The 53,870-nt window shown below is 36.8% G+C and carries 56 protein-coding genes, 1 tRNA gene and 1 rRNA gene; 3 read left to right on the plus strand and 55 right to left on the minus strand.

The features are described from left to right. Positions 1-338 precede the first annotated feature (338 nt). From lysS to spoIIE, 17 genes are all read right to left on the minus strand, one after another. Entirely contained in the window at positions 339-1,829 is a 1,491-nt protein-coding gene (lysS, locus tag B9N79_RS24530) for a lysine--tRNA ligase (protein WP_019395092.1), read from the minus strand. Between the two features lie 112 nt (positions 1,830-1,941). Next, positions 1,942-2,940, minus strand: coding sequence for a tRNA dihydrouridine synthase DusB (gene dusB, locus B9N79_RS24535; protein ID WP_019395093.1), 999 nt, complete (start codon positions 2,938-2,940; stop codon positions 1,942-1,944). A 100-nt stretch (positions 2,941-3,040) separates the two neighbouring features. Further along, positions 3,041-3,571, minus strand: a complete 531-nt coding sequence (gene folK, locus B9N79_RS24540; RefSeq protein WP_019395094.1) for a 2-amino-4-hydroxy-6-hydroxymethyldihydropteridine diphosphokinase — start codon at positions 3,569-3,571, stop codon at positions 3,041-3,043. After that, the gene (folB, locus tag B9N79_RS24545) at positions 3,568-3,930 is read right to left on the minus strand and encodes a dihydroneopterin aldolase (protein ID WP_040059965.1); all 363 of its coding nucleotides are present in this window, start codon (positions 3,928-3,930) and stop codon (positions 3,568-3,570) included. The genes folK and folB overlap by 4 nt, the downstream gene beginning before the upstream one ends. After that, positions 3,923-4,783: a dihydropteroate synthase gene (folP, locus tag B9N79_RS24550; RefSeq protein ID WP_019395096.1), complete on the minus strand. Its 861-nt coding sequence runs from the start codon at positions 4,781-4,783 to the stop codon at positions 3,923-3,925. Before folP ends, folB begins: the two co-directional genes overlap by 8 nt. 6 nt (positions 4,784-4,789) lie before the next feature. Next, positions 4,790-5,650 carry an aminodeoxychorismate lyase gene (pabC, locus tag B9N79_RS24555; protein ID WP_040059963.1) on the minus strand — a complete coding sequence of 287 codons (861 nt, stop codon included), beginning with the start codon at positions 5,648-5,650 and terminating at the stop codon, positions 4,790-4,792. Positions 5,651-5,652: 2 nt separating this feature from the next. Continuing rightward, positions 5,653-6,234, minus strand: a complete 582-nt coding sequence (gene pabA, locus B9N79_RS24560) for an aminodeoxychorismate/anthranilate synthase component II (protein WP_019395098.1) — start codon at positions 6,232-6,234, stop codon at positions 5,653-5,655. Then, complete coding sequence (gene trpE, locus B9N79_RS24565; RefSeq protein WP_046218467.1) at positions 6,231-7,658, minus strand: anthranilate synthase component I; 1,428 nt, start codon at positions 7,656-7,658, stop codon at positions 6,231-6,233. Before trpE ends, pabA begins: the two co-directional genes overlap by 4 nt. Positions 7,659-7,788: 130 nt before the next feature. Continuing rightward, a complete protein-coding gene (cysK, locus tag B9N79_RS24570; RefSeq protein WP_019395100.1) occupies positions 7,789-8,733 on the minus strand; it encodes a cysteine synthase A in 945 nt (314 codons plus the stop codon). A 131-nt stretch (positions 8,734-8,864) separates the two neighbouring features. Next, positions 8,865-9,746, minus strand: coding sequence for an Hsp33 family molecular chaperone HslO (hslO, locus tag B9N79_RS24575; RefSeq protein WP_040059960.1), 882 nt, complete (start codon positions 9,744-9,746; stop codon positions 8,865-8,867). A 23-nt stretch (positions 9,747-9,769) separates the two neighbouring features. Next, the gene (locus B9N79_RS24580) at positions 9,770-10,543 is read right to left on the minus strand and encodes a type III pantothenate kinase (RefSeq protein ID WP_019395102.1); all 774 of its coding nucleotides are present in this window, start codon (positions 10,541-10,543) and stop codon (positions 9,770-9,772) included. A gap of 142 nt (positions 10,544-10,685) precedes the next feature. Beyond that, positions 10,686-12,626, minus strand: coding sequence for an ATP-dependent zinc metalloprotease FtsH (ftsH, locus tag B9N79_RS24585; protein ID WP_019395103.1), 1,941 nt, complete (start codon positions 12,624-12,626; stop codon positions 10,686-10,688). Positions 12,627-12,723: 97 nt separating this feature from the next. Continuing rightward, positions 12,724-13,263 (minus strand): hypoxanthine phosphoribosyltransferase, encoded by a 540-nt coding sequence (gene hpt / locus B9N79_RS24590; RefSeq protein WP_040059959.1) that lies wholly within the window; start codon positions 13,261-13,263, stop codon positions 12,724-12,726. 29 nt (positions 13,264-13,292) lie between these two features. Further along, on the minus strand, positions 13,293-14,681 hold the full coding sequence (tilS, locus tag B9N79_RS24595; RefSeq protein ID WP_046218468.1) for a tRNA lysidine(34) synthetase TilS: 1,389 nt from the start codon (positions 14,679-14,681) through the stop codon (positions 13,293-13,295). Positions 14,682-14,762: 81 nt separating this feature from the next. Next, entirely contained in the window at positions 14,763-15,743 is a 981-nt protein-coding gene (locus B9N79_RS24600) for a protein kinase domain-containing protein (protein WP_040059972.1), read from the minus strand. Beyond that, positions 15,709-16,449: a vWA domain-containing protein gene (locus tag B9N79_RS24605; RefSeq protein ID WP_019395107.1), complete on the minus strand. Its 741-nt coding sequence runs from the start codon at positions 16,447-16,449 to the stop codon at positions 15,709-15,711. Before B9N79_RS24605 ends, B9N79_RS24600 begins: the two co-directional genes overlap by 35 nt. A gap of 84 nt (positions 16,450-16,533) precedes the next feature. Then, entirely contained in the window at positions 16,534-19,011 is a 2,478-nt protein-coding gene (gene spoIIE, locus B9N79_RS24610; RefSeq protein WP_040059957.1) for a stage II sporulation protein E, read from the minus strand. Between the two features lie 265 nt (positions 19,012-19,276). Between spoIIE and B9N79_RS24615 the strand changes: the two genes are divergently transcribed. Then, positions 19,277-19,350, plus strand: a tRNA-Met gene (locus B9N79_RS24615). Between the two features lie 346 nt (positions 19,351-19,696). Beyond that, on the plus strand, positions 19,697-20,677 hold the full coding sequence (gene bioB, locus B9N79_RS24620; RefSeq protein WP_040059956.1) for a biotin synthase BioB: 981 nt from the start codon (positions 19,697-19,699) through the stop codon (positions 20,675-20,677). A gap of 99 nt (positions 20,678-20,776) precedes the next feature. Here the strand turns inward: bioB and B9N79_RS24625 are convergent, their stop codons facing one another. The 26 genes from B9N79_RS24625 to metG form a co-directional block, all read right to left on the minus strand. Then, a complete protein-coding gene (locus tag B9N79_RS24625; protein WP_019395110.1) occupies positions 20,777-21,178 on the minus strand; it encodes a S1 domain-containing RNA-binding protein in 402 nt (133 codons plus the stop codon). 93 nt (positions 21,179-21,271) lie between these two features. Further along, positions 21,272-21,640 (minus strand): FtsB family cell division protein, encoded by a 369-nt coding sequence (locus tag B9N79_RS24630; protein WP_019395111.1) that lies wholly within the window; start codon positions 21,638-21,640, stop codon positions 21,272-21,274. 5 nt (positions 21,641-21,645) lie between these two features. Further along, positions 21,646-22,269, minus strand: coding sequence for a spore cortex biosynthesis protein YabQ (gene yabQ / locus B9N79_RS24635; RefSeq protein ID WP_019395112.1), 624 nt, complete (start codon positions 22,267-22,269; stop codon positions 21,646-21,648). Next, a complete protein-coding gene (gene yabP, locus B9N79_RS24640) occupies positions 22,266-22,574 on the minus strand; it encodes a sporulation protein YabP (RefSeq protein WP_019395113.1) in 309 nt (102 codons plus the stop codon). Before yabP ends, yabQ begins: the two co-directional genes overlap by 4 nt. Positions 22,575-22,666: 92 nt before the next feature. Further along, positions 22,667-22,933, minus strand: coding sequence for an RNA-binding S4 domain-containing protein (locus tag B9N79_RS24645; protein ID WP_019395114.1), 267 nt, complete (start codon positions 22,931-22,933; stop codon positions 22,667-22,669). A gap of 17 nt (positions 22,934-22,950) precedes the next feature. Beyond that, positions 22,951-24,417: a bifunctional methyltransferase/pyrophosphohydrolase YabN gene (gene yabN / locus B9N79_RS24650; protein WP_040059955.1), complete on the minus strand. Its 1,467-nt coding sequence runs from the start codon at positions 24,415-24,417 to the stop codon at positions 22,951-22,953. Positions 24,418-24,430: 13 nt separating this feature from the next. After that, a complete protein-coding gene (locus B9N79_RS24655; protein WP_046218469.1) occupies positions 24,431-26,011 on the minus strand; it encodes a putative polysaccharide biosynthesis protein in 1,581 nt (526 codons plus the stop codon). A 193-nt stretch (positions 26,012-26,204) separates the two neighbouring features. Beyond that, complete coding sequence (spoVT, locus tag B9N79_RS24660; RefSeq protein ID WP_019395117.1) at positions 26,205-26,741, minus strand: stage V sporulation protein T; 537 nt, start codon at positions 26,739-26,741, stop codon at positions 26,205-26,207. A 301-nt stretch (positions 26,742-27,042) separates the two neighbouring features. Then, complete coding sequence (mfd, locus tag B9N79_RS24665; protein WP_046218475.1) at positions 27,043-30,582, minus strand: transcription-repair coupling factor; 3,540 nt, start codon at positions 30,580-30,582, stop codon at positions 27,043-27,045. A 71-nt stretch (positions 30,583-30,653) separates the two neighbouring features. Then, positions 30,654-30,884 carry an anti-sigma-F factor Fin gene (gene fin / locus B9N79_RS24670; protein WP_046218470.1) on the minus strand — a complete coding sequence of 77 codons (231 nt, stop codon included), beginning with the start codon at positions 30,882-30,884 and terminating at the stop codon, positions 30,654-30,656. Between the two features lie 59 nt (positions 30,885-30,943). Next, the gene (gene pth, locus B9N79_RS24675) at positions 30,944-31,504 is read right to left on the minus strand and encodes an aminoacyl-tRNA hydrolase (protein ID WP_040059951.1); all 561 of its coding nucleotides are present in this window, start codon (positions 31,502-31,504) and stop codon (positions 30,944-30,946) included. A gap of 159 nt (positions 31,505-31,663) precedes the next feature. Further along, entirely contained in the window at positions 31,664-32,287 is a 624-nt protein-coding gene (locus B9N79_RS24680) for a 50S ribosomal protein L25/general stress protein Ctc (protein ID WP_019395121.1), read from the minus strand. A 104-nt stretch (positions 32,288-32,391) separates the two neighbouring features. Then, on the minus strand, positions 32,392-33,345 hold the full coding sequence (locus tag B9N79_RS24685; RefSeq protein WP_019395122.1) for a ribose-phosphate diphosphokinase: 954 nt from the start codon (positions 33,343-33,345) through the stop codon (positions 32,392-32,394). 18 nt (positions 33,346-33,363) lie between these two features. After that, positions 33,364-34,740, minus strand: coding sequence for a bifunctional UDP-N-acetylglucosamine diphosphorylase/glucosamine-1-phosphate N-acetyltransferase GlmU (gene glmU, locus B9N79_RS24690; RefSeq protein ID WP_046218471.1), 1,377 nt, complete (start codon positions 34,738-34,740; stop codon positions 33,364-33,366). Between the two features lie 185 nt (positions 34,741-34,925). Then, positions 34,926-35,216, minus strand: coding sequence for a septation regulator SpoVG (gene spoVG, locus B9N79_RS24695; protein ID WP_019395124.1), 291 nt, complete (start codon positions 35,214-35,216; stop codon positions 34,926-34,928). 215 nt (positions 35,217-35,431) lie between these two features. Further along, positions 35,432-35,806: a RidA family protein gene (locus tag B9N79_RS24700; RefSeq protein ID WP_040059949.1), complete on the minus strand. Its 375-nt coding sequence runs from the start codon at positions 35,804-35,806 to the stop codon at positions 35,432-35,434. A gap of 21 nt (positions 35,807-35,827) precedes the next feature. Continuing rightward, a complete protein-coding gene (gene purR, locus B9N79_RS24705) occupies positions 35,828-36,652 on the minus strand; it encodes a pur operon repressor (RefSeq protein ID WP_019395126.1) in 825 nt (274 codons plus the stop codon). A 55-nt stretch (positions 36,653-36,707) separates the two neighbouring features. Continuing rightward, on the minus strand, positions 36,708-37,574 hold the full coding sequence (ispE, locus tag B9N79_RS24710; protein WP_019395127.1) for a 4-(cytidine 5'-diphospho)-2-C-methyl-D-erythritol kinase: 867 nt from the start codon (positions 37,572-37,574) through the stop codon (positions 36,708-36,710). A gap of 142 nt (positions 37,575-37,716) precedes the next feature. Then, positions 37,717-37,890, minus strand: a complete 174-nt coding sequence (locus B9N79_RS24715) for an alpha/beta-type small acid-soluble spore protein (protein ID WP_046218472.1) — start codon at positions 37,888-37,890, stop codon at positions 37,717-37,719. Positions 37,891-38,002: 112 nt separating this feature from the next. Next, the gene (veg, locus tag B9N79_RS24720) at positions 38,003-38,260 is read right to left on the minus strand and encodes a biofilm formation stimulator Veg (protein ID WP_019395129.1); all 258 of its coding nucleotides are present in this window, start codon (positions 38,258-38,260) and stop codon (positions 38,003-38,005) included. Between the two features lie 182 nt (positions 38,261-38,442). Next, positions 38,443-39,306 (minus strand): sporulation peptidase YabG, encoded by an 864-nt coding sequence (yabG, locus tag B9N79_RS24725; protein WP_019395130.1) that lies wholly within the window; start codon positions 39,304-39,306, stop codon positions 38,443-38,445. 103 nt (positions 39,307-39,409) lie between these two features. Further along, entirely contained in the window at positions 39,410-40,285 is an 876-nt protein-coding gene (gene rsmA, locus B9N79_RS24730) for a 16S rRNA (adenine(1518)-N(6)/adenine(1519)-N(6))-dimethyltransferase RsmA (RefSeq protein WP_040059947.1), read from the minus strand. A 1-nt stretch (position 40,286) separates the two neighbouring features. Then, positions 40,287-40,841, minus strand: coding sequence for a ribonuclease M5 (gene rnmV / locus B9N79_RS24735; RefSeq protein WP_182928755.1), 555 nt, complete (start codon positions 40,839-40,841; stop codon positions 40,287-40,289). A 123-nt stretch (positions 40,842-40,964) separates the two neighbouring features. Beyond that, positions 40,965-42,179: a G5 and 3D domain-containing protein gene (locus B9N79_RS24740; RefSeq protein WP_048896664.1), complete on the minus strand. Its 1,215-nt coding sequence runs from the start codon at positions 42,177-42,179 to the stop codon at positions 40,965-40,967. A 222-nt stretch (positions 42,180-42,401) separates the two neighbouring features. Next, complete coding sequence (locus B9N79_RS24745; RefSeq protein ID WP_046218473.1) at positions 42,402-43,172, minus strand: TatD family hydrolase; 771 nt, start codon at positions 43,170-43,172, stop codon at positions 42,402-42,404. Between the two features lie 98 nt (positions 43,173-43,270). Beyond that, positions 43,271-45,235, minus strand: a complete 1,965-nt coding sequence (gene metG / locus B9N79_RS24750; RefSeq protein ID WP_019395135.1) for a methionine--tRNA ligase — start codon at positions 45,233-45,235, stop codon at positions 43,271-43,273. A 647-nt stretch (positions 45,236-45,882) separates the two neighbouring features. On the opposite strand from metG, the gene B9N79_RS24755 reads away from it, so the two are divergent. Then, positions 45,883-46,167, plus strand: a complete 285-nt coding sequence (locus B9N79_RS24755; RefSeq protein ID WP_019395137.1) for a transition state genes transcriptional regulator AbrB — start codon at positions 45,883-45,885, stop codon at positions 46,165-46,167. Between the two features lie 25 nt (positions 46,168-46,192). Here B9N79_RS24755 and rsmI read toward each other — a convergent pair whose 3' ends face one another. The 12 genes from rsmI to rrf all read right to left on the minus strand — a co-directional run. Continuing rightward, positions 46,193-47,065: a 16S rRNA (cytidine(1402)-2'-O)-methyltransferase gene (gene rsmI / locus B9N79_RS24760; RefSeq protein ID WP_040059942.1), complete on the minus strand. Its 873-nt coding sequence runs from the start codon at positions 47,063-47,065 to the stop codon at positions 46,193-46,195. Further along, positions 47,065-47,322, minus strand: coding sequence for a GIY-YIG nuclease family protein (locus tag B9N79_RS24765; protein WP_019395139.1), 258 nt, complete (start codon positions 47,320-47,322; stop codon positions 47,065-47,067). The genes rsmI and B9N79_RS24765 overlap by 1 nt, the downstream gene beginning before the upstream one ends. Further along, on the minus strand, positions 47,315-48,055 hold the full coding sequence (locus B9N79_RS24770) for a tRNA1(Val) (adenine(37)-N6)-methyltransferase (protein WP_040059940.1): 741 nt from the start codon (positions 48,053-48,055) through the stop codon (positions 47,315-47,317). The genes B9N79_RS24765 and B9N79_RS24770 overlap by 8 nt, the downstream gene beginning before the upstream one ends. Positions 48,056-48,113: 58 nt before the next feature. Then, positions 48,114-48,458, minus strand: coding sequence for a DNA replication initiation control protein YabA (yabA, locus tag B9N79_RS24775; RefSeq protein WP_019395141.1), 345 nt, complete (start codon positions 48,456-48,458; stop codon positions 48,114-48,116). Between the two features lie 11 nt (positions 48,459-48,469). Then, complete coding sequence (locus B9N79_RS24780) at positions 48,470-49,300, minus strand: PSP1 domain-containing protein (RefSeq protein WP_019395142.1); 831 nt, start codon at positions 49,298-49,300, stop codon at positions 48,470-48,472. Between the two features lie 4 nt (positions 49,301-49,304). Next, entirely contained in the window at positions 49,305-50,297 is a 993-nt protein-coding gene (gene holB, locus B9N79_RS24785; protein ID WP_040059967.1) for a DNA polymerase III subunit delta', read from the minus strand. Between the two features lie 16 nt (positions 50,298-50,313). Further along, a complete protein-coding gene (locus tag B9N79_RS24790; protein WP_040059939.1) occupies positions 50,314-50,745 on the minus strand; it encodes a YaaR family protein in 432 nt (143 codons plus the stop codon). Positions 50,746-50,760: 15 nt separating this feature from the next. After that, positions 50,761-51,090, minus strand: coding sequence for a cyclic-di-AMP receptor (locus B9N79_RS24795; protein WP_019395145.1), 330 nt, complete (start codon positions 51,088-51,090; stop codon positions 50,761-50,763). Between the two features lie 85 nt (positions 51,091-51,175). Further along, on the minus strand, positions 51,176-51,805 hold the full coding sequence (gene tmk, locus B9N79_RS24800; protein WP_040059937.1) for a dTMP kinase: 630 nt from the start codon (positions 51,803-51,805) through the stop codon (positions 51,176-51,178). Next, positions 51,802-53,253 (minus strand): aminotransferase class I/II-fold pyridoxal phosphate-dependent enzyme, encoded by a 1,452-nt coding sequence (locus B9N79_RS24805; protein WP_040059935.1) that lies wholly within the window; start codon positions 53,251-53,253, stop codon positions 51,802-51,804. The genes tmk and B9N79_RS24805 overlap by 4 nt, the downstream gene beginning before the upstream one ends. Before the next feature lie 114 nt (positions 53,254-53,367). After that, positions 53,368-53,559 carry a sigma factor G inhibitor Gin gene (locus tag B9N79_RS24810; protein WP_019395148.1) on the minus strand — a complete coding sequence of 64 codons (192 nt, stop codon included), beginning with the start codon at positions 53,557-53,559 and terminating at the stop codon, positions 53,368-53,370. Between the two features lie 221 nt (positions 53,560-53,780). Further along, positions 53,781-53,870: ribosomal RNA gene (gene rrf, locus B9N79_RS24815) — 5S ribosomal RNA — on the minus strand; the annotation flags it as partial.

Consider the following 53,870-nt stretch of genomic DNA (forward strand, 5'->3'; position numbering starts at 1 on the left):
TGTCCATAGCTTTTTGTTTCTAATAAGAAACGTTGTTTTAAAAATAAAATAGAATTAACGTTGACGTATTTTGTTCAGTTTTCAAAGGTCAATCATCATTGCTTATCAACAGCAACTTTTATATCTTACCATGTTAACTTTTTAAAGTCAACAACTTTTTTTAGAAGTTTTTTTAACCTCTTGTTTTTTGTGCCGCCTCATTAGCGACAAGTAATAATATATCATCAATTAAATAATGCGTCAATAAGTTTTATAATATTTTTTTAAAAAAGGTATTCAAGCAAAGTTTTATTCCACTTGAATACCTTACTACCCTTCTAAAATAGTTATAAAACTACTTATTTTTGACGCATTTGAGGGAACAGAAGAACGTCACGAATAGAAGGAGAATTTGTTAAAAGCATAACTAGACGATCGATTCCAATACCAAGTCCTCCAGTTGGAGCCATTCCATACTCTAACGCTTCAATAAAATCGTCATCCATCTCGTGAGCTTCATCGTTTCCTTGTTCACGCTCTTTAAGCTGAGCTTCGAAACGTTCGCGTTGATCGATTGGATCATTTAACTCTGTAAAGGCATTTGCATGCTCACGACGTACAATAAATAGCTCAAAACGATCTGTAAAACGTGGATCTTCGTCATTTTTCTTCGCTAACGGAGAAATCTCAACAGGATGACCATAGATGAATGTTGGTTGCACAAGTTCATGCTCTACCTTTTGTTCAAAGAATTCATTTAAAACATGACCAAACTGCATATGTTCTGTTACTTCTACACCGTGTTCCTTTGCAAGAGCATGAGCTTCTTCATCAGTCATCTCTTTCCAGAAATCAACACCTGTATATTGTTTGACAGCGTCAGCCATATGAAGTCTTGTCCATTCTGGAGCAAGGTTAATTTCATCTTCTCCATATTGAACAGTGGTTGTACCAAGAACTTCTTGAGCAATATGAGCAATCATGTTCTCAGTTAAGCTCATTACATCTTTATAATCTGCATATGCTTCGTAAAGCTCTAGCATTGTAAATTCAGGGTTATGGCGTGTTGAAACTCCTTCATTACGGAATACACGACCAATTTCATATACTCTCTCTAATCCACCTACAATTAGACGTTTAAGGTGTAATTCGATTGCAATACGCATATAAAGTTCAATATCAAGAGCATTATGATGAGTCACAAATGGACGAGCAGATGCTCCCCCAGCGATAGAGTGCATCATTGGTGTTTCCACTTCTAAGAACCCTTGTCCATCAAGGTAGCGACGCATAGATTGAATAATACGGCTGCGCGTTACAAACGTTTGACGACTTTCTGGATTTGTAATCAAATCTAGATAACGTTGACGATAACGTTGCTCAATATCTTTTAATCCATGATATTTATCGGGAAGCGGACGTAATGCTTTTGAAAGAAGTGTGAAAGAAGTAGCTTTAATAGAAAGCTCTCCTACTTTCGTTTTGAACATAACTCCCTCAATTCCTACAATGTCCCCAATATCAGCGTTTTTGAAAAGCTCATACTGCTCTTCTCCTACACTATCTTTACGCACGTAGATTTGAATTTGACCATTCAAATCTTGAACATGAGCAAATCCAGCTTTTCCTTTACCACGCTTTGTCATAATACGTCCAGCAAAACTAATTGAAGTTTCTTCTTCTTTTTCTGCTAGCTCTTCTTTTGAAAATTGATCATAAGCGTCTAAAAGTTCATTTGAACTATGTGAACGCTCAAAGCGTTTACCAAATGGATCAATTCCTTGTTCTTGAAGTTCTTTCATTTTTTCACGACGCACTATCAGTTGGTCATTTAATTCTTCCTGACTCATTTCATCATCTCCATCTATTTTTTTAATCTTAAACAGAAAAAAGGCCAGCATATCACTGGCAATCAGCGTACATTCTTCTGTTCGTAATTATAGGTGAACACTGTTTTATGTGTCAAATAGCCTGAGAGTCTTTTTGTTTTGCTTCTACTTCTTCTGTAAAATTATCTACTAGTGTTACAAAACTCTCTCTTGTTTCACATTGATTAATCTCATTTCTCACTATTGCATTTCCTCGAACACTTTTTAAGTACCAGGCAGCATGTTTACGCATTTCACGCACAGCTACATTTTCACCTTTTAGGTCGATTAAACGATCAAGGTGGAGCTTACAGATATCCATTTTCTCTCTTACTGTTGGTTCTGGAGCTAATTCACCTGTTTTTAGATATTGAACAGTGCGATAAATCATCCATGGGTTACCAAGAGCTGCACGACCAATCATTACACCGTCAACCCCTGTTTCATCAATCATTCTTTTTGCATCTTGCGGTGTTTTTACATCTCCGTTTCCGATAACAGGAATAGAGACTGCTTGTTTTACATCACGAATGATGTCCCAATTTGCTGTTCCTTCATACATTTGTACACGTGTACGTCCATGAAGAGCAACTGCTTTTCCACCTGCACGTTCTACTGCTCTTGCATTTTCAATTGCAAAGATATGGTCTTCATCCCAACCCATACGCATTTTTACAGTAACAGGTTTATCTACAGCATCTACGACTGCTGAAACCATTTCATAAATTTTATTTGGGTCTAGAAGCCACTTTGCCCCTGCATCACATTTAGTGATTTTAGGTACTGGGCATCCCATGTTAATGTCAATGATGTCTGCTGTTGTATTTTTATCTACAAACTGAGCAGCTTCTACAAGTGTTTCTTTTTCCCCACCAAAGATTTGTAAACTCATTGGCTTTTCACGTGGATCTATATGAAGCATTCCCATTGTCCTAGCATTTTTATAAAGAATGGCCTTATCACTCACCATTTCAGCACAAACTAATCCTGCGCCAAATTCTTTTACTGTAAGGCGAAATGCTGCATTACAAACACCTGCCATTGGTGCTAAAACAACTGGATTATCAAATTTGATATCTCCAATTTGAAGCATGATTGTACCTCCTGTTGTATTACATGAATATAGACAAGTAATCTCTCAAAAGGTTACTTGTCATCTCGAAAAATAATGTATAAGTTCTATTGTAAACATATTAATTTGTTTCTAAAAGAGAAAAGATATCTTTCTCATCTCTCAATTTCCATCTTTCAATGCCTTGCTCTACTGAAAGTTTAGAAGTGAGAGAAGATAGAAAATGGTTATCGCCTAAAATGCAAGTTGAAGGAGCGATTTCCACAAGGGGAGCAAGCACAAAAGCCCGTTCAAGAATCCGTGGATGTGGAACAGATAAATTCTCCTCTTTTATATCTTCATTATTATAAAGCAAAATGTCAAGGTCTAGGGTTCGTGGTCCCCACCGAATAATCCGTTCTCTATGACAAGCTGCCTCAATGTTTTGCAAACAAGATAACAGCTCTTGAGGATTATACGTTGTTTCAACTTCTACAACCATATTTAAAAAAGCAGACTGCTCCGTATACCCAACAGGAGCTGTTTCATAAATGGAAGAAAGATTTGTTAGTGTAATATTTTTCTCTTTACGCAGCAAGAGAATACCTTGCTTTAAATAATTAAATCTGTCTTCCATATTAGAACCCATTCCAATATATGCTATATTCTTCATGAACGACTCCTTTGAATCTCAACTCCAACTGAGTCATAGTGTCCATTAATTGGTGGGCTTTTCTTATATATTTTAACTGTACATGCCTCAACTGAAGAGAATTTTTCAAAGACTTCAGAGGCAATTGTTTCAGCTACTGTCTCGACAAGCTTAAAAACCCTGTTCTCCATAACGTCTTTGCAAAGATTAAAAAGCTCTGCATAATTGACAGTTGCCTCAAGATCATCACTTTGTCCAGCTTTTCTTAAATCTTGCTCTACTGTTAAGTCCACTTCAAAAGGCTGTCCAAGCTTGTTCTCTTCTGAAAAAACTCCATGGTAACCATAAAATTGCATTTTATTTAAAAAGATCTTATCCACGCGGAATATCTCCTTTACCAACAAGCACATCCATCATTTTAGAAAAACGTGCAATTTCTAATACATCATGCACACGTACAATATCTGTGCCTTTTGAAATTCCTAGGCCCACTGTTGCAGCGGTACCTTCCATGCGATCTGCAGGGTTTTCTAGATTGAGTACTTTTCCGATCATTCCTTTGCGAGATGTTCCGAGTAATACAGGATAACCAAGCGATTGGAATTGATCTAAGTTTCTCATAACGATAATATTTTCTTCTAATCCTTTAGCAAATCCGATTCCAGGATCTAGAATGATTTTCTCATCCTTTACACCTGCTGCCTTTACGATTTTGATACTCTCATAAAGGTCTGCAATAACATCCGCCATCAAGTTTGTATAATTACGATTTTCTCTATTGTGCATAATTACAATAGGCACATTGTATGAAGCTGCAACTTCCGCCATTTTAGGATCTGCTTTTGCCCCCCAAATATCATTAATAATATGGGCCCCAGCTTCCAAGGCTTGACGAGCAACTTCTGCTTTGTACGTATCAACTGATATTGGAATTTCCACATTTTCACTAATAACTTCAACAGCAGGAACTACACGGTGAAGCTCTTCTTCTAAGCTCACTGGTTCATGACCTGGTCTTGTTGATTCCCCACCAAGGTCGATAATATCTGCTCCCTGATCTACCATAAGCTGCGCATGTTCAACAGCACGATCAAGATGATTATACTTTCCACCATCTGAGAAAGAATCAGGCGTTACATTCAAAATGCCCATAATGAGCGTCTTATTACGATAATCTAGTTGAAAAGGGTGTGCATCAATGACGCCTTTTCTAGGTAGCGTATTTACAGTCATTTCCTTTTACTTCCTCCCTATATCCTTATAACTCCAACTTGTCTGTGTCATATGCTTATAATGGCTCCGCAGAACACTAGCTAACGAATTTTCTCCATATTGGTATCTTCTATCTCCAATATTAGAAATTGAAAAAATCTCTTGAATGGAATTCGTCATAAAGACTTCATCACTCTGAAGCAAGTCCTCTAACGAAAAGAACCCTTCATGGATAGGAATAGATAGCGATGCTAAAAGCTCCATAACAAACTGTCTTGTTACACCGCCTAAAATCCCTGTTTTAAGAGATGGCGTATACACAGATCCATTTTTCACAAAGAACAGATTAGAAACAATCCCTTCTGCTACATCTCCTTCTTTCGTTAGAAAGATTCCTTCTTGCTTTACACTGCTAAGCTCTCGTTTAGCAAGTACGTTATTCAAATAATGATGAGACTTCAAACGATAGTTTCCTTCAGGAGTATTACGCCTTGTTTCTAAGATAACCCCCTCTTTTACAAGAAGAGGATTCTTTGGTAGGTCCTTCATATAGGCGATGATCGTTGGTTCTTCATACATGTCTGTTGAAAGACCAAGATCACCAACTCCTGCTGATATATTTAAACGAATGTAAGCATTCTGTAGATTATTTTTATGTGAGAGATCTTTAAACCAAGAAAGAACATCTTTCTTTGAGTATTTCCATTTTATATTTAGTTCCTTCAAACCATTTTCTAGACGTTCTAAATGATCATCAAGGAGAAAAGGATGTCCACCATAAAGTCGGAGTGTCTCAAACACCCCTAAACCATACAAGAAGCCATGATCATAAGGAGAAATCATAGCTTCTTGTTTCTGAACCAATTTATTATTTAAAAAAATATACATAATTACTGCACTTCTCTTTGATACGTATTAATAAAGCTTCTTAGCATCTCTTTTCCAAAAGAAGTCATGATAGATTCTGGATGAAATTGGACACCTTCAATTGGAAGCGACTTATGACGAATAGCCATAATTTCACCTTTGTCAGTTTCTGCTGTTATTTCAAAGCAGTCTGGGAGCGTTTCTCTTTCAACAATTAAAGAATGATAACGTGTCGCTGTAAAAGGATTAGCTAGTTCCTTAAAAATGGTTTCCCCATTATGAGAAATCTCTGAAGTTTTACCATGCATAAGATATTCAGCACGAATTACCTTTCCTCCAAAAGCTTGGGCAATGGATTGGTGACCTAAACAAACTCCAAAAATCGGGATTTCCCCTGCAAATCGAGAAATGGCTTCAAGACTTATCCCGGCTTCATTTGGGCTACAAGGACCTGGAGAAATCATTAAAAAGTCAGGACGCATTGCTTCAATTTCCTCCAGCGTAATTTCGTCATTACGCTTTACAACTAACTCTTCACCTAATTCACCTAAATATTGCACTAAATTAAATGTAAATGAATCATAATTATCAATCATTAAAATCATACTCTGCTACCTCCACTCAGCTCATATTCACTCAACTCTTTTGCACGCCATAAGGCTTCTGCTTTCTTTAAAGACTCTTTATACTCATACTGCGGATGTGAATCAATTACAATACCAGCTCCTGCTTGCACATGTGCTTGTCCGTCTTTTACAACCATAGAGCGAATAGCAATATTCAACTCCATGTTTTCATCAAAGCCAATCCAACCAATCGAGCCTGTATAAACTCCTCTTCTCACTGGTTCAATTTCTTCAATGATTTCCATCGTACGCACTTTAGGTGCCCCTGTAATTGTGCCCCCTGGAAATGTTGCATCAACAACGTCAGTCCACTCATTCTCTTCTGCAAGCTGTCCTTTCACGTTAGAGACAATGTGCATAACATGAGAATAGCGCTCGATTGTCATTAATTCATCTACTTCTACAGTACCATATTTACAAACTCTCCCCAAATCATTTCGCTCTAAATCCACAAGCATGATATGCTCAGCACGTTCTTTCTCATTTGAGAGTAGTTCTTCTGCAAGCTGCTCATCTTCTTCAGCTGTTCGACCTCTAGAACGAGTGCCTGCAATTGGCCTTGTGCTTACTTCATTTTTATGCTTCTTCACTAAAAGCTCAGGTGAAGCACTCACAATTTGGAAATCTTCAAACTGTAAGTAAGACATATAAGGAGAAGGATTCAATAAACGAAGCTGCTCATACACTTCCATTGGGTGCGACTTAAGCTGCCTTGTTTGACGAACTGCAATATTTACCTGAAATACATCACCCGAAGAGATGTATTCATGAATATCGTGAACAGCTTTTGAAAACTTTTCTTCATCCATCGAAAATTCATCTTGTTTCCGTTCCGCCATAAAATAGTTATACTCATATGAAATGGGTTGAATGGGTGCCTCAAGCCACATATTCATATAATGACTAAGTCGCAATTGAGCTTGGGTTATATTTTCTTCCTCATCTGTTACAATTACCCAAAGCTGTTCTGTTGAATGGTCATAAACAAAGACATCTTGGAAAACGAAGAAATGAAGCTCTGGCAAATTCAAATCATCAGCTGCTAACTTTGGCAGTTTTTCAATATAGCGTACATAATCATAACTAATGTACCCAATAGCTCCCCCTTGGAAAGGAGGAAGTTCACTATTTGTCTCTATATGATATTGAGCTAACCAGTCCTTCATTGCATGCAGAGGATTTCCTTCTATCACTATCGTCTCTCCATTTTTCTCGACAGTAAGCATATTATTCTTACCTTTTAATGATGCTATTGGATCTAATCCAATCATACTGTAGCGACCACTACGCCCGCTCTCTAACACCATATGTTTTTTATGGTTTTTTGCCAGAAACTGAAATTTCTTGAACCAGTGTTCTTTTGGGATGGAAACCGCTTCTCCCCAAGCTTTTCTCTGTTGCACACCTTCACGCTCCTACACCATTTTTGCTATTTTATCTCTTTACTTTTCATTGTACATGATTCTTTATTTTTCTTCACTAGGAGTTTCTACTAATAAAAAACCTCCCTACTAGTAGGGAGGTTTTTAAGCTTTATTTTGTACTTTGTTCTTCTTCCTCAAATTTATAAAGAGGTGTACTTAAGTAACGCTCACCGTTACTTGGGATAATTGCTAAAACTTTCTTACCTTTACCCAATTCTTTTGCTACTTTTAACGCTGCATAAATAGCTGCTCCAGAAGAAATACCACCTAGGATTCCTTCATTTCTAGCTGCTTTACGTGCATATTCAAATGCCGCTTCATTCTCGACTGGAATAACTCCGTCATACACTTCTGTATCTAACGTGTTTGGAACAAATCCAGCTCCAATTCCTTGGATTTTATGAGGACCAGGCTGACCTCCTGATAATACAGGTGAACCTGTTGGCTCAACAGCATAGATTTTCACGTTCTCGTACTTTTCTTTTAATACGCTTCCAGCACCTGATACTGTTCCACCTGTACCAACACCAGCAATAAATGCATCAAGTTGGTCACCCATTTGTTCTACAATTTCTTTTCCTGTTGTTTCACGATGAACTTTTGGGTTTGCTTCATTCTTGAACTGCTGTGGCATAAAGTAGCCATGTGCATTTGAAAGCTCCTCTGCTTTCTTAATAGCTCCGTTCATTCCTTCTGCACCAGGAGTAAGAACAAGATCTGCTCCATATGCACGAAGAAGGTTGCGACGCTCCATACTCATCGTATCTGGCATTACTAAAATAGCTTTGTAGCCTTTTGCAGCAGCAACCATTGCAAGACCAATTCCCGTGTTGCCACTTGTTGGTTCAATAATAGTGTCGCCAGCTTTTAAAACGCCCTCTTGCTCAGCACTTTCAATCATCGCAAGACCAATACGATCTTTTACGCTACTTCCAGGATTCATAAATTCAAGTTTTAAATACACATCTGCCATATCTTCTTCAACAATGCGATTTAATTTAACAATTGGTGTTTGACCAATTAAGTCTGTAATTGAATTTCCTACACGTGTCATAAGATCACCTCTATAATCCCTAGTATTTTTATTGGTTTTATAGAGAATATATCAATTATTATATGAATTGTCAATCTATTTACCCATTTTTTTAAAGAAAAAGGAAAGCGCATGCCTCCATGCGCTTTCCTTTAGGCTTTCGCTTGAGCTTTCAATTCTTCAAGTTCTTCTTTTGTGAACTGATACTCTTCATTACAGAAATGGCATTGAGCTTCTGCTCCACCATCTTCATCAATCATTGCCTGGAGTTCTTCTACACCTAGGCTAATAAGAGCATTTGAAAGACGCTCTCTTGAACAATGACAAGAGAATTCAACAGGCATTGTTTCCAATACTTCTACATTTTCTTTTCCTAAAAGTTTTTCTAGAATTTCCTCAGGAGACAATCCTTCTTGAATAAGCTTAGAAATCGGCGGCACTTTACTTAAACTTTCTTCAATCGCTGTGATTGTTTCCTCCTCAGTACCTGGCATAAGCTGAATAATGAATCCTCCTGCAGCTAAGATGCTGTTATCTGGATTTACGAGCACCCCTAATCCAACAGATGAAGGCACTTGTTCAGATGATGCAAAATAGTACGTAAAGTCATCTCCAAGTTCTCCAGATGCAAGGGGAACTTGACCTGTAAAATGGTCTCTTAACCCCAAGTCCTTTACAACGGTAAGCATTCCTGTTGACCCAACAGCTCTTGAAACATCTAATTTGCCTGGCGCTTTAGAAGGAAAGTGTGTTTGAGGTTTTGAAACATAACCACGTACATGGCCCTTTGCATCGCTATCAACAATGATTGCGCCGATTGGACCTCCGCCTTCTACCTTTACCGTAATTTTGTTTTCACCTTTTAACATAGCTCCCATCATAACGCTCGCTGTCATTGCACGCCCAAGGGCTGCTGAAGCTGTTGGCCATGAATTATGTCTTCGTTGAGCTTCTCCAACTGTTTCAGTTGTCTGAACTGCATATGCACGAATTTGGCCATTATAAGCCAACGCTTTTACAAGATAATCTTTCATCCTTTTAAAACACCTTCCTTGATTTAATTTAGCTCGAAATTACGAGCATATATTAACTGAAGTCCCTTTAACGTTAAGAACGGGTCCACAATATCAATCATATCTGACTCTGTTGCAATTAAATTAGCTAATCCTCCTGTAGCAATTACTTTTGTTTCAGGAGGAGCTTGAGCTTTCATACGGGACACAATTCCTTCCACTTGACCTACATATCCATATAAGATACCAGATTGCATCGCTGTAACTGTATTTGTTCCAATAACACTTTCAGGTTGCACAATCTCAATCCGAGGAAGCTTTGAAGTTCTAGAATAAAGAGCTTCTGTGGAAATATTAATTCCTGGCGCAATTGCGCCTCCTCTATAATGTTTCTTTTCATCAACATAGCAATACGTAGTGGCTGTACCAAAATCAATAATAATTAAAGGAGTTCCATAATGATGAATGGCTCCCACAGCATTAACAATGCGGTCTGCTCCTACTTCTCTTGGATTGTCATACTTAATGTTTAAGCCTGTCTTCACTCCTGGACCTACTATAACAGGTTTGAGATGAAAATACTTTAGACACATTCTTTCAAGTGAAAACATTATAGGGGGAACAACAGAAGAAATGATAATTCCTTCTATTGAAGCAAACGTTAATCCAACATGATTAAAAAGCTCTTTAATTACCATGCCAAATTCATCTTCTGTTTTATTACGGCCCGTTTCGATACGCCAATGATATTTTAACTCATTTCCTTCATAAACACCTAATACTGTGTTTGTGTTTCCCACATCTATAACAAAAATCAACGCCCATCACCACTTTATCTTTATTTCTATCCTCATCTCATTCTATATTACATAAAAAAATCGGGCGTTTCTATTCTTTCATAATTTACCCGTTCATCACCTATGTTAACAATAAAAAAGGCGCTCAGGTGAGCGCCTTTTTTTATTCATTCTTATCTTCTTGATCTTCATCTTCTTTTTTCGGTTGGATGTTTACTTTCACATCTTCACTGTTTTCATCAGACTGAGGTTTTTTAAGAGACAAATTACGGTCTCCTTCTGGAAGCTTACCATTTTCAAAAAGACTACGGATTTGCTTCGCTTCTAATGTTTCAACCTCAAGAAGTGTGTTTGCAATCAAGTCAAATTGTTCCCGATGGTTAACAATAATCTCTTTTGCACGTGCATAACATTCTTTAATGATACGCTGAACTTCTAAATCAATTTCATGAGCAATTGCATCACTGTAGTTTTGTTCACTATTGATATCGCGTCCTAGGAACACTTGACCACCTTGTGATTGACCAAATTGCATTGGTCCAAGTTTCTCGCTCATTCCATATTCAGTAACCATTTTACGAGCAATGCTTGTTGCACGTTGGAAGTCATTGTGAGCTCCTGTGCTTACTTCGCCAAATGTTACTTCCTCAGCTACACGTCCACCAAGTAGACCTGTAATCTTATCAAGAAGCTCTGGCTTCGTCATAAAGTAACGATCTTCTTTTGGAAGCATTACAGCATAACCACCAGCTTGGCCACGAGGCACGATTGTTACTTTATGAACCATATCAGCTTCATCAAGAACAAGTCCAATGATTGTATGACCTGATTCATGGAAGGCAACAATATTACGCTCTTTCTTCGAAATAACGCGGCTCTTCTTCGCAGGCCCCGCGATAACACGATCTGTCGCTTCATCGATATCAGTCATATCAATTTTCTTCTTATCAAGACGGGCAGCTACTAGAGCAGCTTCGTTTAATAAGTTTTCAAGATCGGCACCAGAGAATCCTGGTGTACGAAGAGCAATCGTACGTAAATCAACAGATTCATCAAGCGGCTTGTTGCGAGCATGTACACGAAGTACTGCTTCACGACCATTTACATCTGGACGATCTACCGTAATTTGACGGTCAAAGCGTCCTGGACGTAGTAATGCAGGATCTAAAATATCAGGGCGGTTTGTTGCAGCAATAATGATAATACCTTCATTCGCTCCGAAACCATCCATTTCAACAAGCAATTGGTTTAGCGTTTGTTCACGCTCGTCATGACCGCCTCCTAACCCAGCGCCACGTTGACGACCTACTGCATCAATCTCATCTATAAAGATAATACACGGTGCATTTTTCTTCGCATTTTCAAACAAGTCACGAACACGAGAAGCTCCGACACCGACAAACATTTCAACAAAATCAGAACCACTGATGGAGAAGAAAGGTGTTCCTGCTTCACCAGCTACAGCACGAGCAAGTAATGTTTTACCTGTCCCTGGAGGTCCAACAAGAAGAACCCCTTTTGGAATACGTGCCCCTACTTCTGAGAATTTGCGAGGATCCTTCAAGAAATCAACAACTTCAACAAGTTCTTGTTTCTCTTCGTCAGCACCCGCTACGTCTTTAAACTTAACTTTTTTCTTCTCTTCACTATAAAGTTTAGCTTTACTTTTACCAAAGTTCATTACACGACTGCCGCCGCCTTGAGCTTGGTTAAGTAAGAAGAAGAAGAGAATAAAGATAATAATAAACGGAATGATGGAAGTAAAGAAAGTTACCCATCCGCTTGTTTCCTCAGCCGGTTTATAATCAACATCTGCTGATTGAAGTTTATTATCTAGTTTTTCAACAATTTGACCTGTATCTGGTACAAACGTAACAAATTCTTGGTCTTTGCTGTATGAATCTAATTGACCTCGAACTTCCAGCACACCTCGTTCAGGTTTTAAAGTAACGTGGTCTACTTCACCTTTATCAAGATGCTCGATAAATTTATTGTAATTAAGCTGTGTTGTTTGGTTATTTGAACCACTAAAAATGCTAACAACACCAATAATTACCAAAAATATCAGTAAATAAAATATGGTATTACGGAAGATCCGATTCATTACTTACCTCCTCCCACAGTAAACAAATCATACTCAATAGTATCATAGAAAATTCAACCTATACAACAAATACACCCTGCCATAGACCCTTATGTTCTTATGATGAATATACTTCTGGTTTTAGGACACCAATGTAAGGCAGGTTGCGGTATTTCTCTTGATAATCAAGACCATAACCAACAACAAATGCGTTCGGCACTTCAAATCCAATATAGTCTGCTTCAATATCAGATTTACGTCCCGATGGCTTATCAAGAAGTGTTACAATTTTGATTGATTTAGCTTTACGGTAACGGAAAAGCTCGACTAAGTAACTTAGTGTTAATCCACTATCAATAATATCTTCGATAATTAGGATGTCACGTCCTTCAACAGATGTGTCTAAATCTTTAATAATCTTGACTTCGCCTGAAGAAACGGTAGAATTCCCATAGCTTGACACATCCATAAAGTCCATTTCTAAGTATGTATCTACTCGTTTGAGTAAATCACCCATAAATGGCATAGCACCTTTTAAGACGCCAATAGCGAGTGGGAAACGATCTTTGTACTCTTCTGATAGTACTTTCCCTAATTCTTTTACTTTTTCTTGCAACTGTTCTTCACTAATTAATACTTCTTTAATGTCTTCCTTCATGTACCTGCTTGCCTCCTAGAAGTTGTTTGCTACTTATAATATAAGGTAACATACTTTTGTTCCTGTATGTTGTCTACCTCATAATGGGATTTTTTCAATCCTGGTATCCAAAGGATTTCCTCGTTATCCAACACAACAATTGGCCAAGCTTCACGTTCAGATTTCGGAATTTTGTTATCAATGAAGATATCCTTTACTTTTTTCCTCCCATTCATACCTTTTAAACGTATTTTATCACCTGTTTTTCGACTTCTTACAATCAAAGTTGGTAATTTTGCTTTTTCGTTTAAAGGTAAATGAAAAAAGTCGTGGCCTTTCTTAAGCTTTCCTGTTTCAGTTTTATGTATTTCACAAACAATTTCACGACCTGTTGGTAACGTAACTCTTCCAGGTATGTGCAAGGAAAAACAGTACGGCTCGACTCTTGGCTTTTCAAAAGTAAATAAACATGTTTCATAAGAGCGAATAACATATAAGCCTTTAGGGAAATGAAGCATCCCAGAAGGTTGCTCCTCTTTGAAAAAAGCGAAAAGCTGATCGATATGCGCCGAGGATAAAGCTAGAGGAATCTCTTTATAGAGATAGTTTAATATTAGTTGAATCCCCCTCCTTTGTAAAGGTTTCCGCATTCTTAAAAAGTCCTGCCGTAACAGCTTTACATATTCAGGCGTTTTATCAACTATTACTTTATTCATCATATCATAAGTTAATTCCTCTAAATAGCTTTGATCTTCTAATAAATTTTCACTAAATTGCTGAAAATGTGTATGAACATGCTCATTTTCTTTTTTAAAGAATGGAAGAAGCTTTCGAAAGCGATTTCTTGTGTATTTATCATCACTATTCGATGGATCTATGCGTGGGTGCAATTCATAGTGTTGACAATATACTTCAATCTCATCCTTTTTAAGAGTTAAAAAAGGGCGAATGAGAGATCCACCGGCAAAAGAGCGTGAAGGAGCCATTCCTGCCGCCCCTTTCATTGTCGTTCCTCTCGTCAATCTCATTAAAATTGTTTCAACTTGGTCATCTCCATGATGAGCAAGAGCCAATTTTGTCCCGTTATGCTTTTTCATTACATCTTCATAAAACTGATAACGGCATTCTCTCGCTGCAATTTGAGAACTCAAATGGTGTTTTTTCTTATATGCTTCTACATCTATACTTATAGCTTCACATGGAATATCATGCTTAAAGCAAAAATTTTTCACATATAGAAGATCCTCTCTAGATTGTTCTCCTCGGAACATATGGTCAAGGTGAGCTGCTATCACTTCGATATTCCACTCTTTTTTTAGGCTCCAAAGCAAGTGTAAAAGAGCTAGAGAATCAGGTCCTCCCGAAACTCCTACAATAACATTATCGTTTTCTTTCAGTAAACAATGTTTTCTTATAAACTTTTCAACTTTTGTCTTCATCTTTGTCATCCTTATACTTTGCGTCTCTCTCTAGAGTAAATGATGAGGAAGTATGAATAAAGAATTTTGTTCAAATAATAACTACCAAACTTGTATAAAAAAATAAACAAAATAAGCAATAGCTACAGATATAAGAAGAAAGAACGTTTCAGCTGTTCGTTTCTTTTTACGCTTGGCGCGCCTTCTACGCCCTGTCGTTGCATAAGTAGTATTGTTTGCAGAGGATGAAGATTGAGGTTTTTTATCTCCTCCTTTAACAACGTTTAAAATCTCATTTTTCATGTGACTTGCTGTACTATATTCCCCTTTTAAGGCTTTCATAAGCGGTTTTTTATATGGACGAAGAATCTTTTTTTCATCAATACACCTTTCAAGCTGCTTTAATGGCTGCTCTTGCTTTGAGAACTGCTTTGGATAAGCTCCATTGATAAAAATCATAGCAACAGCAAATAAATCGTAAGCTCCATCTGCTTTCCTGGATCCTAATCCCCAATATCCACGATCAAAGAATTCGGTAAACTCTTTAATAGCTCTACCATGCTGTGTCGTTCCTCCAACATCTAACAAGCGAAGTCTAAATGGATTTGTGGTTACAATTAAATTGTCAGGCTTTAGATCTCCAAATGTCCATCCTGCTTGATGTAAACCTTCCAAGTCTCCGAGAAGCTGAAGGACAAGAACGCTTAACCACTCCTCCCCTTTGCGAGAAATAAAGGGAAGAAAACCTTCTCCTTTTAAATATTCCATTACATAAAAAGAAAGCATCACTGTTCCTTGTTTTACAGCCCAGTCATCTACATCTAACAAAGAAGGTCCAAGGACTTTGCCATGGACCTTACTTAGCTGTTTTAGCACATTTACCTCTGCTGTTACAGACATATTTGCAAAGCTAATTTTCAAAGCTACCTGTTCGTCATTCTCATTTTGGGCAAGATACACAACTCCTGTGGCACCTTCTCCTAATTTACGTACAATGTAATATTTATGAGAATGCCATTTTCCTAAGATAGATGTCCCTGATTTTAAATTACAAACCTGATTCCTCAATTGATCTCTCATCATATTCTTCAAGCCGCCCTCTCGTTGAGCGTTTTTTCTTAAAATGTTTTACTGCTTCTTCAAGTGCTGGACCTGTGGGAGTAATTCCTCCAGCTGTGAGTTTTGGAAAAATTGCCGAAACTTTATTAAGATTAGGGGTCCAGTCTAGAAGCTTCTCTACATCTTTCTTTTTCCCAGGAAATAAAAAGATAGAGTAATTGTTATATCCAATTCGTGCATTTAAACTTAGCGATAAGTCAAGCAGTGCCTCTTTAACCGTTGGTAATTTACTTTTCATACTTGCACTCATATCTACCAGAATGAGAATATCTAAATTGGATGTTTCACCTAAATCATCTACAACTTCCATCACTTCCCCACGCTTCTCTGGAGGAAGATCTTCCAAATTCGTTTCAGATCCTAAAATTTGTTGAAGTTCTTTGTTTACAACCCCATGAATGGTTTGAGTCATCGCTTGACGTGTAACCATCTGGACTGTTTGAGATAAATTTTGTGCATAGACAACTTGACTAACGCCTCCACCAGACATTGCGATGTTCTCAATCTCATTTGTACTTTGTTCATCAATCAAATCCTTTTCCATAACGCCGATGACATTTACAGTAATGCCTTGTTCTTTTGCAAGAGCAGCCATTGCAACTGGATCTTCCCCAGTGTTTGAATAACCGTCTGTAATTAATAGAATTTGTTTAATTGTCCCGTTTCGCACAAGATCTCCTCCTCAAATTCGGTATTACCATCATGGACGAAAATGTCTAGGTATATACCTTATAAGAGAAGGAGATCTCATTGTTTATGCTTGTTTTTGAGCTTGAGAATGAACAGGGATTGATGACCATTTTGGAATGTTATGCTGAATCTTTGTCACAACAACCGTCATATCATCATCAATCACTCCTGCTTTTGTTCTAATCACTTCTTCCATGATAATGTCCGCTACTTCTTGTGGATGATCTGTTTCAATCTCGCTAATCTTGCGTTTCATCCACATTTCATAATTTTCAACGTGGCGAGGGCCTTCAAATACCCCGTCGCTCATCATAATAAGTAAATCTCCAGCCTTTAGTTTCTCACTTACAACATCAACTTCAAATTCATCAATAATTCCAATTGGTAGATTATTAGCTTGTATTTTAATAATTTTGTTCCCGCGCTTGATAAAGCTTGGAATTGAACCAATCTTAAGGAATTTGGCATTCGCATCTTGTAAATCTACCATAGCAAGATCAAGCGTTGAGTACATCTCCTCATTTGTTCTTAATGCCAAAATAGAATTTACAGATTTAATGGCCATTTTTTCTTCAATACCTGTTTTGAGAATTTGTTTTAAAAGCTGAAGCGTATCTGTACTTTCACAATGTGCACGCTCTCCATTTCCCATTCCGTCACTAATTGCAATAGCGTGTTTATTACGACTAAGTTCAATAATGGAATAACTATCCCCAGAAATAAATCCACCGCCTTTTGCCGCATGAGCTACCCCTGTTTCTACAACATAAGCTTGTGCAGAACAGAAGGAAGCATGACAATACCCTTGAGGATATGGAGCACATTTTTCCTCTTTTACAATCACAGTTTCATTTAAAATATCTGAAAGGAGTGGCGCAATAAGTTTTTCACATTCCCCACGTCCTTCACAATAAGGAACCCACATTTCAATATCAACATTTCCTTGTTCAAGGTTATAGATTTCAATCTGATTCACTTCTATCCCAAACCCTTTTAAAGCCTCAACAATCTGCTCCTCTTGAACATAAAGGTGCTGACGCTCTTTTTGAATCTCATCAGCAAAATCCTTCATTACTTGAGAAACACCTGAGAGCTGCTCTGCCACAATTTTGCGACTTTCAATAATTTGTTGCTTGAGCTGCTTGTTCGCATAGAAATAGGTGAGTTCCTTTTCCATTGTCTCAATCATTTTTTTCGATTTCACACAATGCTTGTCCCATTCACGATTCAAGCGTTGGTTTGTTTTCATCGTTCCATTCTCAACTTCTTGCATAATCTCTGTCATATAATCATATGTTGTATCAAGCTGTGTCCCCCAGCACTGCTCTTTCTTAAAACATAATTGACATGTTTTTTCTGTCACATTACTTAAAAAATAGTCAACTTCCTTCTCCTCATTCTGCTCGTTATCATAAAATGTATTTTTAGAGAAACTAGAAGACAAGGCTTCAAATACATTTGAGAACTGTTCAACACGATTAGCTGTTACATCACGTACTTTGCGTAAATATTGCTGTTGCTCATTGCTGTGTTCAGCTGTTCCAGGCACAAGTTTGCTAATTTTGCCGATTATCCCTTTTGGTGTCAATAAAAATAAGCCAACAGCAACAAGTGATTCATATAAGTTGAGTGAAAGAATTTCATCTGGCTTGCTGTACAAGCTAATAAGCAAGGTCCCAACGATAAGACCTAACGATACGCCAAGTTTCTTTCCGTCCTTTAATAACCCCCCTAGAAGACCTGAAAAAGCAAGCAAACTCATTTCATACAAACTTGAGACATTTGCGAGACTTAGAATTAAACCTGTCACAACCCCAACTGTTGAGCCAACAGTTGCTCCTGCTACAAAAGCAAAAACAACAACCAAGTAACGAGATAAAATATGTTCAACAGAAAGCCCATAAATTTCCCAACCAATTGTTCCTGTCATAACAGAAGCAAGAAGGATGATTAAACAAATTACTTCTTCTATCTTTAAAGCATGTGGATTAATCTTTTGTGAGATAAGCGGAATACTTTGAAGGAAAATCATTGTTAAAATAAAGCTTAGGCCTGACTCTACAACTGCAAGTGTAACGTCATATACTGTAAGCGTCCAAGCTGATGTGTAAGAAAGAGAGAGGTTCACAATAAGCATTGTCACAAAAACGATAAGCGGTAGTTTTCGCGCAGGTTCAACTGAGAGAAATCCACTTACCTTGTATAAAATGAGGAAGGCGAAAACGCATAACAGGACAAAGGCACCTTTCTCAACGGAAATGGTAAACGCACCACCTAGAACGGCTAAAGCACTTACCCCGAGCTTCTCTTTCTTCATAACATAAACCGCTGCTACAAATGGAAGAGCGAACGGCATAATCTCCATAAGAATAAGAGCTCGTCCTAATAAAAATCCGGTAATCAGGATGAGTAAACCACTTTGAAACAGCAGATTCTCCAACTTAAGCTGAAGACCTAGGAAAAATTTTGATGTCTCCTTCTTTGTTCGATCTGCTACTAAATTCGGGATTGGACTGGCATAGTTTCTTTCTGTCTTCTCCACTTCGTTCACCACCTGTATAGAAATACTTAGTGCTCATTATACAGAGGACAACTTCTTTTTTTTGTCAAAAGAAGGGATTGTTTAAAAAAATCGTTCGACTCTTTTCTACTGAACTTTCAAAAACTATACAAAATGTTAGACTCTTCTCTACTAAGCTCTAAGATTAAATGGCGTAACTCGTTATAAAAGTTGTTTATTCCTCTTTATACTCCAAATGTATTGACACTTCTCTATAGTCATAGTATGATTTAACTTGTCTTTAATTGGCGGTGTAGCTCAGCTGGCTAGAGCGTACGGTTCATACCCGTGAGGTCGGGGGTTCGATCCCCTCCGCCGCTATTTCTACAAAAACCCCTTCGTACATTGTCGTACGAAGGGGTTTTTTCGTTTTTCCGCTTTTTCTGCATTCCTTTAATACTACTATATTTCCTAACATTTCAATTTTCTCATTTTCAAAAAATAAAATTCTTACTTCATTTCTTATATTGAAATAAAACCTTAATTCTTAAAAACCTCATTAATAAAAAGGTATGTATATAAAATAAACTTTTCTAAAATATTAAATTAATCATAAATTTATTAAATCCATGGATTAGTGACATGTTTTGATAATTGTCAGTCTCCCTACTAAATGTTAACCTTTATTAATATAAAGTTAACATTTAACAGAAATGGAGTGAAAGCTATGTCAAAATGGTCTAATTTAGCTAAAAAAGTATTAGAAGGTGAACTACTAGAAAAGAAAGAGGCACTAGAAATTCTTGAAGCTCCTAATGATGAAGTTCTCTCAATCATGGATGCTGCTTATACTATTCGCTCTCATTACTTTGGGAACAAAGTAAAGCTCAATATGATTATTAATGCCAAAAGCGGACTCTGCCCTGAAAATTGTGGATACTGCTCACAATCTATTGTGTCAAACGCCCCTATTGAGAAATACCCTATGTTAAACAAAGAAACAATTATAGCAGGGGCACAGGAAGCTATAAAACGTCAAGCAGGAACCTACTGTATTGTGGCAAGTGGTAGGGCCCCATCAAAACGAGACGTGGAGGAAGTTGCTGGAGCGGTGGAAGAAATCACAAAAACAACCTCTCTAAAAATTTGTGCATGTCTAGGATTTCTTAATGAAGAAAAAGCCCAAAGACTACAGCAAGCTGGTGTTCATCGTTATAATCACAATCTCAATACCCATCGAGATAACCACTCTTCTATTGTATCTACTCATACATATGAAGATAGAGTAAATACAGTGAACGAAGTGAAGGGATCAGGGATTTCTCCTTGCTCAGGCTGTATTTTTGGGATGGGAGAAACAAATGAACAAATCTATGAGATTGGTGTTTCATTAAGAAATCTTGATGTTGATTCAATTCCTGTCAATTTTCTTCATGCAATCAAAGGTACTCCGTTGCAGGATCAAAAACCGCTAGAACCACTAGCATGCTTAAAAATCCTTGCTCTCATGAGATTTATCAATCCAAGCAAAGAGATTCGTATTTCAGGTGGTCGTGAAGTAAACCTTCGTTCTCTTCAGCCTCTAGGGCTCTATGCAGCTAATTCTATTTTTGTTGGTGATTATTTAACAACAGATGGACAAGAGGCAGAATATGACCATAAAATGATTGAAGATTTGGGGTTTGAAATCGAGGAATGTGCACTATAAAAAAAGAGCAGCCTAATCATTAGGCTGCTCTTATGCGTATCTATAAAAGATGAGCATTATTACTCACAGTAGTTCATTTATCGCTTCATCAGCAGCAAGTTAACCTCTTCTCGCTCCACGACCGCCACGTTTTGACTCTGTGTTACGTTTTAGGGAAGCAAGACGATCTTCACTATCCTTTAAAAAACGCGACATTTTTTGCTCAAAGTTCTCTGTATTTGGACGATTGTTAGGACGTTCTTGACGCTTTCTTGGTGGACGATATGAATCTTTTGCTTTCTTAATTGATAAGCCGATTTTTCCATCTTTCTCAATATTGATGACCTTTACTTCTACTTGATCACCGACTTGAAGATGTTCGCGAATGTCTTTTACATAGTTGTCAGCTACTTCACTAATGTGAACAAGTCCAGTTGTACCTTCTGAAAGCTCAACAAACGCTCCGAAATGTGTAATACCTGTTACTTTACCTTGTAACTTGCTGCCTACTTCGATTGACATAAAAAAAATGCTCCTCCTTAAAATGTAAAAAAGTCAATTTATTATATATTATACAAAACTAAATTTCACGCTGTCAACGCACATAAGGTGCCGTTAATCTTTTACATTGAAAATAATTTGTCCATCTTCAGTTAAGAAATAATCTTTTCCTGCTAACTTCTTTATATAATCATCGTCGTTTAACTGCTTAATCTCTGTATTGAGGCTTTTCTCTTTCTTCTCAAGCTTCGTTAATTCTTCTGTTAACTGCTTATGTTCTGCTTTCTTCTCTTCAATGGCTGATTGCTGTGAAAAAAGCTTTACAGTAATAAAGATACTAAGGATGAGAGCAAAGATGCCAAAAACGGTGAGACGCCTAATAAGTCCAACACGGCGACGACTTTTGGAATCCAGTTGTTTTTGTTGGGTTTCCACATGGCTTGAAGGTAGCGAGGTTACATTTTTACTTTTTCTTACTCCCACGTTCACTACTCCTCCTTTTTCCGTTTCCAGAACAGCAAGTACTGTTTAAGCCCAATTGTTATATTCTTGATTTTTACGGAAAATCCTTTTAAAGATTGAAAAAAACGGTAACAAAATTGTTGGACTGAAGTTGGCAACATTCTCCAAATGATTCTGAGAAGCCAAGCTATGGGGAATAAGAAAATCTTCAACACAGTAAGTGTTACAGTGAAAAGAAGATTACCTACATAAAGTACGATGGCAATAAGAGCCTGGATAATGAACCATATTGGTTTAACAACAAGTCCTTTTATAAGTCGAACGACAAATAAATATAGAGAAACGACGGCTCGTACAAGAAAGGTTAACAGCGATTGATACGGTTTCTTAAATAAACTTTGATATGCAGAAAAACCACATAAAAGGGCAAGAAAAATATAGAACCGTAGCTCCCCTTCATTTACAACGAACAATACATAGAAGATAAGAACCGCTTGCAGAAGCCAAAATACAATATCATGGCAAAATACAATCCAGCGAGAAACTAACTGTCGATTAAAGAAAAAACGATACGTATCAATGGCAGCCCCAAGGTATGATCCTGTGAGCGCCATTGCTACCATCGTATAAAACTGAACATTTAGGGTCATCGGAACAGCTTGCTAAAGAATCCTTTAGCTTTCTCCGACTGGTTTGCTTCTAGATACACTATATCAAAAATTTTACCTTTAATCGATACGATTCCCTTATCTACATCTAAGTTCTTCATTTGTAAATTTTGTCCTCTTATTGAAAGGAAACCCATTACTGTCTCAAGCAAGAATTCTTCTGTATCAAAACTCTCCACTTGCTTTACACCTGTAATATCAAGAAGTCTACGGCCTTTCATCACTATATCGTGGTTGGGTGCACTTGTATCCTTCGTGCCCCCTGTCATATCATGATATTGATTCATTGTCCCCTCACCTCATCTAATGAATTCATGAGATCCTCACACGAATCTTTTCACATTAGGTATATGAGGTGGAAGGGTTATTTAGAACAAGCCTAATTTCTTTCTGATGTATACTCTTCTTTTACAATTGTGTAAAGAGAAGAGGCTTCTTCTTTTTTAGCTGTTTCTTGAAGTGCATTAATTTTTACTGTCACTTCTTTTGTGCCAAATTTAATCTTTAAAACATCATTCTCTTTTAATTTCGTACTAGCTTTTGCTTCTTGGTCGTTAACAGTGATACGACCTTGATCTGCCACTTCTTTTGCTAATGTACGACGTTTTATTAATCTTGATACTTTAAGAAATTTATCAAGTCTCATCTTACTCACCTTTCTATCTATAAACCTTTTTTCTTTGCTTCATTCCAGAACTCATCAAGCTGCTCAAGAGAAAAATCTCTAAAGTTCGCCCCTCGTTCTTTTACCCGTTCTTCAATATAATTGAACCTATTTATGAATTTTGCATTGCTTTTAGCCAAGGCTACTTCAGGATCGATTTTATAATAGCGAGCCACATTAACAATGGCTGTCAAAATGTCACCGAACTCTTCCATCATTTCTTCGGTCACTTCTGTTGATTCTTTAACTTCTTGTTTAAATTCTTCGAGCTCTTCTTGTACTTTATCGTACATTGGAGCAACATCATCCCAGTCAAAGCCTACCTTAGACACTTTTTTCTGAATATGATAAGCCTTTAATAGTGAAGGCATTGATCGTGGAATTCCGTCTAAAATAGACTCACGCTCTTGCTTCTCTTGTTTTTTAATTTCTTCCCAATTTGTTAACACATCTTCCACATTATTTGCTTCTTTCTTACCAAAAACATGAGGATGGCGACGAACCATTTTCGCAGATATACCTTCAATCACATCATCAACAGTAAACATGCCTTCATCTTCTCCAATTTGAGCATGCAGCATTACTTGAAGAAGGATATCTCCGAGCTCTTCTATAATATGATCATCATCCCCATTATCAATTGCTTCAATAAGCTCGTACGCTTCCTCTAACACATACGATCGTAGTGATTCATGTGTTTGTTTCTGATCCCACGGACAGCCATCAGGTCCCCTTAATGTTGCAATAATAGAGCGGAGTGTTGGAAACTGTTTGTACAACACTTCTTCATCAGTCACAGGAGGTATGTAAAGAGTTAAAAGATTATCAACCTCTCGAATATGATGATCAAGTTCGTATAACTGCACTTTTTGAACATTTTCGTTCTGGCTTCCTGCTGACCTTACAATATAAACGGGATACTCGTCAGGAAGTTTCTCCATTAGAACAAGTTTTACATCTGAAGCAACAAATCCATCATAAACTTGAGCAATGATTACATGTTGTGTAACTTGAATTTCTTCCTTCTTTAGGCTTGTTCCATCAAGAAGTTGAAATCCTTCGATAGGATCTATTTTCACTGCCGTAAATAACGGATCTAAAAAGCTTTGGCCTCCGCTAATTTCAATTTCCACTTCTTTCTCTTTCCCTTTTTGCAAAAGAAGCTGTACTGTCTGTTCCGCAACCATCGGATGGCCTGGTACAACGTATAATACATCTTCTTTTTCAGCTTTTTCAATTAAGACATTTGAGATATGTTCATATACTTCCTCAAATGTTTTAAACGCTTCATAACTATCATCGAAAGATTGGAAAGTAATGCCCTCTGCTTCTAACTGAGGGACGAGTGGATGATGCTTTGTTCTAATATATCCTTCTTTTGTTCCTTGAAGAATTTTTAATGTGCCAATTGTCAGTTGATCATAGTCACCTGCACCTAGACCAAGTACTTTAATCTTTTTTGCCATTTTATCACCTTTCCTATCTCTTCCGTCCTAACTTTGCAAGCTTGCTTCCAAGTGGGAGCATTGCGAGTTCCTCTAATGTAAACATCCCCATCTTTAAAATTGTACTCATATAAATTAGACCTCCAAGTACAACACTTGTTAGGGCAACTAGTGCATGTTGATTTCCTTCGTCCCTCACTATAACTGGCCATAAAAGTTGATAAACTATTAGAACAACCGCCATAACCAATAATGCTTTCAACACTGTATAAAGCGAGGAAAAAGAGAGCCTTGGAAGCACACGAATAACCCGCAAATACGTTACATTTCCAAATGTAATGAAAGCAAAGCACATCACAGAAGCAAACGCAGCTCCTTTTGTTCCGAAAGAAGGAACTAAAAATTCGTTTAATTGCCACTTAACAATAATACCTATCAATACTGAGAGGGCAGGTATATAGACTCTATTCATCCCTTGAATAATAGCTGAGCTTGTTGCAGCTAGAGTTGTGAATGCCACTGTAATACTTAATATAGCAAGAACATCAGAGCCTCTGTAATCCCCATAAAGCATAGCATTTGTTGGTTTAATAATAAGACATAAACCACCAGCTGCTCCAAAGCCAACAACCGTTCCTACACGTAGAGCTAAGCTTGCCTTATACTGAAGAAGTCTTCGATCCTTCTGTAGAAAAGCTGTTGAAATAACAGGAACAAGGGATAAAGAGAAAGCCGTGCCAACAACCGTGCCAAGCTGAATAAGAGGCAATCCTCTATCATATACTCCCTTTAATACCTTAGCCGTAATCTCATCAATTCCTCCTGAGGTTAGCTCGCCATATAGTGTAAATGAATCAATAAGCTGCATAAACAAAAGACTCATTCCGCTTAAGCAAACCCAAAACCCTTGAGAAACTAATTTCCTTATAATTCGAAAAGCGCCTAATAGACGCACGAATCCTACTTTCTCTCTCCTTAATCGAAGTACAAAGGAAAGTAAAACAATTAGTGCTGCTCCGCTGCCGATTAATGAACCTAATATAGCAGCAGCCCCTACATCGTAAATACTTTGTCTTGTTTGGATGAAAAGATACACAAAAAGCAAGATACATCCTACTCGAACGAACTGCTCCGTCACTTGTGATAGAGCGGTTGGAAACATATTATTCTCACCTTGATAATATCCTCTAATCACAGCCATGAATGGAATAAACAAGTAGGAAAGAGCTACAAGCTGAATAAGAGGAGCAAGTCCTTTGTCTTCCATTGCTCCTGCAATATAATCAGCTGTTGTATATTGAAAAAGCGCAAGAAACCCACTAAATACGAGGAGAAATACAAAGGAAACTCTAACAACTTCTCTTCGTTCTCTCTCTGAATTTTGTTCTGTTAACAATTTTGAGATGACAACAGGAAAACCAAATGTACTTAAGAACACAGAAATGCCGTAAAACGGATAAATTTGTTGATAAATATAAAACCCAATATCACCTGATAAGTAGTGATATGGAATACGATATACAGCACTTAACACTTTAGTAATGAGCCCTGAAATCGTGAGGATAATCGCTCCATTCCAAATCATTGAAGAACGAATTTTGTTTTTTCTTTTCATATCGTCTACCTTCTTTAACCCATTTACAACACCTGTATTATATCACGCTACTTTCTATTATGCTCTATATCCCTTCACCTAAAAAAAGAAGAGATACCTAAGCAGCAAAGTGCTTGTTGATATCTCTTCTTTCTTTTATACGCGTAAGTATCTGTTTTATAAAGATAGATAAAAATAAGTAGACCTTTACTAATTATTGTTCCATTTGACGAGAAAGGAATCCAGCTGCTGTCTGAACAGCCTTGTGCTCAATTTCTGAGACTGTTCCTTCTTTTGAGAAGATAACGACAGCTCCAATTGGGTCTCCATTGGCAATAATAGGTCCAATTGTATATGATGATACTTTTTCTTCATGACCATCTGCAAGCTCAATTGTCTTCTCTTCTGTAACAATAGTAGAACTACGATTTTCCATTGTTGTCTCAAGAAGCTGACCTACACTTTTGTTCAGATAATCCTTTTTAGATGCTCCGGCAATTGCAATGAAGTAATCTCGGTCACAAACTAAGATTGGGTTACCTAAACTGTCATATAATGCTTCAGCGTATTCTTTCGCAAAGTCACTTAATTCGCTGATTGGTGAATATTTCTTTAAAATTACTTCACCATCGCGATCAACGAAAATCTCAAGTGGATCTCCTTCGCGAATCCTTAATGTTCTTCTAATTTCTTTTGGGATTACAACACGCCCCAAATCATCAATTCTGCGAACTATACCTGTTGCTTTCATGAAACAAAGCCTCACTTTCATAAGATGATGAATAATTGGTCATGGTTGAATTTATCACCAATGTTGAAGTTAGTATCCTTCACATATTAACTTCTATACGTAAATAGTTGGTTTTTTTTATAAAAAACGACGTTTTATACGATTTTATGCCACATTTAGTCATTACTACCCCATTATGGAGTGTTTTGAATAGAAAGACAATCGTTGTTAACATAATATTGGCTACTTGTAATATTTTAATTTTAATGTCATATTTGTCATTAATGTATCATTCTAGAAAGAGTGCTTTGTTCATGAAAAGCTAGACAGATTTTACCTTTTTTTCTTTTCGAACATCTTTTAGATTTTTTACGAATTTCAAAATCATCGGAAGCCATTCAGCTTCTTTTAGACGGTTAATATTTGCTACAACTTTGACACGGTTTCCTTCCATACCAAACCCCATCATTCGTCCAAACTCATTTCCTAACTGAAATAGCTTCTGTCCATCAATCTCAGCACTTGTCTTCTCAGTTAGGAGAATAGAGATTTCTGTCTTAGATTGCATAACAGATTCTACTCCATTCTCCGCTGCGTACACTTTCATTTCAGCAACTTTAAATAAGTAGCCCACTTCAGCAGGATAATCACCAAAGCGATCAATCATTTCTTCTTTCAAATCTTCAAGATCTTCGAGACTTTCAATGCCACGGAATCGTTTGTACATATCAATTTTCATTCTACCGTCTACAATATACTGATCTGGAATGTAGGCATCAAGATTAATATTAATCTCAACATCCACTTTCTCTTCTTCACCGCTGCCTTGCCTCTCTTCAATTGCTTCTTTAAGCATTTGAGAGTATAAATCAAAACCAACAGAGTCAATAAAGCCATGCTGTTGGGCTCCTAGTAAGTTCCCTGCTCCACGAATGGATAAATCACGCATTGCAATCTTAAATCCAGAACCAAGCTCTGTAAACTCTTTAATTGCTTGCAGTCTTTGCTCAGCTACTTCACTTAGAGCTTTATCTTTACGGTATGTGAAATAAGCATATGCAACTCGATTTGAACGACCAACACGTCCACGTAGCTGATAAAGCTGTGAAAGGCCCATACGATCTGCATCATGTACAATCAATGTATTAACATTTGGAATATCAACACCCGTTTCAATGATAGTTGTGCTCACTAAAACGTCATATTCTCCTTCTAAGAAACTTAACACAGCTGCTTCAAGCTCCGTTTCGTTCATCTTACCGTGTGCATAAGCAACACGTGCATCAGGAACAAGGGTTGAGATTTCTTCTGCTTTACGCTCAATATCTTCTACACGGTTATAAAGGAAGTACACTTGCCCATCTCTAGCAAGTTCGCGTTCAATTGCTTCCCTTACAAGTGGAGGATTATATTCAAGCACATAAGTTTGCACAGGAAAACGGTTTTCAGGAGGTGTTTCAATAACAGATAAATCGCGAACTCCAAGCATCGACATATGCAGTGTTCTTGGAATTGGCGTTGCTGTCAATGTTAGAACATCAATATTAGCTTTTAGCTGTTTTATTTTTTCCTTATGTGTAACACCAAAGCGCTGTTCTTCATCAATAATAAGCAACCCTAAATCCTTATACTTAATATCTTTAGAAAGCAAGCGATGTGTTCCAATTACAATATCTACAACCCCTGATTTTAATCCTTTTGCTGTTTCTTGTTGCTGCTTTCTTGTTCTAAAACGGCTTAAAAGACCAATATTTATTGGATATTCTTGAAATCTTTCACGGATTGTTTCATAGTGCTGCTGAGCTAGTATTGTAGTCGGCACAAGAAAAGCCACTTGTTTTCCTTCATGAATGGCTTTGAATGCTGCTCTTATAGCAACTTCTGTCTTTCCGTATCCAACATCTCCACAAAGAAGACGATCCATAGGACGGATGCGTTCCATATCCTTTTTCACTTCCGCAATTGAGCGCAGTTGATCTTCTGTTTCTTGATATGGAAAAGATGCCTCAAATGCACGTTGCATATCACTATCAGGAGCAAATGGATATCCCTTACTTGCTTCGCGTTCTGCATAAAGCTTAATAAGATCATCTGCAATATCTTGAACAGATGCCTCTACTTTACGCTTCACTTTCTTCCAGTCGTTACCGCCCAATTTATAGAGTTTAGGCTCTTTACCTTCAGAACCAACATATTTCTGTACTTGGTCAATCTGTTCAACAGGTACATATAGTTTATCTGTACCTTCATATCGAATGTTCAAATAATCTTTGTGAAGCCCGTTGATTTCTAGCGTTTCAATGCCTAGATATTTACCGATCCCGTGATTTACGTGAACAACATGATCACCAACATTAAGCTCTGAATAACTTTTAATTCGCTCTGCATTTGAAAGCTTTTGACGTCTCTTTGATTTTTTAACACGTTTCTTAAATAACTCTTCTTCTGTAATCACAACAAGCTTCTGCATTGGGAGCTCAAATCCAGATTGTAAGTCACCTTCTACAATTTGAATTGTGCCTGGAATAAGCTGAGAATCTTCTTTCAAAATAATAGAATCAAGATCATAGTCACGAAGAACAGACTCCAGCTTATCTACTCGTTCCAATGTAGGACCAAGCACAACAATCGTAAAGTTGTTTTTAACCCAACGCTCCACTTCTCCCTTGAACAAATTCATCTGTCCGTGAAACTGCTGCATTGCTTTAAAAGAGACATTTACAATGTTTTGGGGACTTGTATTTGGAACATGCTTCAAAAATAGCGACATATAGATAAATGGTGCTTTATGCTTTTGAAGAAGAGTTGGCATGTTGTGAGACAGTGGGATGTCATGTACAAATTCTCCAACCATAAGCTGATTTGTAACCCAATCAGCTTCATCTTTCTTTAACTGTTCTGATGCTTCATGTACTCTTGTAATTTCGTCGAAGAACACAGCACCATTTTCAGGTAGGTAATCTAGTAAACTAGCTGGTTCTTCATAAAGAAGGTGAAAATATTTTGAGACATCATCAAAAATCTGCTTATTTTTTAGTTGTTCAATTTCATATTGAACTTTTTCAACAAGCTGCTCTTTTACAGTTTCATCTTTCACTTTCTTTAAAGTTTTCGAAAGCGCTGCTTCTAGCGACTTTGCCCCTTGAATCAGCTGTTCTTCTGTAAGAAGTAGTTCTGTTGCAGGGCCAATTGTAATGCTCTCTAGCTTATCTACTGAACGTTGCTCTTCAGCTGTGAAAGTTCGAATTGAATCTACCTCGGTATCAAATAATTCAATTCTGACTGGATTTTCTTCTGTAAGAGGGTAAATATCAATAATGCCTCCGCGTACGCTGAACTCTCCTGGTGTTGAAACCATTGAAGCTCGTTCATAACCAAGTTCGTTAATCTTTGCAATAGCATACTCTACATCAATGTCTACACCAACTTGAAATGTAAGCTGATTTTTATTCCAAACAGACTTAGGTGGAAGAAGTTGCAATATCCCCTGTAATGGAGCAACAACAACTCCTTTTTCTTCTCTGTTCCAGAAGTTTAACACTTCTAAGCGCTGTGCTCTTAATTCAGGACTTGCCGTACCAAATTCTGAAGCAAGTACGTCGTTTACAGGATAGAGAAATACGTCTTGTTCAGGTAACAGATTTGTAAGATCATCGTATACTTTCTGTGCTTGATATAAGTTATGGGTTACCACTAACAGAGGCCGTTTTCCTTCCTCTTTTTCATAGAGACTTGCCATCAATACTGCACGTGCAGAACCCGAGATCCCCGTAACAAGCTGCTCTTTAATTCCTTCTTGGACTCCATTTAAAATTCCTTCGATTTCTTTATGATGCTCGAAGTGTCTCTTTAATCCTTGCAACATCGTCTCCTCCTCTTTAAAACAACGTAACTCAAATAGAAAATGCTTTGGTATATTACAACCAAAGCGTATTACTGTATAAATGTTGAATACTGATGAAAATCTGGATTTCGCTCTAAAGCTTCTTGGCAATCTTCACAAATTACATTCACTGACATACTTCCATCTTCTGCATATTGAATGAACGAAGTTCGTTCCTCATTTGTTAAATGATTAAATCCTAATTTCTCTGTATCAACGACTTTTTCCTCTAACGTACCTACTTTATGTCCGCAGTGTCTGCATACATAGTGAATAGACATAAAAGGTCCTCCTAAGTATTTTACCCTTAGTATGGACATGTTCTCTATATCTTATTCTATTAGCTATTGTACGTATTCATAACATTTAAAAACGGTTCATTTAGCCATTTCTCACAAGCTAGGATAGAACGTTCCATAGCTTCCTTCATGCTTATCATCTCATCATCTGTAAATCGGCCAAGAACGTAATCAACAACCTTCATATTTGTTTGAGGGCGACCAATTCCAACACGAACTCGTTTGAATTGATCAGTGTGTATGTGCTGAATAATGGACTTAATTCCATTATGGCCTCCTGGGCTACCCTTCTGCCTTAAACGAATTTTACCCGCTGGTAAATCTAGATCATCATAGATAACAACAATATCTTCAATCTCCACATCGTAGTAATCCATAAGCGGACGAAGAGATTCGCCAGATAAATTCATATATGTAAGAGGCTTTAACAAGCATACCTTTTCGCCTTGAACATACCCCATCCCAAACGTTCCATTAAACTTTGTTTGATTCAAAGGAATATTGAAACGATCAGAGAGTTCATCAACAATCATAAATCCAATATTGTGGCGTGTACGCTCATATTGTTTCCCAGGGTTCCCTAAACCTACAATCACTTTCAACTTTTGGTACCCCTTTCACCTGTTATTAAGTTTATTGTGCTTCTTTTATTTTAGCACAAATTGGCTCTTTCCACACAAGTAACTAACCATTTCTCTTTTAACTACAGTTACTTGTTCATAGCAAAAGACGTAACCATTAAAAGGTTACGTCCTGTACTTTTATTCTTGATCTTTTGCTTCTTCAGTTTGTTCTGTCTCTTCTGCCGCTGTTTCATCTTCAACTTCCTCTACTTGTCGAGGAGGAAGTACAGAAGCAATTGTTTCTTCTAAGTCTTCATTTGTAATTTCGTACTTGCCTTCTTTTGGGATGTCCGAAATTGTGATAGAGTCGTTGATGCTTAACTGAGATACATCTACTTCAATTACAGACGGAACATCATTTGGAAGAGCCCGAACTGAAATTTCGTTTAATGCTTGTGATAACACTCCACCATCTTTAACTCCTGCTGGCTCTCCCACAAGAGAGACTGTCACTTCTGCATCTACTTCTTCTTTCATGTTTACAACATAAAAGTCAGCATGTACAACTTGATCTTTTAATGGATCAACCTGTACATCATGTAACATTACAGGAAACTTATCTTTCTCGACAACAAGTGTTAGCACACCGTTTCGACCTACTTCACGCATTGTTTTAATGAAGTCTACAGAATCAAGAAAAATAGACTTTGAATTTTGATTATATCCATATACAACAGCAGGAACACTGCCATCTTCACGTAATTTTCTAGTTGCTGAACGTTTTAAATCTTCACGTACTTGTGCTTGTAATTGATTACTCAATCTACTTCACCTTCCATGTTTTAGTTTCTCTTTATTTGTGTACAGTATTAGAAATACCCTTTTTTAAAGATTGCTAAACATGAAAGGCAAAATACAATTACAAATCAATCAAAAAGTGTACTAACAGATTGATCTTCATAAACGCGAATAATTGCTTCTCCAATTAGAGGTGCAACAGATAGCTGTGTTACTTTATCAATTTTCTTTTCGTCTGTAAGAGCAATAGAGTTTGTAACAACAAGCTCTTTGATTTTAGAGTTTTGGATACGATCAATCGCAGGGCCTGAAAGCACTGGGTGTGTACAACAAGCATAAACTTGTGTTGCTCCTGCTTCTACAAGTGCATTTGCAGCAAGTGTAATTGTACCTGCTGTATCAATCATATCATCAATTAAGATTGCTGTTTTTCCTTCAACTTGTCCAACAATGTTCATAACTTCTGCTACGTTTGGACGCGGGCGACGTTTATCAATAATTGCAATCGGAGCTTTTAAGCGATCTGCAAGCTTTCTTGCTCTTGTTACACCACCGTGGTCCGGAGAAACAATTACAATATCATCTAACTCTTTTCCTTTAAAGTACTCTCCTAGGATAGGTACTGCCATAAGGTGATCAATTAAGATGTCAAAGAAACCTTGAATTTGAGGAGCATGTAAATCAAGTGCAATCACGCGATGCGCTCCTGCTGTTTCAAGAAGGTTTGCTACAAGCTTAGCTGTGATTGGCTCACGAGCACGAGCTTTACGATCTTGACGAGCATAACCATAGTAAGGGATAACAATTGTGATTGTTTTAGCTGCTGCACGTTTAAGTGCATCAATCATAATAAGAAGTTCCATTAGTCGTTCGTTAACAGGTGCACTCGTAGACTGAACAATAAAAACATCACAGCCGCGAATACTTTCTTCAATGTTAACTTGAACTTCTCCATCACTAAAACGAGTAACCGAACATTTCCCTAGTCCAACCCCAATTACTTTAGCAATTTCTTCTGCTAAAGCAGGATTTGAATTTAAGGAAAAAACTTTAATTTTTTCAGAAGTATAATCTCTTGACATAATAATGAGTACCCTCCGTTAGGACTTTTTGTTATTTATTTTATTTGCATAGCCTTCTTTATTCACTTGTTTCGCACGAGCAATAGATAGTGCTTCGCCTGGTACATCATCTGTGATTGTTGAACCAGCCGCTACATATGCTCCACTTCCTACTGTAACAGGAGCAATTAAGTTAGAGTTGCACCCAACAAAAGCACCGTCTTCGATCTTGGTTAAGAATTTATTTTTCCCATCATAATTTACAGTGATTGAACCACAACCAAGGTTCACATCTTTGCCAACTTCTGCATCACCAATATAGCTTAAGTGAGAAGCTTTGCTTCCTTTACCAAAAGTAGATTTCTTAATCTCTACAAAATTGCCTACACGTACCTCATCACCAATTGAAGATTGAGGACGAATATGAGCAAAAGGACCAATATTTACTTTATTGCCTACTTCACTATCGTGCACAACTGATTGACGAATTGTTGTTTCTTCACCAATTTGGCAGTCTTTCAATTCAGAGTGTGGTCCGATAACGCTGCGTTCACCAATTGATACTTTACCATTAATTACAACCCCAGGTAATAGAACTGTATCACGGCCAATTTCCGCATCAGCTGAAATATATGTGTTTGCAGGGTCTTGAATTGTAACCCCATTTAACATATGTTTCTTATTAATACGCGCGCGCATTGTAGCTTCTGCTTGTGAAAGTGCATAGCGATCGTTAACACCTAGTGTTTCCGCAAAATCATCTGTTTGATATGCTAACACTTTTTCACCTTTTGATTGAAGAATCTCAATAACATCAGGTAAGTAATATTCTCCCTGAACATTATCATTTGATACTTGAGAAAGCACAGAAAATAAGAGTTCATTGTCAAAGCAATACGTTCCAGTATTAATTTCACCAATTTCTCGCTCTTGCTCTGTTGCATCTTTGTGTTCCACAATCTTTAAAACATGACCTTCTTCATTGCGGACAATACGACCATATCCTGTTGGATTATCCGTATGTGCTGTTAAAATTGTTGCTTTTGCTTCGTTTTGATCATGATAGTTTAGAACAGCTTCAATTGTTTCGCTTGTAATAAGCGGTGTGTCTCCACAAACAACAATTGTTGTTCCTTTCTTATCTTTCAAAACTGAATCTGCCTGCATTACTGCATGAGCCGTTCCAAGCTGTTCTTCCTGTAGTGCATAAAGGCTACGATCACCAAGCTGTGTTTTCACCATTTCTGCACCATGTCCAACAATTGTTACAATGCTGTCAAGGTTTAGGGTTCTTAGCTGATCTACAACATGTTCAACCATAGGTTTCCCACATACAGGGTGCAACACCTTGTAAAGAGATGATTTCATCCTTGTTCCTTGCCCAGCAGCCAATATAACCGCATATCTATTTGTCATAATGGACCTCCAGTTTGTCCTTTTTATCCATTAAAAATATATCTCAAATATGAAGGTATTTCAAGAAAACGATGAAAAGTACATATTTTTTACAGAGTTTTTTATGAAGAAAGGGGTTACAAGAAGATTTTTGAGGAAGAAACCAAAAATAAGAGCCTATAAATATAGGCTCTTTTTAAATATCATTATGAAGCTCCTGCTTCTTCAAATTCAACTTCTAGTTCACCTAATCGGTGATATTCTGCTAAAACAGCATCTTGAATTTTACCTCGAGTAGTTGAGTTGATTGGATGGGCAATATCACGGAACTCTCCATCTGGAGTGCGTTTGCTTGGCATAGCTACAAACAATCCGTTATTTCCATCGATGACTCTAATATCATGTACTACGAACTCGTTGTCCAATGTGATTGAAGCGATAGCTCGCATACGTCCGTCTGTGTTAACACGGCGTAATCTTACGTCAGTTACTTCCATCCTGTTCACCACCTTTTCATGAAGCTTTACCATAATAATTCCACAGAATTTTCTAATCTCCTTCTCTTCTACAAAAATTTTTCCTAAAAATCAGAAAAAATAGATCATTATTTTTTATTATTTTAAAAATACATAGATTTTTCTTCTTTTCAAGGTGATAAAATAAAAAAGGCTTCCCACAAATTACAATTTGTGGGAAGCCTTTCTTCACTTTTTTACTTTACAAGAGCAATAACTTCAATTTCAATTCCTACTCCCTTAGGAAGGTTCGCAACTTCTACACAAGAACGAGCTGGTTTATGTTCAGCAAAGTAGCGGCCATACACTTCATTTACAGCTTGAAAGTCATTGATATCATCTAGAAAGACCATTGTTTTAACAACTGTATCAAATGAAGCTCCTGCTTCTTCTAGAATTGCTTGAAGATTTGCAAAGACTTGTTCTGTTTGCTCTTCAATACTTCCTTCAACAAGTGTTCCATCTGCTCTTAATGGAATTTGTCCTGAACTATAAAGCATATTATTTACAATGATTCCTTGTGAATATGGTCCAATTGCTTGTGGTGCTTGATCTGTTTGTATGTAGCGCATACGTTTTCCCCCTCAGGTTTTTTATGAATAATATTGAAAGTAATTGCCTTCTGTTACTCTTACTTGTTTTCCTCTTGTATCAACATCGCAAAGTTTCACAAGAGAGATATATTCATCAACAAGACGTTCCTCAATGTCTTCTGATTCGACAAGAACGCCAATGCCTTCAACTGTAGCCTGAAATTCTTCAAGCAAGCTTATCATTCCATTTACAGTCCCGCCTGCTTTCATAAAATCATCAATAATAAGAACGCGAGACCCAATACTTAAGCTTCTTTTAGCAAGCAGCATTGTTTGAATGCGCTTAGAAGATCCCGAAACATAATTAATGCTCACTGTTGAACCTTCTGTTACTTTACTATCTTTACGTACAATTACAACAGGTACGTTTAAATATTGAGCAACAGCATATGCAAGCGGAATTCCTTTTGTAGCTACTGTCATTACAACATCGATATCTCGATTCGCAAAAGTCGAAGCAAACAAACGTCCAATTTTGTTTACAACTTTTGGGTTACCTAAGATATCTGTTAAATATAAGTAGCCACCAGGAAGTAAACGTTCAGGGCTTTCAATCATTTCACACAAATCATCAACAAAAGCTTTCGCTTCTTCTTTTGATGTTTTTGGAATGAATTTCACGCCTCCTGCAGCCCCTGGAAGCGTAATCAATGTTCCGATGCCTTGCTGTTCAAAAGTTTGTTTGACAATAACCATATCTTCACTAATAGATGATTTCGCTGATTTATACTTATCGGCAAAATATGTTAATGGAATAAGCCGTCTTGGATGCTGAAGAAAATAATGAGTCATATCAATAAGTCGTCCACTGCGTCTAAACTTCATCTCTTCCTCCTAAAATCCGTATGTTTTAAAGTAAATATAACACTATGATACGGTTTTAATCAACTACTCTTTCTCCTATGATGCGTACAGCGTACACTTTATCGCAAAAACCTTTCAATCCGTTGTACACACGTTGCATACGAGAATCATATTGAACAAGACCAAAAACAGTGGGACCACTTCCGCTCATTAAAACAGCATCTGCGCCAAACTTAATCATCTGTTCTTTAATCTGAGATACTTCTGGATAAAGATTTAACGTTACAGTTTCCAATACATTTCCAACAAGATTGCACATTTTATCGTAATCTTTCTCTTTTAATGCATCAACCATTCCATGTACATCAGGATGCTCAATGTTTTTTAAATTCAAGTTACGGTAAACTTCTGCAGTTGAAACCCCTAGTTCAGGTTTTGCTAATACTACCCAACACTTTGGAGGATGATCGATATGTTGAATCACTTCTCCACGACCTGTTGCAAGAGCTGTTCCTCCGTATACGCAAAATGAAACATCAGAACCAATCTCTGCTCCAATTTCAGCTAACTGATCTACTGACAAACCTAAATTCCATAAACGGTTTAGTCCTTTTAAAGTAGCGGCTGCATCACTGCTTCCTCCAGCTAATCCCGCTGCAACAGGGATAATTTTTGTGATTGTAATTGTTACCCCTCTTGAAACTTTGAAGCGCTCTTTTAATAGTTGAGCTGCCTGATAAGCTAAATTTCGCTGATCATCTGGTACATATCGATTGTGAGAAGAAACATATATTTTTCCATCATATCTATCTTCAAGCTCAATTCGATCTGAAAGATCAATTGTAGTCATAATCATTTCTACTTCGTGAAACCCATCAGGACGTTTGCCTAATACATCTAATGATAAATTTATTTTTGCTGGTGCTTTCATTGAAAGCTTCATTCTCTTCACCTACTCCACGTACTACAAGTTTAAGGCTATTTTATCATAAATTATACAATTTGAATGTCTTTAATTCGACAAATTCGTGCCTATACAAAAAAGCCAAAGCGCATGGCTTTGGCTTTTTCTCTTTCTTTCCAATTTATACTCGCTTATTGAGCCCTGCTTTTGCTATCTCGACTGCTCTTTTCACAATGTTTCCTGCATCCTTCGAAGTTATGGCTCCATACCCTTGTTCTTTCACAGTATCATAGAACCCCAGTTCTTTTGCTATTTCCTCTTTTGCTTTATTCGAAAGTATTGGTCTTCTCGCCATACTAATCCTCCTTCAAGACTGCACTTATAGACATCAAAGAGATGTCTTATTTTAGTATGTACAAGAAGAACAAAATAAAAAGCAGCAAACAAAAGTTTACTGCCCGCTTATGCTATGCTAAACCGTTAGCTGGATCTTCAAAGAACTTTAGTTGAACCGTATCCGTTAAAATATCTGTGTAGCTATAAGACACTCGCTCAAGAGAGTTTTCAGCCTGGTCTAGCTCTACGATAAAAACAGACGGATATGTTTCTGTTAAAACCCCAGAACGTTCAATGGTTTTTCTTCTTCCACCATTTGCTTTTAAAGTAAGGCGCTTTCCCAATTGCAAATCCAATGTTTGCTTAATCTCTGCCAAAGTTTTTCCCATGCTATCCACCTCGCTGACTTCATTATAGCACGAAACGTGCAATGAGTCAAATTTAAAATTATAACAATTGTACATAGATATTGTCAATATGTATTTCGCCTATATCCTATCAAAATTATTATTTTCTATTTTTCGAAATTTATGTACAAAAAAAGTCCCCTAGGCATGCAGCCTGAGAGGACTTATTCTTCTAAGATATTATAAGGCATACCAGTACGAAGAAGGCCTTTCGTTTCTATTCCACCTATTCCTTTTTCCCCTGTCAACGTATTGCGTAATACATCCCATACCCGAATACGCTCAGTAAAGGGTGTAAAGCTAATTTTAGCTACAATATACACAGGATCTAGAGCATGAATGTTCACTCGAGAAGGAGAACTTGCAAAATTTGCTCCAACTCCAATAAGGGACTCAAAGTGTGATTGACAAGCACCTGCAAAGATAACAAGCTGATCTAGATTAGGAATTCTTTTGCGCACTTCATGCACTGTTTCCACAAAATGTTTTGAGTGTCTATAGGCCTTAATTTCTCCTTTTTTTCCTTTTGATTTAGAATAAGCATCATGTCCTGTAATAACAAGGATGTCAGGGCGTATTTTGTCAATTAAAGCAGGCACTTTGTGAGGCATTTCCTTCTCCAAGCAATGCACTCCATAAACAGGAATGTTAAGCTTCTCATAAAAAGTTAAACACTTTTGTAAGTAGCTAGCATCTCCGTCGACGTGAAGCACTTTGCCTGGCAGTTGAAAAAAACGTTTTTCTTCCTCATACCCATTTGTTGCTTCATATTCACTTTGCTCTCGTATTAGTTCATAATCTTGTTTAATAAGGGAAAAAGAGCGTTGGATGCGTTGCTCTTCTTTGGACTTTCTATCCATATATTCTTGCCTCTGAACTGCTTCTAGGTCATCAAGTGGAGCATCCGCCACTAGCCTCACTTCTTCTCCATATAAAACAGCAATTTCTCCCTGAATATCAATTACTCTAAATAGTACATCTCTGTTATAAGAAGATCTTGCAACGATATCACCAACATTAATATTCATGTTATTCACTCCGTCACAGCCTCAAAGTCGATTTGTTAAAACAAACTTATCTAACCATAGAGTATGAACATGAGTGGAAAAGGTGATTGCCTACTCGTTATTTTTATCCAATCGTGCGTTTTAACGTATTACTTAAAAGCGCAAACTCTTCTATTGTCAATGTTTCTCCTCGGCGCTTTGGATCAATATTTGTAGATTGAAGAGCCTCTTCAATTTCTTTTTTATATTTCTTTCCGTCTTCTAAATTATTTGTTAAATTATTTAATATTGTTTTACGACGTTGTCCAAAACAAGCACGGACAACTGTAAAGAAATAAGCTGAATCATCAAGTTCAACAGGCGGAGTCTTACGCATTTTCAAGCGAATAACAGATGAATCAACGTTTGGTTGTGGGTTAAATACTGTTTTTGGCACTGTCATAACTGTTTCAGGTTCAGAATAGTATTGAATAGCTACTGAAAGAGATCCATAGCTTTTTGTACCAGGTTTAGCTGAAATGCGGTCTCCGACTTCTTTTTGCAGCATAACAACAATACCTTCAAGCGGAAGTTCTTCTTCTAATAGTTTCATCAAAATAGGCGTTGTCACATAGTAAGGAAGGTTTGCTACAACCATAATATCTTCTATTCCTGCAAACTGTTCTTCTAATACATTTTTGAGATCTGCCTTTAGAACATCTTGGTTCAAGACTTCCACGTTATCATAAGGAGCTAATGTTTCATCTAGAATAGGAAGCAAACGTTGATCAATTTCAAAGGCTACAACCTTCTTCGCAGTCCTTGCCAAATGCTCTGTTAATGCTCCAATTCCCGGTCCAATCTCAATTGCACCTTTTTTATCATCAAGCTCTGCATAACGAACAATACTTGTTAAAATATTAGGATCTATAAGGAAATTTTGACCTAAACTTTTTTTAAATGTGAATCCATATTTTTTTAATATCTCATTTGTTCTCGATGGGGTTGCGATATCTTTCATCTTACTTTTCCTCCTCTAGCACACATACCATTGCTTCTTTGAATTGTTCTTTTGTAATTTGAAACATGAGAAGTCGTTTATGCAGCTGTTTTCCATTTGCATAACCAATCTTCAAAAACTGTCCTAATATTTCTCTTCTTTTTTTTGCTGCACTGCCGCCAATCAAACCTGCAATCATAAGGTCTTGATGTGTAATTTCTTCCTCAATATCAATAAATTCTTCATACACATTTTGAAGAGCATCACGAATATCTTTTCTTGAAGCATGCTCAACACCAAGACCTCTCCCTTTCTTCGGCTTTGCTTGCTGTTTTGGTAAAAAGGCATGCTTACATCCTTTAACATGTTCACTAATAATTTTACGTATCCGCTCTCCTGGATAATCAGGATCCGTGAATACAATAACACCTCGTGTTTGTTGAGCGAGTTGAATTTTTGCAATTGTAGCTTTATTAATAGCGGAACCATTAGTCTCAATTGTATCTGCTTCAACAGCTTGTTGTACAGCCGTAGTGTCATCTCTTCCTTCAACAACAATAATTTCTTTGATTTTCATTTTTTCCTCCATATGGTGAAACTTTCTTCAATCTGTTTCGTCTTATATATTAGAACATACCTTATTTTAACCTAAAAAAGACAGAGGAGAAAAATCCCCTCTGCATCTTTCAACTATTATATATTAATTTACAACTCGAACATTTATATTTCGACGGCCCCATTGATAGGCCTGTGATTTATCAGCAAAAAATACATCAATTCGGTTACCTTTAATAGCTCCACCTGTGTCTGCAGCTGTTGCATATCCATAACCTTCTACATATACCTTACTTCCAAGTGGTATAACGTTTGGATCAACAGCAATAACTTTTGCATTTGGGTTTGCTTTTAAATTCATGCCGTTTGCCGTTGTACCTGAACACCCATTACATGAAGCTGTATATGCTGTGGCTGAAACCGTAATTTCTTTTCCAGACTGTCTTTTTGAAGACACATTTACGACGCCAGCTGTCTGGGAAACTGGTTTATCAACTTTTGCACCAACAGCAATAACACGGTCCTGTTTCTCTTTTAAAGGCTCTTCTGTTAATAGCTCTTTCGAAACATTTTGACCGTTTTCTTTCGTGATCTCATATTCCTTCTTTACAACCCCATCTTGTCCTTCTTTAAGAACCTTCTTTTGTCCTTTAGGCAGCGTTGGGTCTTCTTTTTTTACAACAGCATGATTCACTGGTTCTTCCACTACATCGGTGACTTTTTCAATATCTGTATACGTTACATTCATACCTGGTTCGACTTTAGTAGATAAACTTGGATTCACTTGATCCATATCGTCCTTTTGTATTTTATGATGGGCTAAAAAGTCAGCGACCGTAGTCGAAGTTGACCACACTTTCTTTGTTTTTCCTTTATAGTTGAAAGTGAATTGAAAAGCTTTGTTGATTTGAACTTGATCATTTTTTTCAATCCCTTTCTTAACGCTAGGACTTACTTGGTCATGTTCGTTCAACTTTATTCCTTCTTGTTTTAGTAATCCTTCTACTGTATCCGCTGTTGTCCATACCTTTTCCTTCTTGTCATCAATAGTCAACTGTATGGGTCGAGATGGTATCCAAGATACGTCCATCCCTTCCTTAAGATGTGTTGATAATTTATGTGATAGATAATCTTGATCCTTGACTTTGATATGTTGTTCTTCCAGCAATTCTTCTACTGTATCGGCATTTGTCCTTAATTTCTCTTTTTTGCCGTCTGCACTGAAAGAAACAGAAGTTTGGCTCGCCTTAAAACCGGCGAATCCTACTAAACATAAAAAGGCTGCGATACTCACTGCAATCGTCAAAAACCTTTTGTTTAGAGTAGGATTAGGTAACAGCTTTTTCATACTTCTTAACACGATGAAAAACGCCTCCTTCTCTCGCGAAGATTATATAGAGTCCTCTACAACTTGTCAACCCTCCACTAACCATGCTGGGGATATAGTATATTATGTCTAAAAGGCTAGTGGAATGGAAGAACAACTTGTCGACAAGGTTATCCTATGAGAAGAAGGAGACGAGTAGAACCCTTTTTAAACATTGAGTTTACGGACAGCTCTGTTTAAGAAGGATTAAAAAATTTATCGATTTATGCCGAATAATTTTTGGGCATTCTCAGTTGTTTTTTCTGTTAACTCTTGGTAACTAATACCTCTTAATTCAGCAATTTGTTCAGCTACAAGTGTAACGTAACTAGGTTCATTTCGCTTTCCACGATTTGGGTGTGGAGCAAGATAAGGACAGTCTGTTTCGATTAATAATCGATCAAGTGGAATCTCTGCCGCAACTTCTTTCGGTTTTTTTGCATTTTTAAATGTAACCGGTCCACCAAACGAGATATGCATGTTCATATCTATACACTTTTTAGCTGTTTCAAGACTTCCACTAAAGCAGTGCATAATCCCGCCAACGTCTTCAACTTTCTCCTCTTTTAAAATCTCGACCACATCTTCTGTTGCTTCACGATTATGAATGATAATTGGAAGATTTACTTTACGAGCTAAACGAACCTGACGACGAAAAACTTCTTTTTGCACATCTTTTGGAGATTTATCCCAATGATAATCTAATCCCATTTCTCCGATTGCTACAACTTTTGGATGTGCTGCTAGCTCTTCAATCCATTCTAAATCTTCATCTTTCATATCAATTGCATCAACAGGATGCCAACCAACGCTTGCATATAAGAAATCATATTTTTCTACAAGCTCCATTGCTTTCGTAATTGTTGGACGATCAAATCCAACAACAACCATTTGCTTAACATCCGCTTCAAGAGCTCGATTAATCACTTCTTCTAAGTCTTCATCAAATTGATCTGCATTTAAGTGAACATGTGTATCAAATAACAAAATTAACACCTCTTCTATCTTTTTCGTTTCACATGAAACTACGTCTATTTTAAAGTAAAAAAGGAGCCTCTTCAAAAATTGAAGAGGCTGATTCATCTTTACTTCACACGGGCACCATTTTCTAGAGTTTGATCAACAGAAGCTAGAGACAATACGCCGTTTTCTTCTCCTGCTAAAATCATACCTTGTGAAAGTTCTCCACGAAGTTTAACAGGTTTTAAGTTAGTTACACAAATAACTTTTTTCCCTACCAACTCTTCAGGTGTATAGAACTTTGCAATACCTGACACAACTTGACGCTGTTCATAACCAAGATCAAGTTGAATTTTTAGTAGCTTGTCTGCTTTTTTAACAGGTTCTGCTTTTAGAACTTGAGCAACACGAAGGTCCACTTTCATAAAATCATCAATTGTGATTTCTGAGCTTTCCTGATGTTCTTCTTTCGTGTCTTTCTTCTCTTCCTTTGGAGCTGGAGCGCTGCCCTGCATTTGCTCTTTAATATAAGCTACCTCAGCTTCCACATCTAAACGTGGGAAAAGAGGCTGCCCTTTTTTCACTACTTTTACACCTGCTGGGATTGCTCCAAATTGTTGAAGGCTTTCCCATGCTTGAAGTTTCTCATCTTCAAGTCCAAGTTGAGCAAAAATGCCTTTCGGTGCTTGAGTTAAGAAAGGTTGTAAAAGAATCGCCATATGACGAATAGATTCTGCCAAATGAGCCATAACAGATGCAAGATTCGTTTTATCCTCTTCTTTTGCAAGAACCCATGGCTGTGTTTCATCAATATACTTATTTGTACGGCTTACAAATTGCCATAAAGCTGTTAGGGCAACAGAGAACTCCATTTTTTCCATTGCTTCTTCATACTTTGTAACCGTTTGTTTTTGGAATGCAGAAAGAGTTTCATCAAATTCTGTTACAGGTCCACTGTAAGCCGGGATTTCACCATCAAAATACTTGTTAATCATTGCAATTGTACGATTCACAAGATTTCCTAAGTCATTTGCTAAATCAAAGTTTGTACGCTCAACAAATCCCTCTGGTGTAAAGACTCCATCAGAACCAAATGGAACTTCACGTAATAGATAATAGCGTAATGCATCTAATCCGTAGCGATCAATAAGAGTAACAGGATCAACAACATTTCCTTTTGATTTTGACATTTTTCCATCTTTCATTAATAACCAACCATGTGCAAATACTTTATTTGGCAACGGTAAATCTAATGCCATTAACATAATTGGCCAATAAATAGTATGGAAACGTACAATTTCTTTTCCAACAAGGTGAACGTTTGCCGGCCAATATTTTTGGTATTTTGTATCATCCTCTGTACCATAGCCAAGTGCTGTAATATAGTTTGATAGAGCATCAATCCATACATACACAACATGCTTAGGATTGTTTGGAACTTTAATTCCCCACTCAAAGCTTGTACGAGAAACCGCTAAATCTTCAAGACCTGGTTTAATAAAGTTATTGATCATTTCATTTTTACGAGATTCTGGTTGAATGAACGTTGGATTTTCTTCATAAAATTGTAGTAAACGATCTGCATATTTACTCATTTTAAAGAAATAAGATTCTTCTCGAACCTTCTCTACTGGACGGCCACAATCTGGACATTTTCCATCCTCAAGCTGACGATCTGTAAAGAATGATTCACAAGGAGTACAGTACCATCCTTCGTACTCGTCTAGATAGATGTCGCCTTGTTTTACAAGTTGATCAAAAATCTTTTCAACAACAACTTTATGGCGTTCTTCTGTTGTACGGATAAAGTCATTATATGAAATATCCAATTTACTCCAAAGAGATTTAATACCAGATACAATATTATCTACATATTCAATAGGAGTAATCCCTTGTTCTTCTGCTTTACGCTGAATTTTTTGTCCATGCTCATCTGTTCCTGTAAGATAATATACGTCAAACCCCTTTAAACGTTTATAGCGAGCCATTGCATCCCCAGCTACCGTCGTATAAGCATGTCCAATATGCAGGTTACCACTTGGATAATAGATAGGGGTTGTAATGTAAAAACTTTGTTTCTGCTCTGTCATATGTCGCCAAACCTCCATTAATTTCTTTATCAATATAATGTCGAATGTATTTATGAGCCGTCTAGATACGAGTGTTATATCATAGAAAAAGTAAAAGCGCACACATAAAGCTCTTTCTCTACGCTTTTTTTCCTTTGCCGGCATTGAGAAAGTTTTCTCACTTTTATATGAATGAAATAAATTTCTTCTATATACTATATTACTATTTTCTCAATGCTTTTTAAAAGGGGTATCTTCAATAGAATTAAGCCAGCTTTCTTTATAAGAGATAGTCTCTTATCATCCTCTCCTACTTTCTTTAAAGATACACCTCTCCTTTCATTTTGTTTTAACGGTAGTTTTAAAAAACAATTTTGTCGTTTCATGTCGAAACATGCATATTCCTTGTCAAACTTTGCTTAATTCAATAAAATATAATTAAAGTAAATATTAGGCTTATTTTAAACAAATTTAAACCTGATAAGGTACTTTATCCCTTTAAATATCCTATTTTTACTGAAATTAGCTTTTTTTAAATAAATTAGCTCAATTTCGAAATAAATTATTGACTGCTTTTGGAAATCCTGATATGATAATTCAGAGAAGAAAATGTCGAATATTGACGAAATTATATAGAGAAAGCTTATTCATGGGAGGAGAAACTAATTATGAAATCTACAGGTATTGTTCGTAAAGTTGATGAATTGGGTCGTGTAGTAATTCCAATCGAATTACGTCGTACACTTGGCATTGCTGAAAAGGATGCTCTTGAAATTTATGTGGATGAGGACCGCATTATCCTTAAGAAATACAAACCAAACATGACTTGCCAAGTAACAGGTGAAGTTTCTGACGATAACATGCAAATTGCTAACGGTCGTCTAATCTTAAGCCGTGAAGGTGCAGAACAAATTATTAAAGAAATTCAAGATAACTTAGAGTCTTCAAAATAAAAAAAGAGAGGAATTCCTCTCTTTTTTATTTTATATGGTAGTCTTGATAAACTTCTCTTTTTGATATTCCCCGATCTTTTGCAACACTTTTTAGTGCTTCCTTATTTGATTGACCCTTATGTATATAATGATCAACATGTTCAATTATCGATAGAGAAACCCACCAGACTTCCTCATCATCTTTTATATCTCCTTGATTCCCTTCAACTATAACGCAAAATTCACCGCGTATTTCTCCATCATTACACCAATCAATTAATTCATCTAGTGAACCTCTGATAAACTCTTCAAATTTCTTCGTGAGCTCTCGGGAAATGACAGCTTTGCGGTTTCCCATTCCATCATAAATAGCTAGAAGCATTTCTTTTAATCTATGTGGAGCTTCATAAAAAATAAGGGTTCTTTTTTCCTTATTGAGCTCTTCTATAACTTCCTTACGGTGTTTCTTTTGACGAGGTAAAAATCCGTAAAACATAAAATGCTCTGTATTTAAGCCAGAAGCAATAAGAGACGTTAGAGCTGCATTTGCACCTGGTAATGGGATAACAGCAATTTCTTCTTGTAAAGCTAGTTCAACAAGATCAACTCCAGGGTCTGAGATACATGGCATACCTGCATCGCTTACAAGAGCGATTGTTTTACCTTTTAGTAAATCATCAATGATTTCTTTTCCTTTTTGTTGTTTATTATGTTCATGGTAGCTTATAATGCTCTTCTCAATCTCAAAATGGTTGCAGAGCTTCCTTGTTTGTCTCGTATCTTCTGCAGCAATATAATCTGCTTCTTTTAATGAACGAATAGCACGAAATGTCATATCTTCTAGATTTCCAATTGGAGTTGGAACTAAATATAATGACCCTTTTTCACTATTTTGCTGATAGCTTTTTTGTTGCCACATCATTCATTCTTCCTTTCTTTTAAAAACCGCTCTTTTTCTTTTCTTGTTAGTTTTTTGAAAGCATATTCTGCTTTCATTGCCTCACTTTTTGTTTCAAATTCTTCTTTGTACAACAAAACAACAGGACGGCGGGCACGAGTATACTTTGCACCTTTACCTTCATTATGCACTGCTAATCGTCTTTCCATGTTATTTGTATACCCACCGTAAAAACTCTTATCCCGACATTCTAAAACATAGAAAAAATGCTCACCCATAAAGAATTTTGTTCAATTCCTTTGTATATTCATTTTTTTCATTGTACACAAATAGAGGCGGTAAGATTTTCAAGTCAGGTCTTCCATCTTTTATTCCTTCTACAAGAAGGGTGTTCGCTTCTTTTCCTTCCTTTGGATAAACAAGTTGAATTCTTTTTGGTTCTAAACGATACTCTCTCATTAAGGTGATAATGTCTAACAAACGTCCCGGTCTATGAACAAGCGCTACTTTTCCTCCTTGTTTCACAAGGGCACTACTTGCTTTTATAACATCTTCTAAATTACATAAAATCTCATGTCTTGCAATAGCATAGTGTTCATTTTTATTTCTTTCTTCCTTTTGAGGCGTTGGAAAATATGGAGGATTACATGTTACAACGTCATATTTTCCTGTTCCAAGCATTGCTGGCATCTCTTTTAAGTCACCTAAAATAAAAGAGATTTGCTTTTGTAGCTCATTATATTCATTACTTCTATTAGCCATATCATAGAGTCGCTCCTGAATCTCAACCCCAGTAATTGATGCTTTAGAACGTGTTGATAAAAGAAAAGGAATAACTCCATTTCCCGTACATAAATCGATAATATTTCCTTTTTGAATTGGCACATATGTGAATTTAGCCAACAAAACGGCATCTAAAGAAAAGGAGAAGACGGTTGGACTTTGAATAATACGTAAACGCTCTTCTCCTAATAAGTAATCCAAACGCTCATCATGTTTTAAATTGACCATTATCATTTCCCTTTCTTGCTTTTAAAGCCGTATAAAAGGGTGCCCTTAGGCACCCCTTTTACTTTTTATTTAGAAAAGATAAGCAAAAAAGACAATCTTCTTTCCGAACACTTCCGTAGTGAACATTGCAAATATGAAAACCTTCTTGATACAAACGAGCTAAATTATCATATCCTTCACCAATATCAATTTGTTTTTGTACATTTTCTTTTGGTTTTTTGGATTTTAATTTGGTTTCCGTTCTTTCAAGTCTTTCGCGTAGATGTTTATTCTCCAACGTCATATGATGGTTTTCTTCAATGAGTTCAGCAAGATGTTCTTTTAAGCTTCCTAGTTGTTTTGACAGATATCCAATCTGCTCTTCCATACCCATTACAGAATCTAATATCTCTTTCTTATCCAAACCTATACACCTCATTGATCAGTGGCTTGAATGGAAATAGCCCCTTCATGCATAATTTCATCTAACGTGTATTCCACAACTCGCTCTCGATCAGAGAGTTCTACTTGCAAAATACGTTCTAATAAGTTCAGCCCAACAACACGCCCTTTTCCATTTGGCGTATTAATAGACTCTCCTACATCAGGTAATTCTTCTTTTGCACTCTCATACTCATCATTCTCATATTTTAAGCAGCACATCAAGCGGCCACATAACCCTGAAATCTTTGTAGGATTTAAAGATAAACTTTGGTCTTTTGCCATCTTAATAGACACAGGCTCAAAGTCTCCTAAAAATGTAGAACAACAAAGCATGCGACCACAAGGTCCGATACCACCTAAAAGCTTGGCTTCATCCCTTACACCAATCTGGCGAAGTTCAATCCGCGTTCTAAAAATAGAAGCTAAGTCTTTAACTAACTCACGGAAATCAATGCGTCCGTCCGCAGTAAAATAAAAAATTACTTTATTTCGATCAAACGTATACTCAACGTCTACAAGTTTCATTTCAAGTTTATGATAAGCAATTTTCTCTACGCATATCTCATAAGCCTTCTTTGTTGCTTGTCGATTTTCTTCTACGCTCAATTTATCTTTTACATTAGCAATTCGAATCACTTTCTTCAGTGGAAGAACAATATCATCCTCTTCAACTTTTTTGCTGCCAATGACTACTTTTCCGAATTCGACCCCTCGAACAGTTTCAACGATAACATATTCTCCATTATCAACCTTAAGCTCTCCTGGATCAAAATAATATATTTTCCCCGCTTTTTTAAAGCGAACACCTACTACTTCATACAAGCTCCTATCCCTCCTGTAATTCCAACACCAGCTCCTCTATTAATAGCTGTGGATTCATATTGGAGCTTAGCTTCTGCTTAGCTTTTAGCACAGCTTCCAAACGTCGAACACTTTTTCTTTGTGTTGTTTGCAAAGCCTGCTTCTTAAGTTGTTCTCTATAACCTATAAAAGCGATAGTCTGTTCATTATCAGCCTGTAACTGCACTAAATCTCTATACAATAGTAAAAGGAGATGCAAGCCTTTCTCATACTGCTCTTTATCTTTGAAATGGGAAATCCACTGCTCCTGGATAAAAAACAGAGCTTGCTCTGGTCTTGTTACTAATGTTTCATTTAATTTTATCACTAACTTTCTTGCAAGTCCAAACCATTCATCTTCATTTAACTGTAAAGCTTCTTCAAGGCTATTTGTTAAGTGAGATAATAACTGCGCAGTAGAAGGAGAGACGCTATGTTCAACAAGGGTATCAACTAAAACCTGTGGAGTAAGTGGTTGAAATGAAAGTACTTGGCATCTTGAAACAATTGTATCAAGTAACTGATGAAGCTGCTCAGTTAATAAGATAGCATATGTGTCTGCATGCGGTTCTTCTAAAAATTTCAATAAGCTGTTTGCTGCGTTTGGCGTCATCTTGTTAACATGTTCGATAATATAGAGCTTCTTTCTTGACTCTACACCTGTCCTCTGAAACTCTGCTTGTAAATATTGAATTTGCTCTTTTTTAATAGACTGACCTTCAGGAGAAATGAAATGAACGTCAGGATGATTCTGTGATTCAATCCGTCTACAATTTGAACAAGTAGAACAAGGTTTGGCTCCGTCCCTATTTGTACAAAATAAACTTTTAGCCATTTGAAAACTTACATCTTTCTTTCCTGTACCTCGTCCGCCTTCAAATAAGTATGCATGCGAGACACGTCCCTTGTTTAAACTGTTCTCAATCATTTTCATCACTTTTGGTTGAATGTTTTCAAGTTCTCTCCAATTTTTCACGATTTTCACTCACTTCAAATTACATATATAAATTAATTAAAAGTCCTTTAATTTCACCTAACTTTTTTAGTAAAGAGATTGAGTCTGCTTGTTGATTTGTTATATCCTTAGTAAGCTCCATTAACTTTTCATCAATCTCTTCAACAGTTGTTAGTTTTTGGGTCTGTCCATCATAACCAAAACTTCTAGAATCCTTAAGATCTAATCCAAATTCTATAGCTTCCTTAATAAAACGCCTTATAAGCATCTTATATTTAGCCATTTCCCGGAATGTTCGAGAGCGAGCAAGGCGCTGTCCTTGGTCTTCAATTCCTGCCATAAGCTGTTGTAGCTGTAGTTTATTTGTCTGTTTCCCCACAAGATCTTGAAATTTTAGTGGGGAAGACGTGACCTTCTGACTTTGTTGTCTATCTTGCTCAATATATAATGGAGCATCTTGATTAATTTTCATTTTTATCCCTTCATTTTAGAACTGATGGAAGGCTTCAACTGGTAACACAAAGACTGTGGCACCACCAACTTCTACTTCTACAGGATATGGAATATAAGAATCTACGTTACCACCCATAGGTGAAAGTGGAGAAACAAATTTCTTGCGGTTTTGGCAGTTATTCTTAATTACCTCTAAAAGCTCATCAACACGATCATCATCTGTACCAATCATAAGCGTTGTGTTTCCAGATTTCAAGAAACCCCCTGAACTCGAAAGCTTTGTAGAACGAAAATTATTTTCTACAAGCGCATCTAAAAATTTTGTGCTGTCTGTATCCTGAACCACTACTATAACAAGTTTCATTTTATATACTCCCTTTCCATAAGGTTATATAGTTCTCATATTTTCCTTTATTATATCAAGAAATTTTCTCTAATGACGAAATGTTTCAGAGTTTATACTTCCTTTGCAAATGATAAAGCACATCTTTAAAAACTTCAGAAACTGTTCGATTTGCATCAATCTTTATAATTCTTTCTGGAAATTTCTCTTGAAGAATTAGATAACCTTCTCTAACTTTCCTATGAAAACTTAATGTTTCTAGGTCAAGACGGTTTACCTCTCGATCTTTATTTTGATTTATTCTTTCTAATCCTGCTTCAACATCAAGATCTAAGTAAAATGTAGTATCAGGCATATAGCCATCAACTGCAAAAGAATTAATAGAAAAAATATCTTCTAGGCCAATTTCTCTTGCGTAACCTTGATAAGCTAAAGAGCTATCAATAAACCTGTCACATATAACATACTTTCCCTCTTTTAAAGAAGGTATAACCTTTTCAACTAAATGTTGACGTCTTGCTGCAGCATATAGAAGAGCTTCTGTTCTGCCATCCATTGTTGTATGCTCTTTGTCTAGAATGATACTTCTAATCTTCTCGGAGATTTCAATTCCCCCAGGTTCTCTTGTAAAAATAGCTGGAATACTGCGATTTTCTAATTCTTGCTGTAGCTTATTTATAATAGTAGTTTTCCCTGCTCCTTCAGGTCCTTCAAAGGTAATAAAACGTTCTGTCATACTTCCTCGTCCTCTCGTACAAAAATCTCAATTTCATTTTCAGGCTTTTTTATTCCTTGAATATGTACATTTCCACTTATTAATTTTTTCAAGTAAGAAAGCCCTTCTTCCCCTAACTTCTCTCCCTCCATGAAAAGAGGAATCCCAGGTGGATAAGGAATAATATTTCTAGCTGTTACTTTTCCTTTTGCTTCATCTATATTAATCCTTCTTCTTTTCAAGATTTTTCCTTCTTGATATGTCACATCTAGAGGATGTACACTTTTTCTAAAGTTATGTAAGAAAAAGCTTGAAACTTCCTGTTCCTGACATTGAGACACTTGTTGTGCAGCAATCTCTTTAAGGCTATGGATCAATTTTTCATCATAAAAATTTGTTATTAACGGCAAAATAAGTAATACGCTCTTTTCATTTGCCAACTCACTATATATACCTCGCTGTTCTAATAAAGCTTGAAGTTCATAACCTGATAAACCAACAAGACTTATAGAAAGCTTTAGAGGATCCTGACTAATATTAACATAATCAGGCTTTAAAACAGTTATACCATCTATACAAGCTATTTCTTCTCTAAATTTCTTTAATGAATGAAGAATATAATCTTCTTTCCCTAATAAAGAGGCTAGATAAAAGCGAGCTAAATCTAAAGAAGCCATAATAGGATATGAAGGGCTACTTGATTGAAGTATTGATAAAAAATAGGAAATTTCTTCTCTATCAATAAGATCACCTTGAGCATGTAAGTATGATCCCATTGTCATTGCGGGTAATGTTTTATGAGCTGATTGAATTACTATATCTGCTCCTAAACTGACAGATGATATTGGAAAGCCGTCCAAAATAAAATGAGCTCCGTGTGCTTCATCTACAATAACTGGTATCCTCTTAGCATGTGCACGCTTAATAATGGAACAAAGATTACTAGAAACACCGTAATAGCTTGGATTTGTAAGTACTATAGCTTTAACATTTGGATAGTTCTCAATAGCATCCTTTATATCATTTTCTGTTACCCCTAGTGAAAATCCAGTTTGAGAATCAATCTCTGGAGTTAAAAATAAAGGATGGGCTCCGGTTAGCTTCAAAGCATTTAAAATAGATTTATGAGAATCACGTTGAACGAGAATCTGTTCACCGTCCTTGCACACTGACATAATTGAAGCAAGATTACCAGCCGTTGAACCGTTAACTAAAAAGAAAGTTTGCTCTACTCTATATAACTCTTTGGCTAAGTCCTGTGCTTCTTTAATCACGCCTTCAGGAGCATGAAGGTCATCAAGACCTGTTATTTCTGTTGCGTCTATTTTCAATAAATCTTGAAAAAGCGATTTTCCAAGAAGAGGAAAGACCTCTCCATTTTTATGTCCTGGCACATGATAAGAAGAAGGCTCTGTTCTCATATGATCTACTAATTTAGAATATAATGGAGTGTTTGATTGAGGTGTCATTTTTATCAATTCCTTTTTTATCTCTCTTAACCAATAGTAGCAAATAAAAAGAACTTGTGAAACAATAGAATAACGATAAAAAAAGACTGCTTCTTTATCACAATAAGAAGCAGACTATAATTCAACTTTAGACGTATTCATTTGCTTTAGTTTTTTCACATAGTAATCATACATTACTTCATTTGTTTCTGTATCCACAATTTCTTTCTCGCAGTCTCTACATAGGAAAGAAAATAATATCCTAATGCCTTCTTCTCTATATTCCTCACATACCATACATTGTTCTTTTTGATGATTTGCCTTCATTTATTTCTCCCTCCTCTTACTAATACAGTATAACCAGCACTTTAGAGAATATACACATTAAGAGAGTTTAAGATAACTAGATTATAGGCTGAAATACTAATTAGCGTATTATATGAAGAGTACATCCTTCTAGTGCATGGTCCATAAATGAAGACAATATATCTTTTCTTTGTAAATACACAAAAAGGCTGACCTATTATAGATCAGCCTTTTTGCATGGTGCCTGGCAACGTCCTACTCTCACAGGGACAAAGTCCCAACTACCATCGGCGTTCAAGAGCTTAACTTCTGTGTTCGGCATGGGAACAGGT

Origin of the sequence: Priestia filamentosa, assembly GCF_900177535.1 — a bacterium.
Lineage (GTDB): Bacteria > Bacillota > Bacilli > Bacillales > Bacillaceae_H > Bacillus_I > Bacillus_I filamentosa.

Coding starts and splice junctions, on each gene's coding strand:
- yabN (WP_040059955.1), bottom strand. CDS start 24,417: ATGGCAAAAAAGATTAAAGTACTTGGTCTAGGTGCAGGTGACTATGAT.
- lysS (WP_019395092.1), bottom strand. CDS start 1,829: ATGAGTCAGGAAGAATTAAATGACCAACTGATAGTGCGTCGTGAAAAA.
- tmk (WP_040059937.1), bottom strand. CDS start 51,805: ATGACAGAACGTTTTATTACCTTTGAAGGACCTGAAGGAGCAGGGAAA.
- cysK (WP_019395100.1), bottom strand. CDS start 8,733: ATGACACGTGTAGGAAATTCAATTACAGACTTAATTGGTCAAACACCA.
- ftsH (WP_019395103.1), bottom strand. CDS start 12,626: ATGAATCGGATCTTCCGTAATACCATATTTTATTTACTGATATTTTTG.
- yabG (WP_019395130.1), bottom strand. CDS start 39,306: ATGAATATTAATGTTGGTGATATCGTTGCAAGATCTTCTTATAACAGA.
- rnmV (WP_182928755.1), bottom strand. CDS start 40,841: ATGAAAATCAAAGAAATTATTGTTGTTGAAGGAAGAGATGACACTACG.
- pabA (WP_019395098.1), bottom strand. CDS start 6,234: ATGATTTTAATGATTGATAATTATGATTCATTTACATTTAATTTAGTG.
- B9N79_RS24810 (WP_019395148.1), bottom strand. CDS start 53,559: ATGAAGGCAAATCATCAAAAAGAACAATGTATGGTATGTGAGGAATAT.
- veg (WP_019395129.1), bottom strand. CDS start 38,260: ATGGGAAAAACTTTGGCAGAGATTAAGCAAACATTGGATTTGCAATTG.
- B9N79_RS24600 (WP_040059972.1), bottom strand. CDS start 15,743: ATGATGAGAGATCAATTGAGGAATCAGGTTTGTAATTTAAAATCAGGG.
- bioB (WP_040059956.1), top strand. CDS start 19,697: ATGTCAAAATGGTCTAATTTAGCTAAAAAAGTATTAGAAGGTGAACTA.
- fin (WP_046218470.1), bottom strand. CDS start 30,884: ATGTCTATTCACTATGTATGCAGACACTGCGGACATAAAGTAGGTACG.
- B9N79_RS24625 (WP_019395110.1), bottom strand. CDS start 21,178: ATGTCAATCGAAGTAGGCAGCAAGTTACAAGGTAAAGTAACAGGTATT.
- rsmA (WP_040059947.1), bottom strand. CDS start 40,285: ATGAAAGATATCGCAACCCCATCGAGAACAAATGAGATATTAAAAAAA.
- hslO (WP_040059960.1), bottom strand. CDS start 9,746: ATGAAAGATTATCTTGTAAAAGCGTTGGCTTATAATGGCCAAATTCGT.
- B9N79_RS24790 (WP_040059939.1), bottom strand. CDS start 50,745: ATGAAAATTAATCAAGATGCTCCATTATATATTGAGCAAGATAGACAA.
- dusB (WP_019395093.1), bottom strand. CDS start 2,940: ATGCTTCAAATTGGAGATATCAAATTTGATAATCCAGTTGTTTTAGCA.
- B9N79_RS24770 (WP_040059940.1), bottom strand. CDS start 48,055: ATGGTCAATTTAAAACATGATGAGCGTTTGGATTACTTATTAGGAGAA.
- spoVT (WP_019395117.1), bottom strand. CDS start 26,741: ATGAAAGCAACAGGTATAGTTCGCAGAATTGATGATTTGGGGCGTGTT.
- B9N79_RS24645 (WP_019395114.1), bottom strand. CDS start 22,933: ATGAGACTTGATAAATTTCTTAAAGTATCAAGATTAATAAAACGTCGT.
- yabQ (WP_019395112.1), bottom strand. CDS start 22,269: ATGACCCTAAATGTTCAGTTTTATACGATGGTAGCAATGGCGCTCACA.
- purR (WP_019395126.1), bottom strand. CDS start 36,652: ATGAAGTTTAGACGCAGTGGACGACTTATTGATATGACTCATTATTTT.
- B9N79_RS24700 (WP_040059949.1), bottom strand. CDS start 35,806: ATGCGCTACATACAAACAGATCAAGCACCACAAGCAATTGGACCATAT.
- B9N79_RS24765 (WP_019395139.1), bottom strand. CDS start 47,322: ATGGGTGAGCATTTTTTCTATGTTTTAGAATGTCGGGATAAGAGTTTT.
- B9N79_RS24795 (WP_019395145.1), bottom strand. CDS start 51,090: ATGAAACTTGTTATAGTAGTGGTTCAGGATACAGACAGCACAAAATTT.
- hpt (WP_040059959.1), bottom strand. CDS start 13,263: ATGAAGGAAGACATTAAAGAAGTATTAATTAGTGAAGAACAGTTGCAA.
- yabP (WP_019395113.1), bottom strand. CDS start 22,574: ATGAATCAATATCATGATATGACAGGGGGCACGAAGGATACAAGTGCA.
- rsmI (WP_040059942.1), bottom strand. CDS start 47,065: ATGTGGCAACAAAAAAGCTATCAGCAAAATAGTGAAAAAGGGTCATTA.
- pabC (WP_040059963.1), bottom strand. CDS start 5,650: ATGTATATTTTTTTAAATAATAAATTGGTTCAGAAACAAGAAGCTATG.
- folK (WP_019395094.1), bottom strand. CDS start 3,571: ATGAAGAATATAGCATATATTGGAATGGGTTCTAATATGGAAGACAGA.
- spoVG (WP_019395124.1), bottom strand. CDS start 35,216: ATGGAAGTAACTGACGTAAGATTACGCCGTGTTAACACAGACGGACGT.
- B9N79_RS24715 (WP_046218472.1), bottom strand. CDS start 37,890: ATGGCGAGAAGACCAATACTTTCGAATAAAGCAAAAGAGGAAATAGCA.
- B9N79_RS24755 (WP_019395137.1), top strand. CDS start 45,883: ATGAAATCTACAGGTATTGTTCGTAAAGTTGATGAATTGGGTCGTGTA.
- glmU (WP_046218471.1), bottom strand. CDS start 34,740: ATGACAAATAGATATGCGGTTATATTGGCTGCTGGGCAAGGAACAAGG.
- B9N79_RS24685 (WP_019395122.1), bottom strand. CDS start 33,345: ATGTCAAGAGATTATACTTCTGAAAAAATTAAAGTTTTTTCCTTAAAT.
- metG (WP_019395135.1), bottom strand. CDS start 45,235: ATGACAGAGCAGAAACAAAGTTTTTACATTACAACCCCTATCTATTAT.
- folP (WP_019395096.1), bottom strand. CDS start 4,783: ATGACTGTAAATACGCTACCTAGAAAAGGCGTCATTGATGCACACCCT.
- tilS (WP_046218468.1), bottom strand. CDS start 14,681: ATGAAGACAAAAGTTGAAAAGTTTATAAGAAAACATTGTTTACTGAAA.
- B9N79_RS24805 (WP_040059935.1), bottom strand. CDS start 53,253: ATGACACCTCAATCAAACACTCCATTATATTCTAAATTAGTAGATCAT.
- ispE (WP_019395127.1), bottom strand. CDS start 37,574: ATGAAGCTTTCAATGAAAGCACCAGCAAAAATAAATTTATCATTAGAT.
- B9N79_RS24655 (WP_046218469.1), bottom strand. CDS start 26,011: ATGAAAAGAAAAAACAAAATTCGTTCTTCAATGATTTGGAATGGAGCG.